57 protein-coding genes and 1 pseudogene (1 of these 58 running past the window's edge) are annotated in these 57,671 nt (G+C 44.8%); 24 read left to right on the top strand and 34 right to left on the bottom strand.

Features of this window, described 5'->3' with window-relative positions; all coding sequences use genetic code 11:
- The 8 genes from PGS25_RS12255 to PGS25_RS12220 form a co-directional block, all read left to right on the top strand.
- Nucleotides 1-1,635: the 3' portion of a CD3337/EF1877 family mobilome membrane protein gene (locus tag PGS25_RS12255; protein ID WP_270418891.1), read on the top strand. 672 nt of this gene lie to the left of the window's left edge; the window shows 1,635 of its 2,307 coding nt (coding positions 673-2,307); its start codon lies off the left edge, out of view; it ends in the stop codon at nucleotides 1,633-1,635.
- Nucleotides 1,632-2,636 carry a bifunctional lytic transglycosylase/C40 family peptidase gene (locus PGS25_RS12250; RefSeq protein WP_011861916.1) on the top strand — a complete coding sequence of 335 codons (1,005 nt, stop codon included), beginning with the start codon at nucleotides 1,632-1,634 and terminating at the stop codon, nucleotides 2,634-2,636. The genes PGS25_RS12255 and PGS25_RS12250 overlap by 4 nt, the downstream gene beginning before the upstream one ends.
- Nucleotides 2,637-2,652: 16 nt before the next feature.
- The gene (locus PGS25_RS12245; RefSeq protein ID WP_118516125.1) at nucleotides 2,653-3,561 is read left to right on the top strand and encodes a conjugal transfer protein; all 909 of its coding nucleotides are present in this window, start codon (nucleotides 2,653-2,655) and stop codon (nucleotides 3,559-3,561) included.
- A 168-nt stretch (nucleotides 3,562-3,729) separates the two neighbouring features.
- The gene (locus tag PGS25_RS12240) at nucleotides 3,730-4,395 is read left to right on the top strand and encodes a response regulator transcription factor (protein WP_044925970.1); all 666 of its coding nucleotides are present in this window, start codon (nucleotides 3,730-3,732) and stop codon (nucleotides 4,393-4,395) included.
- On the top strand, nucleotides 4,392-5,528 hold the full coding sequence (locus PGS25_RS12235) for a sensor histidine kinase (protein ID WP_270418863.1): 1,137 nt from the start codon (nucleotides 4,392-4,394) through the stop codon (nucleotides 5,526-5,528). Before PGS25_RS12240 ends, PGS25_RS12235 begins: the two co-directional genes overlap by 4 nt.
- A 113-nt stretch (nucleotides 5,529-5,641) precedes the next feature.
- Entirely contained in the window at nucleotides 5,642-7,039 is a 1,398-nt protein-coding gene (locus PGS25_RS12230; RefSeq protein ID WP_270418861.1) for an ABC transporter permease, read from the top strand.
- Between the two features lie 10 nt (nucleotides 7,040-7,049).
- The gene (locus tag PGS25_RS12225; protein ID WP_270418860.1) at nucleotides 7,050-7,691 is read left to right on the top strand and encodes an ATP-binding cassette domain-containing protein; all 642 of its coding nucleotides are present in this window, start codon (nucleotides 7,050-7,052) and stop codon (nucleotides 7,689-7,691) included.
- The gene (locus PGS25_RS12220; protein WP_005427037.1) at nucleotides 7,688-7,858 is read left to right on the top strand and encodes a hypothetical protein; all 171 of its coding nucleotides are present in this window, start codon (nucleotides 7,688-7,690) and stop codon (nucleotides 7,856-7,858) included. The genes PGS25_RS12225 and PGS25_RS12220 overlap by 4 nt, the downstream gene beginning before the upstream one ends.
- Before the next feature lie 13 nt (nucleotides 7,859-7,871).
- Here PGS25_RS12220 and PGS25_RS12215 read toward each other — a convergent pair whose 3' ends face one another.
- Nucleotides 7,872-8,225, bottom strand: coding sequence for a helix-turn-helix domain-containing protein (locus PGS25_RS12215; protein ID WP_005427039.1), 354 nt, complete (start codon nucleotides 8,223-8,225; stop codon nucleotides 7,872-7,874).
- Nucleotides 8,226-8,818: 593 nt separating this feature from the next.
- Here PGS25_RS12215 and PGS25_RS12210 point away from each other — a divergent pair.
- The 4 genes from PGS25_RS12210 (at nucleotide 8,819) to PGS25_RS12195 (ending at nucleotide 11,698) form a co-directional block, all read left to right on the top strand.
- Nucleotides 8,819-9,241, top strand: a complete 423-nt coding sequence (locus PGS25_RS12210) for an RNA polymerase sigma factor (protein ID WP_442865288.1) — start codon at nucleotides 8,819-8,821, stop codon at nucleotides 9,239-9,241.
- On the top strand, nucleotides 9,238-9,477 hold the full coding sequence (locus PGS25_RS12205; protein ID WP_270418857.1) for a helix-turn-helix domain-containing protein: 240 nt from the start codon (nucleotides 9,238-9,240) through the stop codon (nucleotides 9,475-9,477). The genes PGS25_RS12210 and PGS25_RS12205 overlap by 4 nt, the downstream gene beginning before the upstream one ends.
- Before the next feature lie 540 nt (nucleotides 9,478-10,017).
- Nucleotides 10,018-10,218 carry a helix-turn-helix domain-containing protein gene (locus PGS25_RS12200; protein ID WP_039884107.1) on the top strand — a complete coding sequence of 67 codons (201 nt, stop codon included), beginning with the start codon at nucleotides 10,018-10,020 and terminating at the stop codon, nucleotides 10,216-10,218.
- Nucleotides 10,219-10,237: 19 nt separating this feature from the next.
- The gene (locus tag PGS25_RS12195) at nucleotides 10,238-11,698 is read left to right on the top strand and encodes a site-specific integrase (protein ID WP_118516130.1); all 1,461 of its coding nucleotides are present in this window, start codon (nucleotides 10,238-10,240) and stop codon (nucleotides 11,696-11,698) included.
- A gap of 672 nt (nucleotides 11,699-12,370) precedes the next feature.
- Here PGS25_RS12195 and PGS25_RS12190 read toward each other — a convergent pair.
- From PGS25_RS12190 to PGS25_RS12160, 7 genes are all read right to left on the bottom strand, one after another.
- Nucleotides 12,371-12,676 (bottom strand): hypothetical protein, encoded by a 306-nt coding sequence (locus tag PGS25_RS12190; protein WP_002304425.1) that lies wholly within the window; start codon nucleotides 12,674-12,676, stop codon nucleotides 12,371-12,373.
- Nucleotides 12,677-12,761: 85 nt separating this feature from the next.
- Nucleotides 12,762-14,135, bottom strand: coding sequence for a site-specific integrase (locus tag PGS25_RS12185; RefSeq protein WP_002304423.1), 1,374 nt, complete (start codon nucleotides 14,133-14,135; stop codon nucleotides 12,762-12,764).
- Nucleotides 14,136-14,139: 4 nt separating this feature from the next.
- Complete coding sequence (locus PGS25_RS12180) at nucleotides 14,140-14,763, bottom strand: helix-turn-helix domain-containing protein (protein ID WP_002304420.1); 624 nt, start codon at nucleotides 14,761-14,763, stop codon at nucleotides 14,140-14,142.
- A gap of 117 nt (nucleotides 14,764-14,880) precedes the next feature.
- The gene (locus tag PGS25_RS12175; protein WP_002304418.1) at nucleotides 14,881-15,117 is read right to left on the bottom strand and encodes a helix-turn-helix domain-containing protein; all 237 of its coding nucleotides are present in this window, start codon (nucleotides 15,115-15,117) and stop codon (nucleotides 14,881-14,883) included.
- A gap of 6 nt (nucleotides 15,118-15,123) precedes the next feature.
- Nucleotides 15,124-15,528, bottom strand: coding sequence for a type II toxin-antitoxin system PemK/MazF family toxin (locus tag PGS25_RS12170; RefSeq protein WP_002304415.1), 405 nt, complete (start codon nucleotides 15,526-15,528; stop codon nucleotides 15,124-15,126).
- Between the two features lie 517 nt (nucleotides 15,529-16,045).
- On the bottom strand, nucleotides 16,046-16,351 hold the full coding sequence (locus PGS25_RS12165) for a helix-turn-helix transcriptional regulator (RefSeq protein ID WP_002304413.1): 306 nt from the start codon (nucleotides 16,349-16,351) through the stop codon (nucleotides 16,046-16,048).
- 262 nt (nucleotides 16,352-16,613) lie between these two features.
- Nucleotides 16,614-17,177 (bottom strand): hypothetical protein, encoded by a 564-nt coding sequence (locus tag PGS25_RS12160; protein WP_002304412.1) that lies wholly within the window; start codon nucleotides 17,175-17,177, stop codon nucleotides 16,614-16,616.
- 286 nt (nucleotides 17,178-17,463) lie between these two features.
- Here PGS25_RS12160 and PGS25_RS12155 point away from each other — a divergent pair, with 286 nt between their 5' ends.
- Nucleotides 17,464-17,913: a helix-turn-helix domain-containing protein gene (locus PGS25_RS12155; RefSeq protein WP_002304411.1), complete on the top strand. Its 450-nt coding sequence runs from the start codon at nucleotides 17,464-17,466 to the stop codon at nucleotides 17,911-17,913.
- Between the two features lie 51 nt (nucleotides 17,914-17,964).
- Nucleotides 17,965-18,519 (top strand): ImmA/IrrE family metallo-endopeptidase, encoded by a 555-nt coding sequence (locus PGS25_RS12150; RefSeq protein ID WP_002304410.1) that lies wholly within the window; start codon nucleotides 17,965-17,967, stop codon nucleotides 18,517-18,519.
- Between the two features lie 162 nt (nucleotides 18,520-18,681).
- Here the strand turns inward: PGS25_RS12150 and PGS25_RS12145 are convergent, their stop codons facing one another.
- Nucleotides 18,682-19,059, bottom strand: coding sequence for a helix-turn-helix domain-containing protein (locus tag PGS25_RS12145; RefSeq protein WP_002578940.1), 378 nt, complete (start codon nucleotides 19,057-19,059; stop codon nucleotides 18,682-18,684).
- 260 nt (nucleotides 19,060-19,319) lie between these two features.
- Complete coding sequence (locus PGS25_RS12140) at nucleotides 19,320-20,456, bottom strand: tyrosine-type recombinase/integrase (RefSeq protein ID WP_002304408.1); 1,137 nt, start codon at nucleotides 20,454-20,456, stop codon at nucleotides 19,320-19,322.
- A gap of 222 nt (nucleotides 20,457-20,678) precedes the next feature.
- Between PGS25_RS12140 and PGS25_RS12135 the strand changes: the two genes are divergently transcribed.
- From PGS25_RS12135 to PGS25_RS12090, 10 genes are all read left to right on the top strand, one after another.
- Complete coding sequence (locus PGS25_RS12135; protein ID WP_270418854.1) at nucleotides 20,679-21,023, top strand: helix-turn-helix domain-containing protein; 345 nt, start codon at nucleotides 20,679-20,681, stop codon at nucleotides 21,021-21,023.
- 4 nt (nucleotides 21,024-21,027) lie between these two features.
- Nucleotides 21,028-21,795: a 23S rRNA (adenine(2058)-N(6))-methyltransferase Erm(B) gene (erm(B), locus tag PGS25_RS12130; RefSeq protein ID WP_255420040.1), complete on the top strand. Its 768-nt coding sequence runs from the start codon at nucleotides 21,028-21,030 to the stop codon at nucleotides 21,793-21,795.
- A gap of 12 nt (nucleotides 21,796-21,807) precedes the next feature.
- A complete protein-coding gene (locus PGS25_RS12125) occupies nucleotides 21,808-21,993 on the top strand; it encodes an epsilon antitoxin (protein WP_002293774.1) in 186 nt (61 codons plus the stop codon).
- 1 nt (nucleotide 21,994) lies between these two features.
- Complete coding sequence (locus PGS25_RS15765; RefSeq protein ID WP_002304403.1) at nucleotides 21,995-22,156, top strand: hypothetical protein; 162 nt, start codon at nucleotides 21,995-21,997, stop codon at nucleotides 22,154-22,156.
- 47 nt (nucleotides 22,157-22,203) lie between these two features.
- Nucleotides 22,204-22,749 (top strand): AAA family ATPase, encoded by a 546-nt coding sequence (locus tag PGS25_RS12115; RefSeq protein ID WP_002304402.1) that lies wholly within the window; start codon nucleotides 22,204-22,206, stop codon nucleotides 22,747-22,749.
- 1,093 nt (nucleotides 22,750-23,842) lie between these two features.
- A complete protein-coding gene (locus tag PGS25_RS12110; RefSeq protein ID WP_002578944.1) occupies nucleotides 23,843-24,712 on the top strand; it encodes a hypothetical protein in 870 nt (289 codons plus the stop codon).
- 19 nt (nucleotides 24,713-24,731) lie between these two features.
- A complete protein-coding gene (locus PGS25_RS12105; RefSeq protein ID WP_002304399.1) occupies nucleotides 24,732-25,772 on the top strand; it encodes a hypothetical protein in 1,041 nt (346 codons plus the stop codon).
- Nucleotides 25,773-25,781: 9 nt separating this feature from the next.
- A complete protein-coding gene (locus PGS25_RS12100; RefSeq protein WP_002588965.1) occupies nucleotides 25,782-26,036 on the top strand; it encodes a hypothetical protein in 255 nt (84 codons plus the stop codon).
- A gap of 16 nt (nucleotides 26,037-26,052) precedes the next feature.
- Nucleotides 26,053-26,316: a DUF1292 domain-containing protein gene (locus PGS25_RS12095; RefSeq protein WP_002304397.1), complete on the top strand. Its 264-nt coding sequence runs from the start codon at nucleotides 26,053-26,055 to the stop codon at nucleotides 26,314-26,316.
- 49 nt (nucleotides 26,317-26,365) lie between these two features.
- A complete protein-coding gene (locus PGS25_RS12090; RefSeq protein WP_002588966.1) occupies nucleotides 26,366-27,235 on the top strand; it encodes a zinc metalloprotease HtpX in 870 nt (289 codons plus the stop codon).
- A 278-nt stretch (nucleotides 27,236-27,513) separates the two neighbouring features.
- Here PGS25_RS12090 and PGS25_RS12085 read toward each other — a convergent pair whose 3' ends face one another.
- The 24 genes and pseudogenes from PGS25_RS12085 to PGS25_RS11960 form a co-directional block, all read right to left on the bottom strand.
- Nucleotides 27,514-28,926, bottom strand: coding sequence for a relaxase/mobilization nuclease domain-containing protein (locus PGS25_RS12085; protein WP_002578945.1), 1,413 nt, complete (start codon nucleotides 28,924-28,926; stop codon nucleotides 27,514-27,516).
- Nucleotides 28,927-28,988: 62 nt separating this feature from the next.
- Nucleotides 28,989-29,273 carry a hypothetical protein gene (locus tag PGS25_RS12080; protein WP_002578946.1) on the bottom strand — a complete coding sequence of 95 codons (285 nt, stop codon included), beginning with the start codon at nucleotides 29,271-29,273 and terminating at the stop codon, nucleotides 28,989-28,991.
- Between the two features lie 116 nt (nucleotides 29,274-29,389).
- Complete coding sequence (locus PGS25_RS12075; protein WP_002578947.1) at nucleotides 29,390-29,722, bottom strand: plasmid mobilization protein; 333 nt, start codon at nucleotides 29,720-29,722, stop codon at nucleotides 29,390-29,392.
- Complete coding sequence (locus PGS25_RS12070; protein WP_002304391.1) at nucleotides 29,722-38,052, bottom strand: LPD11 domain-containing protein; 8,331 nt, start codon at nucleotides 38,050-38,052, stop codon at nucleotides 29,722-29,724. Before PGS25_RS12070 ends, PGS25_RS12075 begins: the two co-directional genes overlap by 1 nt.
- 18 nt (nucleotides 38,053-38,070) lie before the next feature.
- Nucleotides 38,071-38,274, bottom strand: a complete 204-nt coding sequence (locus PGS25_RS12055; protein WP_015564218.1) for a transposon-transfer assisting family protein — start codon at nucleotides 38,272-38,274, stop codon at nucleotides 38,071-38,073.
- Entirely contained in the window at nucleotides 38,274-38,870 is a 597-nt protein-coding gene (locus PGS25_RS12050) for a YodL domain-containing protein (protein ID WP_002304389.1), read from the bottom strand. The genes PGS25_RS12055 and PGS25_RS12050 overlap by 1 nt, the downstream gene beginning before the upstream one ends.
- A 13-nt stretch (nucleotides 38,871-38,883) precedes the next feature.
- Complete coding sequence (locus PGS25_RS12045) at nucleotides 38,884-39,729, bottom strand: LPD16 domain-containing protein (protein WP_002304387.1); 846 nt, start codon at nucleotides 39,727-39,729, stop codon at nucleotides 38,884-38,886.
- Entirely contained in the window at nucleotides 39,726-41,801 is a 2,076-nt protein-coding gene (locus PGS25_RS12040) for a DNA topoisomerase 3 (protein ID WP_002578949.1), read from the bottom strand. Before PGS25_RS12040 ends, PGS25_RS12045 begins: the two co-directional genes overlap by 4 nt.
- A 177-nt stretch (nucleotides 41,802-41,978) precedes the next feature.
- Complete coding sequence (locus PGS25_RS12035; protein WP_002304383.1) at nucleotides 41,979-43,211, bottom strand: ATP-binding protein; 1,233 nt, start codon at nucleotides 43,209-43,211, stop codon at nucleotides 41,979-41,981.
- Between the two features lie 151 nt (nucleotides 43,212-43,362).
- The gene (locus PGS25_RS12030) at nucleotides 43,363-44,046 is read right to left on the bottom strand and encodes a DUF4366 domain-containing protein (RefSeq protein ID WP_002578950.1); all 684 of its coding nucleotides are present in this window, start codon (nucleotides 44,044-44,046) and stop codon (nucleotides 43,363-43,365) included.
- Entirely contained in the window at nucleotides 44,036-44,293 is a 258-nt protein-coding gene (locus PGS25_RS12025) for a DUF4315 family protein (RefSeq protein ID WP_002304378.1), read from the bottom strand. Before PGS25_RS12025 ends, PGS25_RS12030 begins: the two co-directional genes overlap by 11 nt.
- Nucleotides 44,294-44,307: 14 nt before the next feature.
- Complete coding sequence (locus PGS25_RS12020) at nucleotides 44,308-46,044, bottom strand: C40 family peptidase (protein WP_002304377.1); 1,737 nt, start codon at nucleotides 46,042-46,044, stop codon at nucleotides 44,308-44,310.
- 3 nt (nucleotides 46,045-46,047) lie between these two features.
- Nucleotides 46,048-48,435, bottom strand: a complete 2,388-nt coding sequence (locus PGS25_RS12015) for a VirB4-like conjugal transfer ATPase, CD1110 family (protein WP_270418887.1) — start codon at nucleotides 48,433-48,435, stop codon at nucleotides 46,048-46,050.
- Nucleotides 48,395-48,829: a PrgI family protein gene (locus PGS25_RS12010; RefSeq protein ID WP_002304375.1), complete on the bottom strand. Its 435-nt coding sequence runs from the start codon at nucleotides 48,827-48,829 to the stop codon at nucleotides 48,395-48,397. The genes PGS25_RS12015 and PGS25_RS12010 overlap by 41 nt, the downstream gene beginning before the upstream one ends.
- A gap of 17 nt (nucleotides 48,830-48,846) precedes the next feature.
- Nucleotides 48,847-49,713, bottom strand: coding sequence for a VirB6/TrbL-like conjugal transfer protein, CD1112 family (locus PGS25_RS12005; RefSeq protein ID WP_002304374.1), 867 nt, complete (start codon nucleotides 49,711-49,713; stop codon nucleotides 48,847-48,849).
- A 25-nt stretch (nucleotides 49,714-49,738) separates the two neighbouring features.
- Nucleotides 49,739-49,834 (bottom strand): annotated as a pseudogene (locus PGS25_RS12000) (Maff2 family mobile element protein); the annotation flags it as partial.
- A gap of 85 nt (nucleotides 49,835-49,919) precedes the next feature.
- Nucleotides 49,920-51,545, bottom strand: a complete 1,626-nt coding sequence (locus tag PGS25_RS11995) for a recombinase family protein (protein WP_002594230.1) — start codon at nucleotides 51,543-51,545, stop codon at nucleotides 49,920-49,922.
- Between the two features lie 127 nt (nucleotides 51,546-51,672).
- Nucleotides 51,673-51,867: a transposon-encoded TnpW family protein gene (locus PGS25_RS11990; protein ID WP_002594231.1), complete on the bottom strand. Its 195-nt coding sequence runs from the start codon at nucleotides 51,865-51,867 to the stop codon at nucleotides 51,673-51,675.
- Complete coding sequence (locus PGS25_RS11985) at nucleotides 51,864-52,718, bottom strand: ATP-binding protein (protein ID WP_002594232.1); 855 nt, start codon at nucleotides 52,716-52,718, stop codon at nucleotides 51,864-51,866. Before PGS25_RS11985 ends, PGS25_RS11990 begins: the two co-directional genes overlap by 4 nt.
- Complete coding sequence (locus PGS25_RS11980) at nucleotides 52,715-53,455, bottom strand: replication initiator protein A (protein ID WP_002594233.1); 741 nt, start codon at nucleotides 53,453-53,455, stop codon at nucleotides 52,715-52,717. Before PGS25_RS11980 ends, PGS25_RS11985 begins: the two co-directional genes overlap by 4 nt.
- A 130-nt stretch (nucleotides 53,456-53,585) precedes the next feature.
- Complete coding sequence (locus PGS25_RS11975; protein ID WP_002594234.1) at nucleotides 53,586-53,972, bottom strand: cysteine-rich VLP domain-containing protein; 387 nt, start codon at nucleotides 53,970-53,972, stop codon at nucleotides 53,586-53,588.
- Complete coding sequence (locus PGS25_RS11970; RefSeq protein ID WP_002594235.1) at nucleotides 53,962-55,587, bottom strand: relaxase/mobilization nuclease domain-containing protein; 1,626 nt, start codon at nucleotides 55,585-55,587, stop codon at nucleotides 53,962-53,964. Before PGS25_RS11970 ends, PGS25_RS11975 begins: the two co-directional genes overlap by 11 nt.
- The gene (locus PGS25_RS11965) at nucleotides 55,559-55,954 is read right to left on the bottom strand and encodes a plasmid mobilization protein (protein ID WP_002594236.1); all 396 of its coding nucleotides are present in this window, start codon (nucleotides 55,952-55,954) and stop codon (nucleotides 55,559-55,561) included. Before PGS25_RS11965 ends, PGS25_RS11970 begins: the two co-directional genes overlap by 29 nt.
- 627 nt (nucleotides 55,955-56,581) lie before the next feature.
- Nucleotides 56,582-57,070: a hypothetical protein gene (locus PGS25_RS11960; RefSeq protein ID WP_002569239.1), complete on the bottom strand. Its 489-nt coding sequence runs from the start codon at nucleotides 57,068-57,070 to the stop codon at nucleotides 56,582-56,584.
- Nucleotides 57,071-57,671 lie beyond the last annotated feature (601 nt).

The following is a 57,671-nucleotide window of genomic DNA, read 5'->3' as shown; positions in this document are numbered from 1 at the left end:
AGCGTGGATTTGATACGGGACAGCCTGTTTTCCATTCAGGTCAAACAGCCGTGGCTCCTGCTGCAATACGGCAACTCGGATGTAGAAAGTATTGGGGCTGACCGTGTGGACAGCCTGCTCTCAACCAGCCCAGACGAAAACAACGGGCAGAACAGGGAAGAAATCGTGGTGGAGGAAATCGAAGACAGGGAAAACACCAACCTTACCATCACAAAGACCATCAACCGCTTGGGAACCGTCTTCTTCCTATTTATCTTCAATATCGGTATCTCCGTTTTTGTATTCCTGCTCACGGGGATAATGATTTTCTCACAGGTGCTTTTTATCATCTACGCCATGTTCCTGCCTGTGAGTTTCCTCCTTAGCATGGTTCCCTCTTTTGAAGGGATGTCAAAACGTGCCATTACAAAACTGTTCAATACCATTCTTACCAGAGCCGGAATCACCCTGATTATCACGGTAGCGTTCAGTATTTCCACCATGCTCTACAACCTGTCTGGGGAATATCCGTTCTTCCTGACGGCGTTCTTGCAGATAGTGACCTTTGCCGGAATTTATTTCAAGCTGGGGGATTTGATGGGGATGTTCTCCTTACAGAGTGGGGATTCCCAAAGCATGGGGAGCCGTATCATGCGAAGACCCCGTATGCTCATGCACGCCCATATGCACCGTTTACAGCATAAGTTAGGACGTTCTGTGGCGGCTCTTGGGGCTGGAACGGCTGCATACCACGCAGGGAAACAGGCTGGCTCAGACCAGAGAACTGTTTCCCACTCCGGCTCTTCCAAACGGACACAGGCAGACCACAGCAGACCAGACGGACAGGCAGCACCGGAAAAGGAATCCGCATGGAAACGGGCTGGCTCTGCGGTAGGTGCGGCGGTAGATACCAAAGATAAGATAGCCGATACTGCCGGACAGCTTCGGGAGCAGGCAAAGGATTTGCCTGTCAATGCAAAGTACGCCCTTTACCACGGGAAAACACAGGTATCAGAGGGTGTAAGGGATTTTACTTCCAGCATAACCCAGACCCGAACTGCCAGAGCGGAACAGCGGAACGCACAGGCAGAAAGCCGCAGACAGACCATTGCAGAACGCAGGGCGGAACTGGAACAGGCAAAACAACCGCAAAAGACAGCTTCCGAAGCACCCAAAGGGACTGCTCCTGTCCATGAACGCCCTGTTACTGCAAAGCAGCCAGAAGATTTCCGAAATCGTGCAGATACCGCTCATACAGAAAAACCAGCCATGCAGCCAGCTTCCCCATCCATCAGGGAACGGGGACAAATTTCTTATGGGGGAACTGTGGCAGAACGGGCTTCGGTTCCGATGGTAAAAACGGCTTCCATCCACCATGAACAGACACCACCTATAAGGACAGAACGCCAGATAGTCCCATCTACTTCCCTATCCCATCCAGATGAAAGACAAAAGGCGGCTCCAACCACCACACCTGCTGCTCCCCGTCCGACAAGACCTGTCCAGAACGATACGGTTCCTGTGATACCGGAAAGAAAACGGGCTGCCCCTGTGGTAAAAGAATCTAACTTTACCATCCGGCGTACCACCGCCAGAAAGGAGTGGACAAAAACGGTAACAGCGTCTGCCAAACAGAAGAAAGGGGAGAAACCATGAAGTTAAGACACCTTTTCTTTGCCTGTTCCGGCGTGTTCGTGATGATGTTCTCCTTGCTCCTTTTGGTGGTGATTGTCTTCTCGGATGAGGAAGACGGAGGAAGCGGCGGAAACCTTATCTATGGGGGCGTGAGCGTATCACAGGAAGTCCTCGCCCATAAGCCTATGCTGGAAAAGTATGCAAGGGAATATGGCATAGAGGAATACTTAAATGTGCTGCTCGCCATCATTCAGGTGGAATCCGGCGGCACACTGGAAGACGTTATGCAGTCCTCGGAATCTTTGGGGCTTCCCCCGAACTCCCTTAGTACAGAGGAATCCATCAAACAGGGCTGCAAGTATTTCTCGGAACTGCTCGCAGCGGCAGAAACAAAGGGATGTGACTTAAACAGTGTGATTCAATCCTACAACTACGGCGGCGGTTTCCTAGACTATGTGGCAGGACACGGGAAAAAATACACCTTTGAACTGGCAGAGAGCTTCGCAAGGGACAAATCCGGCGGAAAGAAAGTCACCTACACCAACCCTGTTGCCGTAGAGAAAAACGGCGGCTGGCGGTATTCCTATGGAAATATGTTCTATGTCCTCTTGGTATCGCAATACCTGACCGTGGCACAGTTTGATGATGAAACGGTACAGGCTATCATGGAGGAAGCCTTAAAGTATGAGGGCTGGACGTATGTGTATGGGGGCGATTCCCCCTCCACTTCCTTTGACTGTTCGGGACTGGTGCAGTGGTGCTATGGCAAGGCAGGAATCGCTCTGCCACGGACAGCACAGGAACAGTACAATGTGACGCAGCACATCCCCCTGTCCGAAGCAAAAGCAGGGGATTTAGTCTTTTTCCACTCCACCTACAACGCCGGAACCTACATCACCCATGTGGGGCTGTATGTGGGAAATAACCGGATGTACCATGCCGGAAATCCCATTGGTTACGCAGACCTGACAGGCTCCTACTGGCAACAGCACCTTGCCGGAGCCGGACGAATCAAACAATAAGAAAGGATGAACCGATATGATTCAGATTAGAAAAGAGGATAACCAGAAAAAGCAGAAAGAAAAGAAACTGAAAGTCTACAAAGTCAATACCCATAAAAAAACCGTGATTGCCCTGTGGGTGCTGCTGGCAGTGAGCTTCCTGTTTGCCGTCTATAAGAATTTCACGGCAATAGACATTCATACTGTCCATGAAACCAAAGTAATTGAGGAAACCATCCTCGACACCCACAAGATAGAGAATTTTGTGGAGAATTTCGCAGAAGTCTACTATTCATGGGAACAGTCTGCCGCTTCCATTGATAACCGGACAAATGCTTTAAAAGGGTATCTCACCGGAGAGCTGCAAGCCCTGAATGTAGATACTGTCCGAAAGGACATCCCCGTATCGTCTGCCCTGACCGATTTTCAGATATGGGAAATCACAGAAGAAAAGGAACAGCATTATCAAGTGACCTACACGGTGGAACAGCGTATCACAGAGGGGGAATCCAGTAAAACCATCCGTTCCGCCTATCAGGTAACGGTCTATGTGGACGGCTTTGGAAACCTGACGATTATCCAGAACCCAACCATCACCAGCGTTGCCGTAAAATCCGGTTACACCCCAAAAGCGGTACAAAGTGACGGCACGGTGGATTCCATCACCACGGAGGAAATCAACGAATTTCTCACTACCTTTTTCAAGCTGTACCCTACGGCAACCGCAAAGGAGCTGACCTATTATGTGAATGAGGGCGTGCTGAAACCTGTGGGAAAAGAGTATATTTTCTCAGAACTGGTGAATCCAGTCTACAATCGAAGCGGAAATCAGGTGACAGCTTCCCTTGCAGTGAAATATCTGGATAACCAGACCATGACAACTCAGGTATCACAGTTTGACCTTGTGCTGGAAAAGAACGGGGAAAACTGGAAGATTGTGAAATGATTATATATTCCAATAGTAAACAGATGACTTTTTATCATCTGTTTACTATTGGATGTGAGATAAATTCTTGTTTTAATTCCTAAATCTTTCTATAATAAAATTAAATTATCAATCTAATTTCATATTCTTTTCATATAAATGCTGTACAGTAAAAATGGAGGTGAATATATGGCTAAAATATTGATTGTCGAAGATGATAAAAGAACAAATATGGCTATTTGTGAATATTTAAAACCAACCGGACATAACATTGTTTCTGCTTATGATGGTGAGGAAGCATTGCAATTATTTCATAGTACAACAATAGATTTAATTGTTTTAGATATTATGCTTCCACGATTAACCGGAATTGCTGTTTTACATGAAATAAGAAAAAGCAGTCTTATACCTGTACTTATGCTCACAGCGATTGAGGATGAATATACGCAATCACAAAGTTTTGATGAATTAGCAGATGATTATGTAACAAAACCTTTTTCTATGGTATTGCTTGGAAAAAGAATCACCGCTCTTTTACGCCGCTGTGGACAAATGCAGTCTATAGACACTATTACTTTCGGGGATGTTACTGTCAATTTTTCTGGATATACAGCCCATGATAAAAATGGAAGAATTGACATTACTCCAAAAGAAATAGAATTATTAAAACTTCTTATAGAACACAAAGGACTGGTTTTGACCCGTTCACAAATTCTTGACGAACTATGGGGATATGATTACCCTATTATCGACCGGACAATAGACACTTATATTAAAAATTTGAGAAAAAAATTACGTCTTAATTGTATTGTAACAGTAAAAGGAATCGGCTATAAGTATGAGGTGGTGGAATGAAACGATTAAAAATATTGCCTAAAATTTTTTTATATACATTCAGCATTATGGTATTTATTATAATTGCAGCTCATCTGATTTTATATTTACTTGCCCCACGAATTGCTATAGATTACACTCCATCAGTAATATCAAATCAAAGTGAATATGTATTAGATGGCAGTATCGACCCTTTGCAGTTTGTATCACAGGCAATTTGGCAGGCGTTACCATTTTCTGTTTTTTGTTGTATTATTCTTTGTGCAATATGTTCCTATTTTTTTTCAAAAAGTATTACAACACCAATTCGGAAAATTTCAAGTGTGACAAAACAAATGTCTAAAATGGATAAATCTGCTGTTTGTATAGTATCTTCTCAAGATGAAGTGAGAGAATTGGCTGATAATATCAATCAATTATATTATCGTCTATTTACAACTATTAAAAATCTTGAAGCAGAAAAGGAAAAGGTTAAAGAAAGTGAACAGGCAAAAATTGATTTTTTAAGAGCAGCGTCACATGAATTAAAAACCCCAGTAACCGCTTTAAATGCAACCTTGGAAAACATGATTTTAGGAGTGGGAAGTTATTGTGATTATTCCACATATCTTCCTGAATGTAAGGATATAGTAGAACAGCTTGCAACCATGATTCATGAAATTTTAGAAACTTCCAAAATAAATATGGAAACTACTCAGGAAGATTCTACGAAATGTAATTTATCAGACTTAATTTTGAATGTATGTGAACCATATAAACTGATTGCTGCGACTCATGGTATCAATTTAAAGTTAGATATTCCTCAAGAATACAGGATAATGATTCCACAAAAGCAATTTAGTCGGGCATTTTCTAATATTATTGCAAATGCTGTCACCTATACTCCAAATGAGGGGGGTGTTTTTGTCTGTTTAAAAGAACATACTTTAACGGTAGAAAATGAATGTATTCCGATTGATAAACAACAATTAGCACATATATTTGAACCATTTTACCGTCCTGATTTTTCTCGCAATAGTGATAGCGGTGGAAATGGATTAGGACTTTACATTGTCTCAACTATTTTTTCATCACTTCATATTTCATATGAATTTTTACCAACAGAATCACAAAAAGGGATGTGTTTCTCTATCCTCCTGCCAAAAGCTCTCTAATTTCAGAGGGCTTTTTTTCGCCCTAAATTCTATATTCATTTCATATGCATTCCATATTGAACATTTATGATATTCCTGTATTCAAAATAAAAAATCAGGAGGTATAAAAAATCATGAACTTTATGAAGAGAGCATTTCTATATGTTTCACGCAAAAGAGGAAAGAGTATTTTGCTTTTTTTCATCCTTTTAATTCTGTCAACTTTTGTTCTAACGGGACTAAGTATTGGAAGTGCGTCAAAACAAGCTCAAAAAAATTTAAGACAAAATATCGGCGGTTCTTTCAATATTGATGTCAATTATTCAGATTCAAATCCATATTATCACGAAGAAGAAAGTGAGAATGAAGATGGGTCTTCCGACCTTTTAATGTACTCGACTGAACAGGTGACATCAAAAATGGTAGAAAACATTCGGAATATTTCCGGTGTTAAATTCTGTGATGCAACAACGGAAAGTCTGATAAATTTTGATAAACTTTTACCATTTGCCGGAACTGTTCCATTAGATGAAAGTCTTTCTCATTGTGTAAAAAGCATTGGTGTATGGCGTTCAGAAGAACAAAATTTCTTTACTTCTGGAAAAATCCAACTAATAGAAGGCAGGCATATTTTAGACAATGACATACACAAAGTTATTCTGTGTAAAGACTTAGCAGAAAAAAACAACTTAAATTTAGGTGATTCCTTAATTGTAACAAATGAGAACGGAAAGCAGCTATCTTTTGAAATTATTGGATTGTTTCATGCACAAAAACTTGAAAAAGTTGGAGAATCAATCCCAACATATGATAAGATACAAAACTTAATTTTTACAGATATAGAATCTATTGTCGAACTTGAAAATAGTGTTGCAGTGCAAGGGTTTGATACAGTAAAAGTTACCGTAAATGACCCTAAAGATATTGAAAAAATTATAGAGCAAGTAAAACATTTCCCTGATTATGAAGAAAATGTTTATAACATTTATGCTAATGATGAGGTTTACAAAAACACAGCAATTTCTTTAGAGAATTTAGATAAGTTAGTTATCGGCTTATTACTTGTAATCATTATCGCAAGCGTTATTGTTCTTTCACTTATTCTCACACTTTGGGGAAAAGAGAGAATACATGAAACAGGCGTTTTGCTCTCCATTGGAATAAAAAAATCCAGCATATTAGGACAATACCTTATTGAAGTTTTAATGATAGCAATTTTAGCTTTTACCTTATCTTTTGTTACAAGCAATATGATTTCTGGAAATATCGCAAATACCCTTTTGCAACAAAATACAAAAAATGAAAAACAGCAGCTTTCAACACAAGAAGACCATACAGAAATGAAAAGTCTGGATTTTAGCGTTTCAGAAGATTCAGAATCCGCTACTCCTGATATTAAGTTAGAAATTACTTTGCCCGATATATTGCAATTATACACAATCGGTTTTTCTATCATTTTTATTTCAGTAACTATATCTTCGATTAGTGTTATGCTTTTAAAACCACGGGAAATTTTAGCCCGTATGAGTTAAGGAGGAACAAATGTCAATTTTTAAGTGTAATCATGTATCATACTCTTATGATAAAAATACAAACGTGCTGAAAAATATTACCTTTTCATTTGAACTAGGAAAAGTATATGCGATTTTAGGTTCATCTGGTTCCGGAAAAACAACATTACTTTCACTACTAGGGGGACTTGATATACCAACTACCGGAACTATTTTATACGAAAATGAAGATATTAAAAAAATAGGATTGGAATCTCATAGACAAAATCATGTTTCTCTTATATTTCAAAATTATAATTTGATTGATTATATGACGCCGATTGAAAATGCAACTTTGGCAACAAAGAAAGATGTTGATGTGGTTTCTCTTTTAAAACGTCTGGGACTTTCTGATAAAGAACTAAAACGAACAATTTTAAAATTGTCTGGTGGGCAACAACAACGTGTAGCAATCGCACGTTCCTTAGCTACCGATGTCCCTATTATACTGGCAGATGAGCCTACAGGAAATCTTGATGAAATAACTGCCGCTGAAATCACACAAATATTACAGGAAACTGCCCACAAATTGAATAAATGTGTCATTATTGTTACTCATTCTAAAGATGTTGCTCAAAAAGCTGATGCTGTGTTAGAACTCAAACAAGGAATATTAAGGCAGGTGAAAAAATGAAAAAATTGATTATACTAATAATTTGTTTATTACTTTCTACTTTTGTGTTTAGTGGATGTGTAAACAGAACAGAAGAAAGTGAATCTGAAAAAGTTTCTTACGATTACGAAATTTCGGGGCAGGAGGATATGTCAAATATAGAAATTGTGCCAGAAAATGAAAAGTAAGCCAACGGAAGAATTATTCTTCCATTCGCTTATATTTCATAATACCATCCGCAACGCTTTCCATGATAACAAGGTCTGCGTCTGTAAAATTGTCAATTTTGCTTTCAAGCTGTCTTCGTCTGCTGCTTTTTACCAGACTATCAGAGGATAAAAAGAACTCATCCACTGATACATTCAGCAGAGATACAAGGTCGTAAAGCACCTGTAAACTTGGGTGCTGCCCTTTATTCTCAATATTGGTTAAATAGCGTGGGTCAATTTCAATCATTGCTCCCACCTGTTCACGGGTCAATCCCTGTTTTTTACGGGCTTCTTTTATGGCAAGCCCAAACGCCCTGAAATCATATTTATCTTCTTTTTTACGCATAATACACCACCTCTATACATTTTACTGTTCCTGTTATAATAGTGACAGGTATAGAAAAACGTATTATACAGTTGTACAGTTCCTATTATGCGTACCAAAGATAAAACTATGCTGCTGAAACGGAAATAAAAAAAACCGTTATTTGGCAGCATACTTTCCCTGCGTCAAAAATTACATCATCATTTCCAGACGACGGTTTAACAAAAGCCGCCGTCTTTTTTGCCTGAAATGCAGATGATTTTTAAAGTCCACTACTTGATACAGAAAGCGGCTTACAGGAGGAAGCCGCTATGCAAAATATTTTCTTAAATATATCTACATTCGGTAAGCCGTTAAAAAAAGCCATCCGCCTACACTAGAAAAGTCTGACCCTCAATGTGGTTTTTCAGAATACATAGAAAGAACTATCGAAGCACACAAGCAGAAATATCGTCTGTTTGCGTGCTTTTTTAGTTGGAAGAAAAAGTTTTTAAATTTTTCTTCTCAAAACGCAACTGCACCCCCTGTCCTGTCGGGACTAAGAGCGAAAAGGGGGAAAGAAGCAGAAATTCCTATCAACTCGCTCCCTTTCAAGGCTGGAAAGGGGGTGAGTAATGATGAAGCCATCTGAATTTCAGACAACCATAGAGAACCAGTTTGATTATATCTGTAAAGTCGCTATGGAGGATGAACGCAAAGATTATCTTAAAGCGTTGTCCAGACAGTGTAAACGGGAAACCCTGTTCTGTGATATGGACGATTACACCGTCAACTTGTTTTCTTCCGAAGACACCTATCCATCCCACTTCCATACTTTTGAAATGGATGGATTTACTGTCCGTATTGAAAACAGCCTGTTAGCAGAAGCGTTGGAAAATCTGGACGGAAAGAAACGCGATGTTATCTTGAAATATTATTTCCTCGGATTTGACGATACAGAAATTTCAAAAATTCTGGAAGTCAACCGTTCTACCATCCAGAGAAGAAGACACGCCGGACTGGAATTTATCAAAAAATTTATGGAGGAAGAAGCATGACAGCAAAGCACCCTATGATTCCGTTTCCTGTGATTGTAAGGGCTGCGGATGGTGACATTGAAGCAGTCAACCAGATTGTACGCCATTACAGCGGTTTTATTGCCAGCCGTTCCATACGTCCCATGAAAGATGAATATGGCAATACCCACATGGTTGTAGATGAAACCCTACGCCGCCGGATGGAAACACGTCTGATTGCAAAGATTTTATCTTTTGAAATCAAGGAACCCAACTAGAAATAACGCTCTCCTGTGGAAGCATGGACAAGCTCATGCTTCCCAGACAGAGCTTGTCAGTCTATTAAAGTGCATTATCACCAGTGCATTTTAACAGGCTGACAAAGCCGGATTGTTCCTTGAAAAAGAAAGCGTCTAATCAACGCAGCATAAAGCAGCCGAATACGTTTCGATAGAAAGAGAGCCGTTGGGCTGGCACGCCGTGACCCACCAAAGGAGGGATGAAACCGGATAGCGATTCCTGCCAGCGTTCCATAAGCAGCTTACCGCAAAAGCTGCCGCCATGACCTTTCTATTGTGATAATGATACTTCCGTACAGCCTTAGTCCGTGTGATGATGTAGCACCGCTGGCAAAGGGTACGGCTGGATGAGAACCATGCAGGGGTGAGATTCCCATGAGCTTTAGCGAAAGCTGTTCGGCTGACTTGCTCACAGTAAAATGCACTGAACCTCTACAAAACTTTAATTTCCTGTGTTATACTCAAAGTGTTAGAGAGGTGTATTTTACTGTTACCATCATAGAAAGGAGCCTTAATCTTATGTTAGATGGTAAAGAGAATACACACGGTATTACAACGTCTGAAAAAAAGACATATACGGTAGATGAAATAGCAGCTCTTTTAAACATCAGTATGAAGTCGGCATATGCTTTAGTCAAAAGCGGTCAATTTCACTATATCAGAGCTGGCAGGATGATTAGAGTATCTAAAATATCTTTCGATAAATGGTTACACGAATAATCATTTAAGGAGAGATAATATGGCTTCAATCAAACAAAGAAAATCAAAATTTTCAGTTATTTACTGGTATATGGATGATACAGGCGAAAGAAAGCAGAAATGGGACACCCTAGAAACAAAAAAAGAAGCAAAGGCACGAAAAGCGTTTATTGAATTTTATCAACAAACCTATGGATATGTTCTCGTCCCTTTAGAAGAACAATTCGCCCATCAGCGTGAGGAAGCAGAACAAGCAATAGATACCCCAGATGATGAAATCACTTTAAAGGAATTTCTTGTTACTTTTGTCAATCTATATGGCGTATCGAAGTGGTCTGCCAACACTTACAGCAGTAAATTGAGTTCAATTAACAACTATATCAACCCTATTATTGGAGATTGGAAGTTAAATGAAATCACCACGAAAAAACTTTCTCAATATTACAATGACCTGTTAAGTGTTCCAGAAGTTCCTCGTGCTAACCGCAAAGCGACTGGTCGCTGTGTGCAGCCTGCCAACATTAAGAAAATCCATGATATTATCCGCTGTGCCTTAAATCAGGCTATCCGTTGGGAATATCTGGACAGCAAAATGCGGAATCCGGCTTCCTTAGCCACCTTACCCAAAGTACCAAAGGTAAAACGTAAGGTCTGGAATGTACAGACATTTAAGGAAGCAATCAAACTTGTGGATGATGATTTACTCCTGCTTTGTATGCACTTGGCGTTTGCCTGCTCATTAAGAGTAGGTGAAATTACAGGACTTACTTGGGATGATGTGATTGTTGATGAAGAAGCTATTGCAAATAATAATGCAAGAGTTATCGTCAATAAGGAGTTGGCAAGAATTTCTCAATCAGCTATGCAAAAGCTGAAAGAAAAAGATATTATTAAAATTTTCCCAACCCAGAAGCCCCACTGTACTACAAGGCTGGTGTTAAAAACACCCAAAACAGAAACAAGTAATCGTACCGTATGGCTGCCGACAACGCTTGCTCAATTACTGGTTCAATACAAAAAAGACCAGCAGGAATTGAAAGAGTTTTTAGGAAGTGCCTATAACGATTATAACCTTGTTATTGCTCTTGAAAATGGGAATCCCGTAGAAAGCCGCATTGTTCGGGACAGATTCACAACGCTGTGTGAGGAACACAATTTTGAAGTTGTTGTTTTTCACAGCTTACGCCATTTAAGCACAAAATATAAACTCAAAATGACACATGGCGATATTAAGTCTGTTCAGGGAGATACAGGTCACGCCGAAGCAGAAATGGTAACAGATGTTTACTCTGAAATCGTGGATGAAGACAGACGGCTTAATGCAAAAAAGCTGGATGAAGAATTTTATGACACCCTTGATACAGAGGAACCTGAACACAATCTCCATTCAGAAGCACAGGAGCCTATCAGTGACAATGACAAACTTCTGCTTGAATTGCTAAAATCCATGACACCGGAAATGAAAGAAAAGCTCTTAAAAGAAACCCTTTCTAACTGTTAGCAAAGGGCTTTGTTCCAAACAGAAAAAACCTGCTAACCAAAAAGTGTTAGCAAATATCGTAAAAATCCATGAAATCATCATCTACCTTAAATGAGTGTTAGCAAGCTATCTTGCAAAATAAATGGCTTTTAGAAATTCTCACGGACATAAGCCGCTATACATTGCTTCCCTGTCCGTGATAACAAAAAAAGCTGTAAACCCTTGAAAACAAAGGCTTACAGCGTTGTTTACTGGCGTCCATGACAGGAATCGAACCTGCGGCGTTTCGCTTAGGAGTAGACCCGATACGACATCGGGAAGTGGCATCTAATGCTTAAAAATGCTTGGAAATACAAGGTTTTTCAGCATTTCAAATCCCATCTGATACTACGCTGTGATAGCTAATTCAGAGGGATTTTACACCGTCCGATTGGCTCGAAATTAGCAAGTCTTTCGATTTTTGGTGGACGTTGCAAGTGCAAGTAAATGTCACTATGTAACTTCTCGTGATGCGAAATGATAGGAAATCCTATTCATTCTCGTGTGAGGGTGCGGGTGTCCTTAGACACAGATTTCAGTCTGTTTTATATATCATTTCAAAATGAATTTTTCAACCAGAATTATTAAGAATTTCAAAGGTTTTTCAGACTCAATGATTCTATGTAATTTAGACCCGCCGAAGCAGGTCTTTTTTTATTTCAGCATAATCTCTCTATCCTCAGCGCCGAGCATATAAGCACCCTTGGCAAAAGCATCCCTTGCAAGAAGCTCTGCTACATCAACCCTATCGAACAGCATCCATATTTCTTTCTCTTTCGGAGTCAGTTCATGGCTATGGTCAAACAAATGCTCAAGTCCCAATCCTTCAAGCAATGCCGACTTTGCTGCTTTGTATTCCTCAGCTCTGCCAACATATTCGTCGTTCCTTTCCTTGGAAAATGCCTCGATATTGTCAGCTCTCAGATGCTCGTAATACTCGTCCATAAAGATTCTATCCATACTCGTTGACCTCCATAACAAAAAAATAAGGGCAGACCCTTTTACAGCTATTGTAGCTATGTAAAAGGATCTGCCCTTGCAGTTACTATAATGTTTTTGCCAGCGACTTCAGGAGTGCTGCCATTTCCGGATTTTGCAGAAGCTTCAGAAGAAGTTCTTTATCATCAGCGGAGCTTTCCGTTGCGGCTGGTTGAACCGGCTCAGGCGTTGCCTGTCTGCCTGAGTAGAACGCAGCTTCCATTCTTTCAGCGTTCAGTCTGCGGTCATCGTCGATGATATGGGAGTAAACATCCGCTACCATCTTGACCTGTGCATGACCGGAATCGCCTTGAACGGATTTCATATCGCCGCCGTTCAGCTTCAGCTTGTAAGTGATACTGGAATGTCGGAGACTATGGAAAACCACTTTCGGCAGTCCCTTCTCCTCAATCAGCTTATTGAAAGCACGGTTGATAACCTGCCCCTCAATCGGCTTGCCATTGGAAGAACAGAAAACCAGATTGAAGTCTACGAACTCGTCACCGAAAAGGTCTTTCAGTTCTTCGATGTCAGCCTTTCGCTGTACCAACATTTCCGCTACGGTTTTCGGTAAGAACACCTTGCGGACACTTGTTTTGGTCTTAGGAGTTTTGAGAACCAATGCGGTATGCGTACTGGCGAAGGTCGGTGGGAACTTGAACATGATGTCCTTACCGTCCAGATCTGCCATCGCTTCACGATTTACTCTCTGCAACTCCTTTTCAACGAAGATGCTTGCCTGACCAAGTTCAATACTGGTGGGGGAAATGTCAATACAGTCCCAGGTAAGCCCCAGAAGCTCGCCCATTCGCAGGGAACAGGAGAAGGCAAGGTTAATAGCCAGACGAAGAATATCATCGTCACAGGCTTCCAGAGCCTTCTGGAGCACTTCTGCTGTCCAGATATCCCTGGTCTTGTGTTCTTCTTTCGGCAGCGTAGCGTGCTCCACAGGGTTTCTGGTCATCAATTCCCACTTGACCGCTTGATTGAAAGCATTTCGCAATGTCTTGTGAACCTCTCGGACAGTATGCGGAGTCAGATATTCTGTACGGGCTTTTACATACTTAGAAGAAACCGCTTTGACAGAAAGCAAATCTCGGTAATACTTGTCCATGATTCTCGGCGTGACATCCTCCAGCTTCATATCACCGATGAGGGGACGAATATAGTTTGCAATCAGGCTCTTTCTGCTTTCATAGGTAGACATCGCCCAGGTGTTCACACCATAGATTGACATATACTCATCCAAAAGATCATTGACGGTTTTAGCAGAAGGGGGAATAAAGGTTCCGGACTCCTGCTCATATTCAACCTGCAACTTCCTTTTCTTTGCTTCGGCATTCGTTTCAAAGGTTTCCCACTTCTGACGCTTGTTGCCGTTCTCATCGGTGTATGTATAAACCACAGAATACTTCTTTTTTCTCTTAACGATAGATGCCATGTAATCAGCTCCTTTCCTGTCTATCTTCCGCTAACTGGTAGCGGGTCTGATTGTGATACCATTTTTCAAAGCTCTCTTTGGTAGCTCGCTTATACCTGCCAACCTTGATAAGCTCAAAATCTTCATTGGCAACGATATAGTAAATGGTCTGACGATGTACCCCAAGCATTCTTGCCATTTCCGGCAGACCGTAGGTGGATGCCATAATATCTGCATCCAGTTCCTGATCCTCTACCGTGCGGTAATCGGTTTGAGAAGCATACCATCTTTCAAAGCTCTCCTTTGTCACTCTGCGCTTGCCCAGGACATCGACCACATCAAAATGCCCTTTGGCAACCAGTTCGTAAGCAGTCGCTTCTTTCAGCCCAAGGCGCTGTCCAAGCTCCTCCATTGAATATGTAGTTTTCTTCAATTCCTCGCCGGGAGGGGTTCCATCGACCTTCTGGTATTTGAACTGATTGGCATACCATTCTTCAAAGCTGTCGATCATCACCCTCATGGTGTTGCCGACAAGAATGGTTTTGAAGTAATTCTTCTTAATGAGCCAGTATGACTCCGTTTTACCAAGACCGAGCATCCTGCCCATTTCCAGAACAGACATACTCGTGCGTTTTCTCATTTCCGCCATCGTACAACCTCCTATGTAAAAAATGTAGCCATGTGTTTCTTGTCATGGCTACATTTTATCGAACTCTCAATATGTTTTGAAGTTTGTCGCCGGGTTGTACGACGCCCTTGACAAATCTTACATTTGATGATCCAACCACTCATCAAAACTCTTTTTGGAGATTCTGATACTGCCACCGATGCGGACGCTATGGAAAACTTTCTTTTTCACAAGGTTGTATGCGCTGGTTCTGCTGATGCCCAGAATATCCTGAATCTCATCAACCGTATAGGTTCTCTTATCAAACTGAACTGCGTTAGCAGCCATCGCTTCTTCGGTGCGCTGATTCATGGCAGCGATTCTTTCTTCAAACATTTATGTTCACTCCTTCGCTCTCTTTGCTTTATGTTTTGGGGAACGCTTTTTCAGCTGTTCCATTGCCAGGCTGACAGATAAGGCTTTCTCAATCGCTACCATTTCACGGGGCGTTACCTTACCTAAGTAATTATCAATCCTGCTTTTATCAATGGTACGAATCTGTTCCAGCTGAACAACGGACGCTTCTTTGAATGCAGGATTGTCGTAAATAACAAAGTGCGTCGGCATATTCGCTTTCTTATGGATTCTGGTGGTGACCGTTGCCACAATCAATGTGGGAGCGTGTTTATTACCGGTATCGTTCTGAATGACGATAACCGGACGGATGCCGCCTTGTTCCGACCCAACTACCGGGTCCAGCTTGGCGCAATAAATATCACCACGGCAATATACCCAATTTTCTTTCATCATGTGCCATGACCTCCTTTCGTTGGCTATGTAATAACTGACTGCCAGAAAGGAATCAGGCAGTCAGTCCAAAAGTCTATGTGTCCCATATTTGCCACGCACCCCTGGGAAAGAGGGCTTACGCCCTCAGGGAATCACCGAACGACTGATTGCGAATCAGTTCCATAGGAATCTAACCTCTGCCGGGTTCTCCGCCAGCTCCGTAGAGAAGTATCTTTAATCCTGTTGCTTTCATGGCCGTATTGGGAGCAACCCAATATTTACAAGCCAGTATTGATCGCTGGCATCGGGAGAGAGACAAGCGCTTAATTTATAGAAGAAAGTCGTTCTGTTTCTCTATCCGATACGTCTCGGCGTACCGCTGATGTGGCTGATGCTCTCGCACCGGCAACAGGAACGTATTTGATGACTGTGTATTCAGTTTTCAAGGATCAAGCAGCCGATTTTCTTTGGCTGTATCTAAATTGTACCTGTTCCTCATGCAAGTTTTTATTGCCTCGTAGGTATAGTTTTGAGGTTATTCACGACCTAAAAATATGTAATCAAGGGTTGTCTCAAAGCGCACAACCAGTTCGATTGCCAAATCAATAGAGATACCTCTGTTGCCGGTTTCAATTCGTGCAATGGTGTTTGCGGCAACACCTAACTGCTCCGCAAGCTGTTCCTGTGTAAGCCCATGTTCCTTTCTCAAGGCTTTAATTCTTTTTCCGCTTTCAACCAAGTCGTAATACATTTTCGTTCCTCCGTGTTTTTGAATTTGTGAAGTTGCAAAATCAAAAACAGCGGGAGGAGATCGTGCCCGATTCTCAATACCCTTTGCCATCTGCCTGTCCTCCTTGCAGGCATAAAAAAAGAGCCGGAGTAAATTACTCCAAGCTCTCGTTCATGCCTTTGTGTTAATTATGGGGGAAAATAGGCAGGTATAAAAAAAGCCCCGTACCCATTACAGGCACGAGGCGTAACTCTCTCTATTCAATTTTATGCCGCTATCTCCCAGCATAGCCATTTTAACACTGGACAAGTCGGACTTTCAGTAGGGGAACCGTCGTATTTTCATCGGATTTTAGTCGGACTAAAATCCTGTCTTAGCATTCACAATAACACAATGCTTCTTCCTCCCGGGCACTTTCCAGGAAATCTTTCAATTTAGGAATGGCTGTTCCCCAAAGTGACAGACCAAATAACAGTATCGCTTCTTTCTTTCGGTCATAGTAGGTGCTGCGTTCCATATTCAAAACCTCCAGCATTTCTGATTCCCTGTACTTGAAGCGGTTGAGATATGCCTTTGAGATAATCTCACAGTACAGAGCGCCTTTATCTGGATATTCTCTGATTTTCAACATAGCCATATCTACCAGTTCAATGATCCACTTTGTCTCAAATAAGCTGCGAATGCGTTCTTCAAATCGTTCTCTCGCTTCATCCGGAGCAAAGTTCTCCAGATAAATCAATGCACCATCTAAGCTGTCACCGTAAGTACAAATAAGGGTATCACATACATCATTCGCACGATCAATGGTAGACCAGCACACCTCTCGATATATGGATAAAATCAGCTTTGCTCTTTCATACAGAACCTTCTCGTCAATGTTCTGCATCCGGCAAAGCATTCGAATACTGCTTAATACCTGTGTATTATATCTGCTCATTCAGAATCTCCTTTCAGCCTAATCCATAAAATAAGAATTCCTTTCTAACTCCTGTCACTTGGCTAAAGGGAAACAAATACCATGGGACAAGAATGACTATAACTTCCGATATTTGATTAAAATAACAGAAGTGAAATCGGAAGTTCTTGACTTTATAAAAGTTCCGATATATAATTAAGTGGAATTAAAACTTCTGTTATGATTCTTATTATAGCATTTTCCAGAAGTTTGTCAACAAATAATCGGAAGTTACGAATAAATATTTTTTGAAAGGAAGGATACTACCATGACATTTGGAGAAAAAATTAAAGAAGCTCGTTTGGCTATGAACCTATCTCAAACGGAGCTTGCCCAGATGACCGGCATTTCCGAAAGATCCCTTTACACCTATGAGCAGCTCGGAACACTCCCCAGAAAAAGCAACATCAGAAAACTTGCTGAAGCACTGCATATCTCTGTGTCCTATCTTTTGGACGAATCTGAAACGGATAGCCAGAGCCATATAGATCAGGATATGTTTATTTTAGAGGCAAAGGAAAACTTCGGTTCAAAAGGAGCAAAAGAAGCTCAGGAAGTGTTGGGTCGTGTAAATTCTCTGTTTGCCGGTGGAGAATTGGACGAGGACGCAAAAGATGTATTCTTCCAGGCGATTATGTCAGTTTATATGGACTCTAAGAAAACAGCACGGGAAAAGTACACTCCGAAGAAATACAGAAAGCATAAAGATAAAGAGTAAAATCCTCAAGCACAGAATATGTTTTCTGTGTGCGATTCGGAGGTGAAGCAAATGAAAACGGCAGAGCATATCATTGAAACTGTCGATAAGCTTGTGCGAAAATATCACACCAGAGACCCTTACGAGCTATGTCAGCTGTTAGGTATCAAAATCCACTATTACGATTTACAGAAGAAATTGAAGGGCTTCTTCTATTACCAGTCCAGACAAAAGAATATCGTGATAGATCACAATGTGAACGGTATCCTGGAGCGTATATTAGTCGCACATGAATTAGGACACGCTGTCCTGCATACAAAAATCGCTATGATGCACGGCTTTCAAGAAATGGAAGTTTTTGATGATAGATCAATCGAAGAAAATGAAGCAAACTTCTTTGCGGCGGAGCTTCTGTTAGAAGATGGGAAAGTCCTGGAATGCCTTTCGGAACACACATTTTTTGAAACGGCTAAAATGCTCTATGTACCGGCAGCATTATTAGACTACAAATTCAGCCTGCTCCACGAAAAAGGAGAGCTGGTAAATTCGATGTATATTCGTAAAGCAGATTTCCTGAAAGAAGATCTTCATGCCTACGATAACGACATTGGTTATGGCGATATATGAATATCTATTTTTATATCTTTACAGAAAAAGTCCACCAGTACGATGCGTAGTGCATCATGACTGGTGGACTTTTTGCTTCTTAAAGAATCAGTATATTGTGCTGCAAAAAAGAACCCCATAGCAGTTCACTCTGTACCGTCAATGGGCTTCTTTTTCATTATATCAATCAAGCTCCGCTTTTTTTATCATCTCTTGCTGGTCAATCAAGACATCAATCAACTTTCCTACGGTTATCAATGTTGTTACATTACACTTTTTCAGTTTTGCAGCAATCTCATTATCAATGATGCTGTCGCATTTTGCATATGGGGTATCCAGTAAAAAATAGTCAAAGTTCTTTTCCAAGACGAATGCCAGTTTTAGAAGCATTGCCAAAGAAACTTTCGTCTGTCCAACTTCAACATGGCTCATATGATTGTTCGAGCAACCAACCAACGCACCCAAATCAGCCTGACTATAACCCTTTTCCAGTCGGGCAGCTCTAATGCGCTGACCAATCTTAACGTAATCAATTTCCGGTTGCGTTTCAATCACCTCCATGCTGTGTATGATTCTGCTATACATTATAAAATGTACCAAAAATCTCAACAACCAACATCGGGTGCAAGTTGCATTTATAAATGCAATATGATAAAATTTTATAGGCAGATTGCATTAAATGATAGAATGAAAAGAACCCCAAGACGACAATATGAGCTATCTTGAGGTTCTTTAAAATAAAAAATTCGTAGAGTACATTACTCCACGAAAAAACACCGCCAAACACTGAAAACTCAGCATTATTTGACGGTGTTGACAATTTATTTGACGGCTAATAAATCAGAAAGCCGTTGCATATTTTCTCTTTTTAAATCCATGGATGGGTGTACATAGCGATTCATTGTAATATTCACGCTGGCATGACCCAATATTTCGCTGAGACTTTTTACATCGAATCCAAGCTCTATGCACCTTGTAGCAAATGTATGACGTAACGAGTGATAATTTGCGGAGGTGATTCCGCTGTTTTTCAATACCTTCTTAAAATGATTTTGCATGGTTCTTGGTTCTAATGGATTCTGATCGCTATTGGTTAGGATGTAGCCAGTAGAAGAAGCTTTGTGTGCTGTAAGAATAGTCATTAAGCCATGGGGTACTGGAATAGTACGGATGGAGCAAGCACTTTTTGGTGTGGTAACAACAATCCTTGTCTTGTATTCACTGTTGGTTCTATCTTGGATTCTCTGGAGCGTTTGATGCACGTGGATTGTGTAATCTGAGAATGAAACATCTTCCCATCGTAACGCACAAATTTCACCTACTCTGAGACCAGTGAATAAACATACTAATATACCAATATTGCAGGAATCAAGATTAGAATACAAGTATTGGCATAATTTTTCCTGTTCAGCACGACTCAAAACTCTCATTTCCTTCGTTTGACGTTTTATCTGTATAGATCGTGCGTCACAAGAAATGGCTTTCCCGTTTCGGGTGGCAAATTGTAAGACATTTCGAATTAGAGATAAAATATCTGAAACAGTTTTAGAGGAAAGTCCATTCTCCTTTAATCCACCAGAAACAAGGAAAAAATTACACTGCGTTTCAATAAACTCGTGTGTTATATCACGCAATTGTTTGCTTCCGAACACAGGAAGTATATACGAGCTGAGAAGATTCCTATATTTGTTGCTTGTAGATTCCTTCACTTTAGGACATATAGCTTGAAACCATTCCATAGCAACCTGTTCAAATTGATCTGAGCTAATTTCTGGATCGACAGTGACAGAATTACTCGTGCACGAACTTTGACTGATAAGTTTTGCCTTGACTTCTCGATATGACTTTGCATAAACATAACCGTAATTGGCTTTGCCTGTAGAAGATCGGGACTTAATGTATCTTCCTTCCCATCTGCCGTCTTTCCTTTTGTAAATATTTTCTCCTTTTCGTGCCATAAGGTACACCTCCTTCAATATGACTATAATTCTGACGGCAAATTGTGACTTTGGAACTTTCTAAGATGGATTTTTGTGCAAAACCTCGTGTTTTATGTCCCTAACATATTGACAAACAGTGCGACAATTTGTAAAATAAAGATATAAACTAAAAAAAACAGAGAAGAATGCAATTCGTGGAGTAATGTACTCTACGAAAGAGTATACCCAGGAGGAGATTTATTGATTCAATTTGTAGGGCGAGATGCTTATAAGCAGTTTTGGAATTTTAGTAAAGATGAGAAAGAGAACTTGGCCACTCAATTGGCGATTGAGTTACCCGCACTCAGAGGAAAAGTTGGTGCATCACAAGAAGAAATTGCTTCGGCTGTTGGTATTTCACGACAAACTTATAGTGCCTACGAAAATCGGACACGCCCAATTCCATGGAGTTTATATCTAGCACTATTGTTTTTTTTTGATTACATTCCAAGTACACATTATATGATTCGCCAGCTTGAATTATTCCCAAATGAATTAGACGAATGTTGGTTAGCTGGTAGAGTTTTTATTGAGGAAGAAAAATGAGCGAATATTCACAGCAAATAAAAAGGGATATTACATGAACAAAAATATAAAATATTCTCAAAACTTTTTAACGAGTGAAAAAGTACTCAACCAAATAATAAAACAATTGAATTTAAAAGAAACCGATACCGTTTACGAAATTGGAACAGGTAAAGGGCATTTAACGACGAAACTGGCTAAAATAAGTAAACAGGTAACGTCTATTGAATTAGACAGTCATCTATTCAACTTATCGTCAGAAAAATTAAAACTGAATACTCGTGTCACTTTAATTCACCAAGATATTCTACAGTTTCAATTCCCTAACAAACAGAGGTATAAAATTGTTGGGAGTATTCCTTACCATTTAAGCACACAAATTATTAAAAAAGTGGTTTTTGAAAGCCATGCGTCTGACATCTATCTGATTGTTGAAGAAGGATTCTACAAGCGTACCTTGGATATTCACCGAACACTAGGGTTGCTCTTGCACACTCAAGTCTCGATTCAGCAATTGCTTAAGCTGCCAGCGGAATGCTTTCATCCTAAACCAAAAGTAAACAGTGTCTTAATAAAACTTACCCGCCATACCACAGATGTTCCAGATAAATATTGGAAGCTATATACGTACTTTGTTTCAAAATGGGTCAATCGAGAATATCGTCAACTGTTTACTAAAAATCAGTTTCATCAAGCAATGAAACACGCCAAAGTAAACAATTTAAGTACCGTTACTTATGAGCAAGTATTGTCTATTTTTAATAGTTATCTATTATTTAACGGGAGGAAATAATTAAACTATGTTTTGAACCATGAATTAAATAAAAATGACTCTCAATTATTGGAAGTCAATTTATTAAACCAATTAAAGCTTGCAAAACGTGTAAATCTTTTTGATTATTCTTTAGAAGAATTACAAGCCGTTCATGAGTATTGGCGGTCAATGAATCGTTACTCAAAACAAGTTTTGAATAAAGAGAAAGTGGCTTAATATGGCAAATATAGTCAATTTTACTGACAAACAGTTTGAGAATCGCTTAAATGATAATTTAGAAGAATTGGTTCAAGTAAAAAAGCGGTTGAATCGCCAACCGCTTTTTTACTTGGTGGGCAATCAGGGTCAGGGAAAACCAGTTTGCGAAGAAGATGATTGAGCAGGCAGGAACAAAGTGATAAATTCAAATTGTGAGGGAAAATACAGATGAATCAAGGAAGAATTATTGTGATTACAGGCTCACCGGGGACAGGAAAAACAACAACTGCGTCAATTGTCGCAAAGGAATCAGATATGGATAAATCAGTGCATATGCACACCGATGACTTTTTTCATTACTTAAGCAAAGGCGCAATACCACCACATTTGCCAGAATCCAACAAGCAAAATCTGGTTGTCATTGAAGCCTTTTTAGAAGCTGCAAAGCGATATGCTCGTGGCGGATATGATGTAATTGTAGATGGGATTGTCGGGCCATGGTTTTTGGAGCCATGGAAAGCTCTTGCCCAAGAAGATTACGAGGTACACTATATTGTATTAAGAGCGAGTAAAAAAGAAACTATGAAGCGAGCTGTGGAACGCTCAAAATTAGATAGAAAAACAAATATTGAATTAGTGGAAACAATGTGGGAGCAATTTTCCGGTTTGGGGATATATGAATCAAATGTCATAGACACAACTACATTCACAATTAAAGATACGGTTTCCGCAATAAAAGAAAGAGTTGCATGTGGGACGTCTTTACTATCTTAGACATTCCCATTTGTCAGGAAGATAGCAAAGCCAGCCGAGCCAGTCAACGGTCAAGATGAACGGCGCATTTCATGCGCCGCCGTTGACAGTCACGCCCGTCTTTGCTAAAAAGTAATCAAGGCGGGAAAGCCCTAAAATGGCTTCCCGCCCATTTCAATTTTTAGAAAAGAAACGCTCCAAAATCAGAAAGAGAGCGTCCAAGCACTTTGAGGGATTGGCCGCCTTGTCCACCCATTCAGCGGGACAGCGGGCGGAGGTCAAGGCCGGGTGTAAACCCGTTCATTTCAGCTTAGAAACCCTTCATAAAACGGGCTTATTTAGCGATATAAGGCTTTATAATAGAGAAGGAGTGAAACTTCTATTCAAGTTTAGAAACGCCTTCCATTAGTCCGAAAGAGACCTTAGAAAGAGAATTAAATCGTAAAGTATCAGGGAAAGAAATTCAACCGACTTTGGAGAGAATAGAGCAAAAAATGGTTCAAAATCAACACCAAGAAACCCCTGAATTTAAAGCAATTCAACAAAAATTGGAAAGCTTGCAGCTACCTACACCACCAATACCCAAAACACCTAAACTTCCAGGACTTTAAACCTTAAAAAAGGAAAAGAGTAGTTACCAAAAAACGGTAACTACTCTTTTTTTATAAAAACCTTTCCTCATGTTTGAAAAGCTGATCGAGAAATAAAGCACACAACGGTATTCTTTCTTTTTTCAGTTGGTACATTTTGCAGTCTGTAACGTGTCATTTACTGTTTGTTACCTTAACATATCCAGTCGAAAACACAAGGGTATATAAACGAGCAAGCTCGCCCTTGTGTTTTCTTTGTGTCTATGTTGCGTTCTCGTCACAGCAAACGACACGAACACACTGGCGAAAATGAACCAACAAAACGAAAAAAGAAAGGAGCGTATACTTCACAGACGGTGTTAAGGATACTTACCAGATGAAACCGTACATTGCACCGACCGCTGCTGAGTTGGAACAATTTCTTTCCTCTCTAAATTAAATCTTGCCGAAGCAGTGATGTGTCAGACTTTCCTGACACATCGCCGCTTTGCACTTCACAAAATCCGCTGCCAGGAGGTGATGAAATGAGTATGGTAAATGCTGACTCCGTTCAGCTATTCGCAATGCTGAAAAAAATGCAGGATTCCATTTCCTCCATCGAAACTACCAAAAAATCTGTAAAGATGAAATATGAACAGTTAGGTGCTGGATGGCAAGATAAAAAATACAACGAGTTGGGCGTGGTTGTAAGAGACTGCAACAAGGCTCTCAATGACATATTGGTAATTATGCTTCAAGCAGAAAAATATGTGGCTTTACTCGCCAAGAGCCTTAGTGAATACGAAAGTGTTCAACTAGGATCTACAAATGGAATATCTGCAAGCACACCTCAGACCAGTAGTTTTGCTGTTACACCATCAAGTGCAGATACAACCACCTTTGAGTCAAATACCTTTGGTTCTAATCTTGCATTTGTTCAAGACAGACTATCAGCTGAACGATATTTTTCCCGTGGAAATCACTATGAAGAATATCGAGATTATTGGGAGAACGGGAACTATACCTTTTCTCGAAATGAAAATCCAGAACTCGTATACGTTAGAGCAAGGGATATTGAAGGAGTTTATCTCAGTGACCGAGAACTTGGGAACCCGGAAGGATTTTGGACACGGAATGGTCGAGAGGGATGGTCGAGAGAAAACATTCTAAGGCGAGCTTCGCACATCCAAGATGTTCGTCAAAATACTGAGTCAGGAATGTCTTTGGATGAGCTTTCACAAAACCCAGTGTTAGATGATACCATTCGTAGCTATTACAATAATCCTGTCCAGGTTGCGCAGGTAGGTTCTTATTATGTATTTCAGAGTGATGGGCGACATCGAACACTTGCAGCTCAATCGCTTGATACATATATCCCGGTTTTAGTAACAGGTAGCTACACTCGAAATGATTAACAAATGAGGAGGTGAGTGTTTGAGCAACGTAAATGCTGATGCAACTCAATTACTGACAATACTGAAAAATATGCGGACCTCCATTTCTTCTATCGAAACTACAAGAAGTTCTGTGAAGATGAAATATCAGCAATTGGGAATTGGATGGAATGACAAGAAGTACGATGAGCTGGGAACTATCGTAAAAGATTGCAACAAAGCCCTGAATGATATTTTACAGATTATGCTTCAGGCCGAAAAATACGTTGCTTCACTTGCCAAAAGTGTACAAGAATATGATAATGTTAATTTGGACACTCCTTCTGCACGAAATTCTTTCCTCCAGGGTCTGCAAACACCTAATGTTGGTAATTCGTCTTATCAGTATTGCCTTGGCGTGCTAACCCAAGGTAGCACACCAGACGGATATATCGCTGTTATATCACAACGCCATGAAAATGCAGAGCAGAATGTCAGAGAAGTGTTTGACCATTTCGCTGGTAAACTGATGATACAAGATTCTGAATATCCACCGGATCAGACAGCACATTACTCACCGGGAAATTATATAGGGCATTCACGAGGAGTCTACTACAATGCAGCTTCTGATATGACAAATCCAAGAGGTGCAGGAACAACTTATTTCCACGAGCTTGCTCACATGATCGACCATGCTTCGTGCAACTATCGGAGCAATCTATCCAATACTCCAGAATTTGCTGAGGCACTGGTTGAGGACGGACAAAGAATCCTGAGCTTATATAACAATCTTCCAGTGGAAAAGCAAACTGCTTTTCTGACCCGTATTAGGCAGGATTCAGCTCACTCCTTCTCGGACTTAATTGATGCGACAACAAATGGTCAATTGCACGGAAATTATGGTCACTCAAGGAACTATTGGACGAGACCGGGCAATCTACAAGCAGAAGCCTTTGCCCACTTTTTTGAAGCGTCTATGGGAGACCAAGGCAAATTAGAGCTATTAGCAAATTTCTTTCCTACAGCGTTTGGTATTTTTTCTTCAATGATTGATTCTATTAGACCAGATAATCATGTTAGGGTCTTGAGCAGAGAAAGGTAGGTGCATACAATGGACAAAAACAAGAGCGTTGCAGATTTTATGAATAGCTTCCTTAATACACCTGAACCGAAAATTGATAATGAGTATTATGAAATCGAAGAACAGTATTTTCGGCAATTCGGTCATGGTGTCCCAAGGGAAATGTTGCCTGATAGCATTTCAACGGAACAAATTAAACAAGCCATGAAAAAATGCATTCTTTCCAAAAAGGATAATCTCTTTGAACTATTAGGCATCATTATCAACGATAATTATTTATATTAAGAAAAGGAACGACGACATGGATGAAGACAACATTATAACTTTGAATGATGAGAATGGGAACGAAGTTGAATTTGAATTTCTTGACTTAATACCGTATCGCCAGAACGAATATGTTGTCCTGCTTCCTATTGGAGATTCGGATGGGCAAGTTGTTATTTTGCAGCTGAAAGAAATTGACGATGAAACAGAAGAATATGTTGGTGTTGAAAACGAATTTGTGTTAGAGACTGTCTTTGCTCTGTTCAAAGAGCGAAACAAAGATTTCTTTACATTTGAGTAATTAAACAATGCAAGCTCAAACCAACAACACGATAAAAGGGGGGTGCATTATGGATATTTGGCATCGTGTAGGCAGAATTGTTCGCTTCTCAAACTTAGGAACTCTTCTGTTCTTTACTCTTAATATTCTGCTGATTGTTGCTGTGTTCGGTTCGTCAGGAAGCATTGTTGAACTGATTTGTATTTACTTTTTCACAGTAGCTATCAGCTTATCCCCATTAGGCGAAATGTGCCTGGCTGCCTTCGCAGGAGCAAGCGATATAAAAAGAGTAGATATAAAACTTCGAGTTGTCCCGCTGGTTCAATATGTTTTAGATAAAGCAAAAGAGAACACATCATACTGTCCTAAAAAAGTGAAAGTGAAGATTATCCATGATCCTGCTCCAAATGCATTTGCTCTAGGTAGGCAAACACTATGCATAACTGACGGATTGCTTTTACTCTCCGATGATATGATACTTGGAATTCTCGCCCATGAGATCGGACATCTCTCATACGGACATACTGTTATCCAATTATTGATTGGCGGGGGCAATATATTTATATCCGGGTGCCTCCTGTTAATCAAAATATCCTACTGGATTTTTTCTGCAATCATGGGGCTGTTCGCAATATGCTCTCGTAGTGGTGTAATGGGTATAATTACCGCAGTTTTCGCAGGAATATCAACAGCACTTTCTTGGTTATGGGTAAAGTTCTGTATGCTTTTTCTGATGTGGTCTATGAGACAAAATGAGTATCTGGCTGATGAATTTGCTTATAAAATTGGTTTTGGTCTTGAATTAGCGACGGTATTAGACCAACATATCTCAGATGTTCCGCATGATGGTTTTCTCAGTGCAATATACTCAACTCATCCATGCAACGATGATAGGGTTGCAGCATTGCAAAATTTAGGTGTACCCTATTCTCGATACTAAATTCATAATCTCACAAATTGGCAAGCAGTGTAAACCTGTACAGGTTCACTCATTTTCTCGATTTTCCCTTCGGTGCAATCTTCGCAAATTTGCTTGTTGGGGAAGCATCCCCAATCCCCTTTGAACATCATCTGCCGATGATGGCTACACGATTTTCAATCGTTTCTCAAAGAACAGTAGAATAAAAATTTGCCCATGGTTGAAAGCACCGAAATCGAAAAGCAAAAAAGCAGCCACGATCCGCACCCTTTGGGGAGTGCAGACCGTGGCTTTTTGCTTTAACGGAAGTTCTTCTTTTCCTCTTTCTCTTTCTCTTTTTCCTGCTCTTTCTGCCTGTCGATATTCAAAATCGTTTCAACCGTCCGTTTGGCAATCAGCAGTTCTTCTTTCTCTTTTCTGATCTGACGGTACTCAGCGTAGTCCTGCTTTTTCTGGACTGCCAGCTGATGAAACTCCTCATACAATGATTGCATGGACGGGAGCTTTGTAATCTGCAATTCATCAAAGGCTTGCTTCGCCGCTTTATGAATTGTGATTTCCTGACGGTGTTCTTCAAAGAATTTTTTGCTATATCCAGACTTGCGGTACTCGATATAAATTTGCCTTGTGTTGCGATAATTTTTGATGTGCTGCTGCAACGCCTGAACCTCAACCATACGTTTCTCTGCGACCTTGATAGAATCAGAAAGCGCATCGAACCGGGCAGACAGATTTTCAATATGAGCAGTCAGATCGTCGTAGTTGCCCAAGCCTTTTTCTTTCAGTAGGATTACCGTTCGGGCAGCTTCTTTTCGGTTGAACTTCTTCGCCCACTTTTCATAACCGACCGTCTTGCCCTCGGCCATCTTTGCCTGAATATCAATCAGCATCTGGAACTGCTTCGGGGCAGGAGCCTTGGCAGAGCCGCCTTTTGATTTGTGCAGGTTCTTGCCGGAGATAACCGCTTGAATTTCCTCTTTGCTATATCCTTCGCCCAGGGAACGCAGCCGAATGAAACGCTTCTGATTCTCGCCCTTGAACGCAGGCTGCTTTCCATCCTTGAACTCAAATCCCATGTCAGCCAGAGCCTGAACAAAGCCATCAAAGCTCTTTGGTTTCTGCTTCAGCACCGCATCAATCGCATCACATAATTCGTCACGCTGGGTACGCTTCTTGGGATAAACAGTTCTTTTCTGGCGCTCCCGATACGGCTTCGGTGTAATAATGGACAGCCCGTGTTCCAGGCAAACCATATCACTGAGTCTTTGCACCGCCAGACCGGAAAGAAAGAAGTTTTTGAATTTCCGTGTGGCATCCAGCGAGGTCGAATTATAAATGATATGATTGTGAATGTGGGATTTGTCGATGTGGGTCGCAACGATGAAAGCGTGTTTTCCCTTTGTCCATCGCATCGCTGTTTCATAGCCGACTTGGTTCGCTTCTTCCGGGGTGATTTCTCCCGGCTTAAAGGACTGGCGTATCTGGTATGCGATGATATTGTTCTTCTGCTGTCTGCCGGTAATATGCTGATACTGCCGTTTGGAAAGCAGAAATTCCTCATCTGCTGTCTTTGGATCACACTCATAGGAACTGATAAATTCGCCATCATTGGTTTTTGCGGCATTTTGTGAGTAGTCGGTTCTGTCTGCCAAACATTGAGCGACCGTCTTTCCCTTATTCACATGGAGTGCAATCAATCTTGTCGCTGCCATTCCCATCACTTCCTTCCCAAAAAGAAAAAGCCACCGGTCGGTGACTTTTCTCTGATATTATCTTATGACCTGATAAATGCTCCCAGACTTTCTCCAATATTCTCGACTTTCATAACAGCCCAGACGAGCAAGAACACCGCTGCTATTGTCGCAATTCCAAGAACCACAAGAATAAGCAGGGACTGCCACAAAGCCTTTACAATGCAGTAAATCGCAGATCCGCCAATGACCAAGAGCAATAAACCAATTACATAGGACACAACATTTGTAAGCAGATTTCCAAGAATGCAAATCACTTTTACAACGAACAGCACCGGCAGTGCCAATATCTTCAATACCAGCTTCATAGGCTCAACCCCTTTCTTTTAATTATATTGTACAAGGGTATCTGCCATAACGCAATGATGTCAACCCTTATGTAAAAGCCGCAGCCGAAACTGCGACTTCCCAACAAGTTGTCGGATTACTGGATTGAGGACAGGCGAACAAGAACTTCTCTCATGTCCGTCCAGATCTCCTCCAGCCGTTTTTGCAAATCCTCAATGTCAGCACGATAGATGCTGCCTGTTTCGTTCGCTCGCTTTGCGTACTGGTTCAGGTTGTTGGAGCAGATTCGCAGGAGCGAAACCAGGGCTTTCACATCCTGCAAATCCAGTCTGATACAGTAACCATCCAGAGCCATTTTCCGCAGATAGGCTCCCATGCTGCGGATGCCAAGCTCGTCCATCTTCTCATGGATTCGCTCGACCTCCTCCTTGGATGCAAGGAAATGAACATCCTGATCTCGCTTTGCCATTACAACACCTCCTCACGGGTTTCAGAGTATTTTGCAGGCGGGATATGCTCCGCTTTGGATTTCAGATCAGCCAACACAGAAGGACGCTCTGACTCGCTTCTTTCGTCACGATTTTCCACAGAGTCCTCCATATTCAGGGCTGCATCCAGTTCTGCCAGTCGCTGACTTTTGGCTGTCAGCTCTGCTTCCTGCGGGAACGGTTTTCCAACCTCCGCCTTGGCTGCTTCCTGCTGATTGTAGAGATTATTCAACTGCTCATTGGCTCGTTCTAAGCGCTCAAGGATGCCTGCAAGGGCATTGTCCAGTCGGGTGATATTTCCTCGTGCGTCCGTTCCAAGGGCTACTCTGTGGCTCACAGCGCCCTTCAGGGTCACATCGAACTCGTTCCGGAAACTGTCAAACGAAAGCTCCATCTGAAAGCCACGGTAACTGCCAAGAGGAACCGGATCGGCACTTTTCGTGTCCTTACAAGCCGCAAGGAGGATTTCACCGGCATCTGCCTTTTCGGTGTAGGCTTTGCCCATGATTTCCATGCCGCAAAAGCCATCGGCAATCTGCGGGTGTGCTTCCACGGTTTTAATATCAGCTTCAAAGCCATGAATATAGCCTGTCTGCTTTTCAATCTCAGCCGGGAAGTATTTCAGAAGCTTATCTTCCATACGGTACTGCTGGCTCTGGTGGTCAGCTTTCAGCACCTTCAGCCTTGCCACATCAATGTCCAAGTCCATCTTTTCCTTGATAAGCGGATTGCCGGCACACAGCGCCTTGATCTCCGCATAGGACAGCGCCTGCTCATCCACATCGTCACAGGAGCGAACCGGTGATTTGGAGGTCATAATCTGAGAAATAAACTTCTGCTTGTTTTCCAAGGTCTGATACAGGTAGGCATCGAAGGTTCCCTCGGTCACATACTGATACACCTGAACCTCTTTGTTCCGGTTGCCCTGACGGATGATACGACCGTTTCTCTGGGTCATATCAGACGGACGCCAACCCACATCCAAGTGGTGAACTGCCACCAATTTGTCCTGGACGTTGGTTCCTGCACCCATCTTTTGCGTACTGCCAAGAAGCACTCGCACCTGCCCGGTACGAACCTTGGCAAAGAGGTCTTTTTTCTTTGCCTCGGTATCTGCATCATGGATAAAGGCAACTTCTTCCGCAGGCACACCGTTTGCAATCAGCTTGGTTTTGACATCATCATAGACATTGAAGGTTCCATCATTTTTCGGTGTGCTAAGGTCGCAGAACACCAACTGGGTCAATTTGTCAGCCTGACCGTCCTGCCAGATACGCAGGATATTTCCCACGCAGGCATTGAGCTTGCTGTCAGGGTCATCGGGTAACAGGGTGTTCATTAGCCGCTGATCCAGTCCCAATTTTCGTCCGTCGCTGGTAATCTTGAGCATATTATCGACGGACGGGTCTACAATACCGGCATGAACATCTGCTGCTCTCTCTGAAAGGGAAGCCACCATATCCTTCTGGTACTCAGAGGGCTGAACCACAACCGTTTCAAACTTTGCTTCGGGAACAGGGAGATGCAACTGGTCAGAGGTCTTGATGTCGGCAACCTCCTTGAACATATTCATCAGTTCAGGCAGGTTGAAGAACTTCGCAAATCGGGTTCTGGCACGATAGCCGGTTCCCTCCGGTGCAAGCTCAATCGCAGTTGTTGTTTCTCCGAAGGTCGATGCCCAGGAATCAAAATGGGTCAGGTTCTTTTGCTGGAGCGTACTGTACTGGAGATAGCGCATGACCGTATAAAGCTCGGTCATCGAGTTACTTACTGGAGTACCGGTTGCAAAGATCACACCACGCCCGCCGGTCAGCTCATCCATATAGCGGCACTTCATAAACATATCCGAAGATTTCTGGGCTTCGGAGGTGGACAGACCTGCCACATTTCGCATTTTTGTGTAGAGGAACAAATTCTTGAACGCATGGCTTTCGTCCACAAACAGCCGGTCTACACCCAACTGCTCAAAGGTAATGACATCATCTTTCTTGTCAGCGGCAAGGAGCTTGTCCAGTCTGGCTTCCAATGATTTTCGTGTTTTCTCCATCTGCTTGATCGTGAAGTTTTCGCCACGCTGCCATTTCAGCTCCGCAATCGCACCCTCGATCTCATCAATCTGCTCCCGCAGCTGCCGTTCCTGTCGTTCGGCAGAAAGCGGGATTTTTTCAAACTGGCTGTGACCGATGATGACTGCATCATAGTCACCCGTTGCGATACGAGCGCAGAACTTCTTACGGTTTGCTGTTTCAAAATCCTTCTTGGTGGCAACAAGGAGCTTGGCACTCGGATAGAGGTGCAGGAACTCGTTTGCCCACTGTAAGGTCAAGTGATTCGGCACAACGAACAGGGATTTCTGGCTCAATCCAAGCCGTTTACTCTCCATAGCCGATGCAGCCATCTCGAAGGTCTTGCCCGCACCAACTTCGTGTGCAAGCAGCGTATTTCCACCATATAGCACATGAGCGATAGCATTTCTCTGGTGTTCACGGAGGGTAATATCCGGGTTCATGCCGCCGAAACGGATATGAGAGCCATCATACTCACGAGGTCTGGTGGAGTTAAAAAGTTCGTTGTACTTGGTGGAAAGGGTTTCTCGTCTGTGCGGATCTCTCCAAATCCAATCTCGGAACGCATCCTTGATTGCCTGCTGTTTCTGCTGTGCCAGGGTAGTTTCTTTTTTATTGAGGACACGCTTCTGCTTACCATCTGCATCTTCAATCGTATCATAGATACGAATATCCTTCAGATTCAGCGTTTCCTCCAGAATCCGATATGCGTTGGCTCGCTCTGTACCGTAGGTGACATACGCCGCCACATCGTTGTAGTTGGGAGAACTCTTACCGTTGATGCGCCACTCTGCGGTCAGCTCGGAGAACTTGACCTCAATGGAACGGCGCAAGTAATACGGCGTTTCAAAGGTTTCCTCCATGAACTGCTGAATATAATCGGCATCAATCCATGTTGCACCCAAACGCACATCAATCTCGGACGCATCCAAGTCCTTCGGCTGTGCTTTCTGCAAGGCTTCCACATTGATGTGGAAGGAAGAATCCCTGTCTGCCGCCATCTGTGCGACACGCAGCTTGCTTCTTACATCACCGGAAAGGTAATCATCGGCAGTCTGCCATCCAACTTCCACAGCATCGGGAGCCATCGGGTCTTTGAAGATCACCCCTCGAAGCTCTGCCTGAATCGCATCGTATTCTCCAGGTGTTCCAAGCAGCTGTGCCATAAACGGCAAATCCACCTTGCCACGCTCACCGATAGAGATTGCCAGAGCTTCGGACGGCGTATCCACGCTCGTCACTCTGCGTTCCGGCTTGATGGTTCGCTTGGTGAACATATCCGCCTTGCTTTTCAGATTGCCGTCCTCATCCACATTTTCCAGAGAACACAGGAGATAGTAGGAGGAATCGTCAGCAAATGCCTGACCATTGGCTCGATTATTGATAAGCCCGTTCTTTGCGGCAAACGCATCGTAGGCATCATTCAGTTCTGCCTGTTTCTGAGTAATCATTTCATCCGGGTAATCCTCAAGCTGATATTCGATCAGCTCGTTGACGATACCACGAAGTTCCACCATGCCCATCACACGGTCTTTTGCTTTCTCATTCAGGTCTACACGGCGCATCAGGGAGTTTTCACGGAAGTACACATTGCCATCCACCACGGTATAAGAGAAATTCTTTACATCCGGGGTTGCAGGAATGGTTTCGATTTCCTTACCCTTGTCAGCTTCGGGAAGCTCCACAGCCTGATAGGTTCCTTGGATGTGGGAAACTGCTTCTTTCAGAAGTTCGGACAGTTCCATGCCCTCAATGGGACGCACTGTAATGTCCATGCCGTAGGCGGTACTTTCTTCCACCGTATCGCCCAGAACCATTTCAGGATGAGCGACAAAGTAGCTGTTCATGGTGTGTCCTTCTTCGGTGCGGTCAAGGTTTACCCATTCCGGTACAATGTCAATCGGATGGTCACGCTTTTGCAGGAACAGGATGTCGGACACGACTTCCGTGCCTGCGTTTTTCTTAAAGGCATCGTTTGGCAGACGGATTGCACCAAGCAGTTCCGCCCTCTGCGCCATATATCGCCTTGCGTCAGAGTTCTTGGAATCCATGGTGTAACGGCTTGTCACAAAAGCGACCACACCACCGGGACGAACCTGATCCAAAGCCTTGGCAAAGAAATAGTTGTGAATGGAGAATCCCAGCTTGTCATACGGCTTGTCGGACACTTTGTAGTTGCCGAAAGGGACATTACCCACAGCCAGATCGTAAAAGTCTCGGCGGTCTGTCGTTTCAAAACCGGCTACTTTGATTTCTGCGTTGGGATAGAGCTTCTGAGCAATTCTGCCGGTGATGGAATCCAGTTCCACACCATACAAACGGCTGCTCTGCATTTCAGGAGGGAGCATACCAAAGAAGTTGCCGATACCCATAGCAGGCTCCAGAATATTTCCTGTTTCAAAGCCCATCTGTCCGACCGCATCGTAGATGGAGCGAATGACCGTAGGGCTGGTGTAATGTGCGTTCAGGGTGGAAGCTCTTGCCGCAGCATATTCATCTTCGGAAAGCAGGTTTTTCAGTGTCTGATACTCCTTCGCCCAATTTCCCTTGTCCGGGTCAAAGGCATCTGCCAGACCGCCCCAACCGACATAATTCGACAAAATCTCCTGTTCTTCGGTAGTGGCGTTCCTGTTCTCGCTTTCCAGTTTGAACAGAGTTTCAATGGCTGCGATGTTTCTTGCGAATTTCTGCTTCGGTCCACCTTCACCGATGTTGTCATCCGTGATGTGGAAGTTCACCGCAGGAACAGGTGGGATTTCTCTGGTGGTGATGGACTGCTCAAGCTGAGCGATAATGTCCATGACTTCGGCATTCTGCCATCCGTCCACCTGGGCATAATCCTGAATGATGGTGTCCTTTCCATCTACGCACTGTACGAAGTCCAGACTACCCGGCAGATCTCTGGTATTCATTGCACCCAGGGCTTTTCTCTGCGTGTCAGGAAGTGCATAGTAGGCTCGCAGGGCATCATCAAAGGAACTGTATTCCTTGATGTCCAGCGCACCCCGCTTCTGAATGTCCTCGGCAACATAAAAATGATCGATGAAGTGTTCCGGTTCCTGCTGTTCGGGTTCCGCACTGGCTCTGACCTGTGCGTGTGCCTTTTCGTCAGGGTAGTCCCCATAGATACGGATGCACTTATGCTCCTGCTGATCGTAAACGGCAGCACCATCGTACTTGAATCCGTCATCCTCCATGGTTCCGTCCACATAGCCCTGGGCAGCTTTTTCCGCTTCTTCCAGAGTGTAGTAGTCCAGTTTATCATCGAAGCCGTTTTCAAAGTGATGGTAGGCGGCAACCAGATAGCGGGGAGCCATGCGCTCCTCGTAGCTGTTAATCATCTCAGGTGTCAGCCATTCTGGTTTGTCGGGAATCATTTCATACAGCTCACGCATCTTGGCAATCTGTGCATGGCGGTTGCCTGCCCACAGATGCTTTTCGCTGTGCTGTCCTGCACCAAGGAAGTATTCGCAGTCCATACGCAGACGGTCTAACAGCTGATACTCAGGGGTGTAGTCCCTCGGTTCGGTTTTGCCCAGAAAATCCTCTGTAACGGGCTTTTCTTCGGTTTGGGCATCAACCCTTACCGCATGGTTTCTTTCGTCCTGAGAGAGCATACGCTCGAAATTCTCACGATTCTCGGCACGGAAGATGGGATAAGCAAGCGTAGGGTCACGCAGCTGAACTTCTCTGTCCGTGATCTGCTCCACACGGAAAGCTGTATCGTCCAGATATACCGTGTCACCGACCTGATAATTCCATTTCGGTTCCTCGGAAGCAGATGCTTCCACAACTTCGGCAGGCTCTGCCACAGGCGCTTCTGGCTGAACCGACTCCATCGCAGCTACGGACTGACGAACTTCCTCCAAATAGTCATTGGCAAGCCATTCGTCCGTGAAGTATTCCGTAACGCCTTCCGGGTCTACATAGTAGTCATCGGTCTGATTATCCCAGATCGCATACTCGCCATCCTCGGTATCAATCACTGCGAAACGGTCATAAACATCTTCCAACGGATCAGTTTTAGCTTCTTCGATAGCCTGTCGTTCCGCTTCTTCCTCCGGGCTGAGGTAGCGTCCCTTTCGTATCAGACCGTCGATTCTCTGCACCACCTGCGCCCAGGACATCTGCAATTTATCGCAACCGCTCTTGGTGTAAGCAACACCCTTGGCATCGTGATCCTGACCGCTGTGCGTTGCACCAGAGCAGGCATGGGAATGACCACCGGTTCCGTATTCATGCTTCAGGAAGTCCATCTTTTCCTTGGCAGAATGATTCTCCTGCCAGTAGTTATAAATACGGGCTTTACCACCGGAAAAGCCGCTTCCACGGGTCAAGTCTGCATTGACTTCATCATCCGTAATGAACTGGCGGACAAGGGGCATCTGCATCATATCGGTCTGATACTCACGCAAAGGCATATTCAACTCATACAGCTGTTTCTGAATGAGATTCAGCTTGTGATAGTGAAAACGAAGCAGATCGGGATTTTCCGCAAGGGTTTTTCTAAATTCCGAATACTGCTGTACCAAGGTTGCGTGGAAACGAGGGTCATCCAACTTTTCAGCCAAGTCTGCGGTTTCGTCAGGGAAACCACGAAACGGTTCCTGATGAAGAATTGCCAGATAGTTGCTGGAACGGGCTTCTTCACTCAAATCGTGATAAAGATGCCACAGGGATTCTGCCAACTTCTGACGCTCATATCCGGATGCTTCTACCAGTTCCACATTAGTTGCGAACCGACCATTTTCAAGCAGTTCTCCAATGCGCTCGGCAACCGTTTCCCAAGAAACGATCTGCGCTCTGGGGCTGTCAATGGCAGAGGAACCTTTGGCAAGGTGGATACCGTCCTCGGCATACCACGCACAGATATTCCCGCTATCTTCTTTCAGACCATAGCCGCCGTGATAGACCTGCTTTAAGGTCTGAACGATTTCTTCCAACGGCTTCTGCTTCATATATTCCAGCGCTACGACTTTTCGGGCTTCATCGGTATTGCTACCAAGCAGAAGGAAGTGGTCGATTTCTTCCTGGGCAAAAGAAAAAGCAGAGGGCGTAAAGCTCTCTGCTCGGTCGATAAAACTGATTTGTTCATTTTCGGAGAGGAAAAGGTTCAGACTCAGCTGTTGATAAGCTCCGTCATCACGACTTCCTCCGCCTGTGCTTTCAGGCTGTTCATGTGCTGCACCCACGCCATCTGCTGCGTTTCCTTGTCCGGTGCGGGGCTGTCCTTCAGGTACTGCTCCATCAGAAACTCCACTCTGGCTTTCGCTGTTTCCTCGATCTCCCACAGGTGCGGGAACAGGCTCTCCGTCAGAATCATGTCGTTCAGGAGCATCGGATTGTTCTGTTCCAAAAATGCTCGACGCATCCTGCCGTACTTGCCCAGAGGTTTCTCTCCCTCGTTCTCCAACTGAAGGTTCGGAATCTGATAATCTCCGGCCTGTCTGTAAGTCATCTCGCTCATAATCTGTACTCCTTTCGGTAGCTTTAATCTGCTCATGTTCTCCAATCGCTTTTTCGATTTCCTGAAACATCCTTGTGCTGATGGCATTCACCGCAGTACCAAGGGCATTTACCGTCTGTCTGGTGTTAAAATCAAACACCTTCTGGAAATCCTCATGCTCGAAGTAGTTGTCGGGACTTTCCACGAACCGGCAATACATCGTATAGGATACGCTGTTTGCCACCGCATTTTTGAAAGCTACTTCGATGTTGAGTTCATCATACTCCTCAAGGAAGCTGTTGGCAACGATGTCGAGGAACTGCTTTTTGTAATCGTCCCAATACTCAGCCGCCAGTGCGGATGCAATATCTTCAAGCTGTGCTTCCAGTACCCCGTCAGCGGCAACACCGAAGGTACGCTCCATCGCTTCCATGACATAGGAGCGGTTTTCAGGCGTCACCTCCCACGGTTTCAGTTCCGGGGAAGAACGGCGAACGCCGGTATCCGCCACATCAAACACATAGCGCAGATACGGTTTATCCCTGTTCATCACAAACAGAGCAATGCCGGTAGAGCCACGCTTTACATATCTGCGGTAATTTTCAGCGTTCCAGTCCTCATAGGGCTTGCAAAAGGTCGCATTGGGGCGCTGAGCATAAATCATCACCTGTTCCGGATAGGTGAACTCATAGTTGCGGGACATCGTTCTCAAAAACGAAGTCCAGTTATCTGTGTTCGAGGTGATTTTCCCAATCGTTTCTTTTGCTAATCCGGAATAAAATCGCTCTTTTGCGTTCATTGTATCCCTCCAATCCTATCAATCCGGATAAAGGTTCAGCTTCTCAAAGGCGGCATCGTCCATGGCTGAAACTTTACGGAGAACCGAGTCTGCCAAAGCAAAAAGCTCTGACTCGTCCTCCGAAAGCTGTTCCTTCATCAGTGTCAGTGCTTCACACAGCCCTGACCTTGTGCCAGGGCTGTAAAGCATCATCATGTTCCGCTCATCCTGTGTGAAATCCATCATTCAATCTCCCTTTCCGGGTGGCTCTTGGGCGGCTTATGGGAAACATCCGGCACGGGCTTTTCCTTTAACTGCTCCAACACCGAAGGACGTTCCTCTAATCCGGACGCTTTTCCGTTATTGATGATACCGTCAATCATCCCATAATCATCTTCCATTGCCATCTCTGCGTTTTTCAGGTAGTTTTCGGACTTCATAAAGTTTTCCAGCTTCTGAAACCCAACAGAATCTACATAGTGAAAGGATACCTCACCGACTACCTTTAAGGCTACGATGTCGCTGACCGACATACTGTGACCACGGAAATCATCCGGGTGGTCAATATTGAACTTTACATACAAATCTTCCAGCTGCCGATTCACATCCTCGGACATAGAAATGGAGCCATGATAGACCACCTCGTAACGGTCAATCTCAGGCTCCATTTCTTTCTTCTGAAGGTAGCTGTAATTTGCAAACATGAGCGGGATATTATCGTCTACATCTTCCCGCAGCTGAAGAATCGCATAGGAATCCGTGGGGCTTTCCAGAAAAGCAACCATTCTGTCATCCGGGGTGGTATTTCCGTGAACATCATCCCATTTTTCGTTTTTCATATCCGTGTCCTCCTTATCGTTCAGGCTCTTTGCGTTTGGGAGAGGGACTGGCAGGCGCAGCTTTTTCTGCGGCCTGTGCCAGTTTTTCCATGACCGACTCACGCTTCGGAGAGTCGAGCTTATCCAGCTGACTTTTCAGCACTTTGGCAACCTCAACCGCAGTTTCCTCACGGGCTTCTTCAATGGCTGTATTCAGGAACTCACGATACGGAGCCGTATTACCAGCGGCAAGATCTGCCTTGATTTCTTGGATATGCGCCTGCACATCATCGACCTGATCCATATATTCATAGGGGTCGAAGTTCTCTGCAAAACGGTCGAGCTTAAAAGCAAGCTCAGCGATAGGGTCATTGACCACCACCGCCTGTCTGCCGACTTCAAAAGCCTGCTCCATGACATCCTCATAGAACATTGCCCGCAGTTCCCGGCGCTCCAGCCCGAAGGATTCCAGAATATCCCGGCGGACTTCGAGCATGGACAGTTCAGGGTTATCAACCTGACCGCCATCAATCTCGTTGTAGTTTTCATCCAACAGGGTGTAGTCGTAACCATCTTCGCAGGTCTGCACCGCAAGGATTCTATCCTTTCCGACCTTCCATGCGGCTTCATCGCCCATAATCTCAGGCTCCGGCATATAGCTTGCGCCGTTGCGCTCCATAATTTCTGCAAACTGGCAGATATGAAACACATTGTATCCGATCTGCGTATGATACTCGTCAATGAAGGTGCAGGGCTTCACAACCATTTCATCCGGGTAGTGAATCTGCACACAGCTGCCATCGGGGATATGAAACAAATCCTTATAATGGCTGTCGATAAATCGGATTTCCTTACCATCCGGGTTGTACTCATTTGTCATTTGCGCTTTCCTCCATTTTCAAATTCCATACTGAACTTCGTTTTGCCATCATCTGATACCTCCATAAAGACGGTGGCATCAAAGGTGTTGCCCGTTCTTTCGGACTTGCAATTCTTGAGCTTTACCTTGCCGGAACCAAGCAATTTCTGCGCCGTGGCAGAAGTCATGCTCTTGCCGATGCTCGCAAAGTAGCGATTGTTTTTCCAGAGGGCAAATTTGCAAGCTCTGTTGGAACAGAAAAATGCCTTGGCTTTGTCCTCTACAGCACTGCCGCAGAGCGGGCATTTGCCGATAGAATTGGCTTCTTTCGACATCATAACCTCGGAATCACGGATTACTTCATAGTTCTGAATCAGACCGGCAATCACATCTTTGATCTCGTCCATAAAGTCCTCGCTGGCATATTCGCCTTTCTCAATGAGCAACAATTTTTCTTCCCAATCCGCCGTCATGGATGGGGACTGAATCTGTTCCGGCATGACTGTTACCAGAGCCGTACCCTTGTGGGTCGGAATCAGGTGTTTGGTTTTCTTATCACCCTTACGCTCCAGAAAACCGATGCGAACCAGCTTCTCAATGATACCGGCACGGGTCGCAGGCGTTCCCAAACCTTTGCGCTCCACCTCATCAGGCATTTCGTCCGCACCGGCAGTTTCCATAGCAGAAAGCAGAGTATCCTCGGTAAAGTGTTTAGGGGGAGATGTTTTCCCTTCCTTGATTTCCGTGCCGCTGACGGTCATTTCGTCACCAACGGAAACAGAAGGGAGTGTCTGCACGTTTTCGTCGGATTTTGTCGAATCATTTTTCTGAACCAGAGCTTTCCATCCATCCTGCACAACAGTTTTGCCTTTGGTGGAAAACACGGTACCGCCACAGTCCAGCTCAATAACTGTCTCTGCGTATCGGTGCGGATCGCCAACAGCTACGCACAACCGATTCGAGATCAGTTGCAAAATTGCAAGTTCACCCTTGGGAAGTTCGCTCAGATTGCATTTCTGCAATTCTCTGGTCGGAATGATGGCATGGTGATCTGTGACCTTTTTGTTATTCACAACCTGCTCTGCATGAACTGGTATGTTATCCACATCCTCCACGGGGAATGTGTGGAAAGCCAGCTTTACGAGGTCGGTCAGGCTATGTGCCATATCTTCCGTCAGAAACCTGCTGTCGGTACGGGGATAAGTGACCAGTTTCTTTTCATAGAGGTTCTGCGTGTAGTCCAAGGTCTGCTGTGCCGTGTAGCCAAGCACACGGTTGGCTTCTCTCTGTAAACTGGTCAGGTCATAGAGCGCAGGCGGCTTTTCTGTTTTCTCCTTACATTCAGCTTTCTGAACGATTGCCACCGAACAGCTTTGTTTGACAGCTTCGGCTGCTGCCTTGGTTTTGAAGCGTTCGCTTGCAGCCGTAAAACCATCCAATCCAATCTGAACTGTGTAGAACAGTTCAGGCTTGAATGCGGAAATGGCAGCTTCTCGCATAACAGCCATAGCAAGGGTAGGGGTCATAACACGACCAACATTCAGGGTCTGCCCGTAAAGGGTCGAAAAAAGTCGAGTAGCGTTAATACCAACAATCCAGTCGGCTCGTTCTCGACACAGTGCTGCTTCATACAAAGCATCATATTCCGTTCCAGACCTGAGATTTTCAAAGCCCTCCTTGATTGCTACATCTTCCATCGAGGAAATCCAAAGCCGCTCAAACGGCTTTCTGCACCCGGCTTTGTGGTACACCAACCGAAAGATCAGCTCGCCCTCACGACCGGCATCTGTTGCACACACAAGACTCGCAACATCTTCTCTGGCCATGAGCTTTTTCAGAATCCCAAACTGTTTTTTCGTACCGGCAGAAACCTCATACTGCCAGTCCATCGGGAAGATAGGAAGGTCTGCATAAGCCCATTTGCTGTACTTCGCATCATAGACTTCCGGCTGTGCCAGCTCCACCAAATGCCCTACACACCAGCTGACCACATATCCGTTTCCCTCTAAGTAGCCATCCTCACGCTTGGCAGCACCTAACACTTTGGCAATACTCTGTGCAACCGAAGGCTTTTCAGCCAAAACTAATTTCATTTGCATCTGCTCCTTTCACAAAAAAATAAGCAGCCACACACCGTAGTGCATGACTGCTATGTAAAAAGTTCGGAAAGGATTTTTGCAACCTGATACAATTTTCTGTTCTACAATCTCCGTCATAATAAAAATATCTCCATCATTTCAAAAGAGAATGACGGAGATATTTCACCTTGCTTATTCTTGTAGCAACCAATCGGCTATATCGTGAATTTCGATTCCTTCATAGCTATATTGGGGATGTTTGGTTCTGGCAATAATCATTTTCGGATAAGCGTCTCGAATCTGAAGCAGAGGAGAGCATTCTCTCTCAAATGTTTCCTGCCCGGAAATGTTGTCGCTGACCTGAATATAAATCTTTTCGCTACCTCTCTGAGCAACAAAGTCGATTTCCTTTTGATAGAGCTTGCCGACATAGACATCATATCCACGGCGAAGAAGCTCGATACAAACAACGTTTTCATATACTCTGCCATAGTCTATATTTCTGCTTCCCAGTATTGCATATCGAATACCGCTGTCACACAAATAGAACTTTTCAGAGCTTTCAAGGTATTTCTTACCTCGGATGTCATATCTCTTAATATCATAAAATACAAAAGCATTGCACAAATACTTAATGTACTTGCCGACGGTTACATGATTGGTTGGAGTCTCATTTGCTGTCAGTAGCTGACTGACCTTATTCGGAGAAGTCAGGTTGCTGATATTATCCATAAGGAACTCGCTCAGACGTTGTAAAACCAAAGTGTCCGGGAGAGTATATTTCTGTACCAAATCCCTTGTAACAATCGTTTCGTAGACCTCTTTGATATAGTTTGTTCTGTCTTTTTCGGTTCTATAAGCATAGGAACCTGCTAAACCGCCCTTGATAGCGTACTCATCAAAGAGCTTATCTTTGTCACTAATATCATCATAATACTGGCAATATTCCTGGAAGCTGAAAGGAAACACATGAATTTCAATATAGCGTCCGGTAAACAGAGTTGCCAGATCTGCACTCAACAGGAAAGCATTAGAGCCTGTTACATAGATGTCGTATTTTCCCTTAGAGTACAGGCTATTGATTGCCAACTCAAACTTGGGACACATCTGAACCTCGTCTACAAACAGGTAGTTCGTTTTTCCTTCCTGATAATGTTCTTCCACATAGGCGTGTAAGGCATGGTATTCCTTGATTTCTTCATACGCCAAATCCATGAAGTCGATGAAGATAATATTGATGTTTTCAAAATTGCTTTTCAGATACGCAATATACGCCTGCATCAATTTGGACTTACCAGATCGACGAATGCCCGTGATGATCTTGATGTCAGGAGTACCATTCAGTTCAATGATTCTATCGAGATATTTTGCTCTCGTGATTGTTTTCATATAGTCACCCGCTTTCAAAAATTGAAGTTTTTTCATTTCTCGAAACCGCTTCGCTGTACTTATTATACTGTCTGCTAATAGTATATGCAAGATGTCACTTTCAAAAACGCAAATTTTTTTATTTTTTGAAAGCGGAAACTATGTAAAGGCAACCCGAAGGCTGCCCCAGGCATCAAGCCTATCCTGTTTACACAGGTTCATTATCATCTTCATCGACGGAGCTATCTTCATCGTCGTCCTCAAACTCCGGATCGTACCCATAGTCCTCGTCATCGTCCACATAATCAGCATCTGGGTCAGGCTTTGCCGCTTCCTGTGCCTTCTTCTTTTCCTGGACTTTCTTAAATACGAAGAATCCACCACCACAGGCAAGCACAATCAGAGTAAGAATCGCCGGGAGCATATTTGTGGATTTCGGCTTTTCCTCCGGTGTCGGTTCTGTAATTTCAGGAACTGTTTCAACTACTTCCGGCTTTGTTTCCTCAACCGGCTTGGTGAACTCTGCAACTTCTTCCTCGTCCATCAGCTTGAGCAGGTCGGCTTCATCCACCTGATTCAGAAAATGCACGGTTTCCTCGCCCTTATCATCACGGTCAATGATGATATAGAAGTAGTTTCCGTTTTTGGTTACAGCGGTAATGAACTGCTTTCCGCTTTTCGTAGGCGAGCCAGCGTCATCAACCAAAGTCAGATTGCCGTCGGGAGTAAGCGGTAGCATCGGCTCCTCCGGCTCTGTTTCGGGAACTTTTTCTTCGACCGCAGGTTCTTCAGTCGCTACGCTTTCATCTACATAGGCAAATGCCGTTGTAGAAAACACGCCAAAACACATTGCACACGCCAGCAATGCGGCTCCAATTTTCTTAAATCTCATTCTGCGTTTCCTCCTCATTCATAGTATTGATCGTATCAGGCTTCGGAGCCATATCCGCAGCAAACATACGGAGCAGCTCGGAAAGCTGTTCGGGATTCAGGTTCGCAGCATGAACCATCTCATGGATTTCGGAATTTTCCTCCTCACGGTATCTGCGTTCCAGGTCTTTCACCTTAGCATCCCATTCTGCCCGTTTCTTACGGGCTTTTTCAAGGTCTGCACCTATTCTGTCTAACTTGGCACTCAATCGCCATCCCTCCTTTAGTTTCTGATTCTGCCGAAGCAGTAAAAATGCTGTTGCCAGTAATTCGATTCGATAGAAGCGTAGGAAATGGGGTTTCCGCAGTGGATCATCATACCATTGCCAACATAGATACCAACGTGTGATGCACCGGAGGTATCATAAGTGCCTTGGAAGAAAATCAAATCTCCCGGTTTGGCAGAGCTTTTCGGGATAATGTCGCATACGCCCATCAAACCGTTTGCGGTCAAACGACCAACACTCCAACCGTTTCCGCAGTGATTGATTACATAGGAAACAAATCCGGAGCAGTCAAAGGAGGTAGACGGGCTGCTGCCGCCCCACACATACGGGTATCCCAGATATTTTTCAGCTTCCCGAATCATATTGGCAAATCTTGTGTCTGTCAGCGCTTCGCCCGGAATATCATAATCGGTGTACTCGCCGCCAGGGGTAGCGTAAATGTCATTTCCGAAAATATCCGGTCTGTTGCCCCTTGTCTGAAGCAAAATTCTATATCGCTCCATATCATCTTCCGACAAGCCGGAATTTGAAATCACACTGTTCAAGCCCTTATTTCTGAGCTTCACATTCAGAATATAATATTCGTAATCTTCTTCCTCTGTTGTTGTCTCTCCCGTTTCGGGATCAGTAGAAGATGTTGTTCGTGTACGAATCTCTACTACTTCCGTCAGGGTCAGCTCATATTGTTGCTCAAATAGCCATTGCAGGGTAGCCTGCACCTCATCTCTGGTGTAATCCTCAAACTTCACCGTCAAATACGCCGCCAGCTCATAAGGATTGTGGTTGATTTCATCAAGGTCATACCGGTACTCGTCATATCCGCTATGAGTACGCTCGATATTATTGATTTTATTGCGGAGCGCAGCTTCCAAAGCCTTGTAATCATTGTCCGCACCAATAATATCTTCCTCTTTTGCAGTAAAAGAAGTTCCCAGAATGATCTGTGTGCCGCCTTGGAACATAGCCGAACAAGACGAGAACATCCCTGAGAGTATCATAAAAAGCAGTCCGGCAATCAAAACAAACAGAATCGTTTTAGAGTGTGTGGTGCAGAACTCCGTTACTCTTTCTGTGATGTTCTTGGCTCCCTGAGCTGCTTTGCCCGTTGCCTTGCCTGCACCCTTAGATGCAGAAGCCGTTGTCGAAGCGGTATTCTTACCGGCTTTGGCGGCAGCATATTCTTTCTTGATTGCCCTTTTCTGTTGCCAACGGGAAAAGGGATTGGAACCGGCATCGGGGTTGTCCTTTTTGAACTTCTCATACAGGGCATTTACATTTGCTTTATCTGACTTCTCAACCAGCTTTTCCGCCTTGTCGTAGGCTTTCAGCTTGTGACTGTAAACGGCATGATCGACGGTATAGACAGTGGATTCAACAGCCTTGGTCGTTTCCTGCACAGCCTGAACGCCGATATTATCATCCTCATATTCTGACACCGCCCGATGTGCTTTGGATGTGAGCGTGACTGCGGCACCACGGCTTGCCATGTGCTTTGCCACAGATGGGCGCTCGATTTCCGTAAACTCCGCTTTTTCAAAACGGAGCTTTGCTTTACGGGAACCGGCTGCATCTGTTTCCAGCTTTAGCTTCGGCTTTGCCTTTTTAGAAGCCAATTTGTCTGCCGCTTTTTCAGCCCTATCAACCGCCTTATCTGCACGGTCGGCAGCTTTCTTCACATGAGAATCTGCAAGGTCATCTTCGGTAAAACGGAGTCGTGTAGGTCTTTTCGCCATACATTACGCCTCCTTTTCCTGTGCCACCTCGTTTAACTTCGTGGTCATAATGCGATACAGTTCCAGATCTGTCGGGAATCGGTCAATGAACGGCAGAATCACATTGCCATAGAACAGAAGTCCTTCGCCCTCACCGGAGTTGGTTACATAGGACAGCTGATGCGGCGAAATGTTCAACCGCTGTGCCAGAATACTTCGGTCATCGCTTGCCTGATTCAGCATATAGATGAAATCAGAGTTTTCGAGGATGTTGGCAATCTCCGGGGAACGAAGCAGGTCTTTGACATTCTGAGTAATACCGGTCGGCAAGCCGCCCCATTTACGGAATCGCTTCCAGATTTCTACGGAATAGGTTGCCGTCTGTTCTTCCTTCAGAAGCAGATGGAACTCGTCAATATAATATCTGGTCGATTTACCGGCAGAACGGTTGGCAGTTACACGCCCCCAGACCTGATCCTGAACGATCAGCATACCGATTTTTTTCAGCTGATTGCCCAGCTCCTTAATGTCGAAGCACACCAGACGATTCTGAATATCCACATTGGTTCTGTTGTTAAACAGTTTCAGAGAACCCTTAACATAGATTTCCAAGGCGGTCGCTACATGGTGGGCTTCCTTTTCGTCCTGTTTCAGAAGGGCATCATACAAATCCTCAAGGATCGGCATATTCTCAGGGGCAGGATTGTCGAAATATCTCTGGTAAATCTGATGCACACAACGGTCGATAACCGTCTTTTCGATAGGCTGCAAGCCATCCTTACTGCCCATAATCAACTCACAGAGGGACAGGATAAAATCAGCTTTCAGTGCTACCGGGTTGTCATCCTCAGAGTAGTTCAGGTTGATGTCCATAGGGTTGATATAGTTGGTACTGGAGGAGCTGATTTTTACCACCTGACCATTGAACTTGTGAACCAGAGCCGCATATTCCGCTTCGGGGTCGCAGATGATAATATCGTCATCCGTAACCAGGAACGCATTGGTGATTTCACGCTTTGCGGAAAAGGATTTACCGGAACCGGGAGTACCCAGAATCAGTCCGTTGGGGTTCTTGAGCTTCTTTCTGTCCACCATGATAAGGTTGTTCGACAGAGCATTCAGCCCGTAATAGAGCGTTTCTCCACCATTCTGGAACAGCTCCTGCGTGGTGAAAGGCACAAAAATAGCCGTGGAACTGGTAGTCAGGCCACGACGAATCTCAATCAGGTTTTGTGCCAAAGGCAGGCTGCTCATCAGTCCGGATTCCTGCTGAAAATCCAAACGACGCAGATTGCAGTTATGCTTCTGGGCGATGCTCTGTGCCTGGAACACATTGTTCTCCAGTTCCTGCTCGGTGCGCCCGGTGTTCAGCACCAGAAATGTCACCATGAACATTCGCTCATTCTGGCTCTGCAATTCTTTCAGAAGTGACTTCGCATCTTTACCATAGGTAACAAGGTCAGATGGGATAATGTCCATGTCATAGCCAGAACGCACAGCCTTTTTCTGTTCCTCGATTTTGGAACGGTCAAGCTCGGTGATGATTCTCTTGATGGTCTTAATCGCCGCAGTCTGGTCAACCGACTGGATGTGCATGGTCACGATCTGCGTGGATTCCATATCCAGAAAATCCGCCAGCATACGATCAGACAGGTCTGATGCCGTAATTGCCAGATAAGACATCGAACCGAAGATACTGCCCATCTGGAAGGTGCGGTTGGTCTTAAAGGCAAACGCCGTCGGAGCAATGAAGTCCTTTACGGACAGCCCGGATTCCACAAGATACTTCCAATCGAAGAAGAACTTATCATTATCACCCATGTGGAACATAGAGTGCATCAGATGCAGCCGCTCTTTGCCGTTCATGGTAGTGGCAATGACACCCAAACGCCGAAAGTTATTGAGCAGATCGTTTTCGATATGGTTGAGTCTCGGCTTTGCCTGCCGCATGGATTCGGCTTCAATGCCGAATGTCAGGTACTTGGTTTTGGTCAAGCCGTTGTTGCCCTGCGCCAACTGCTTTTTCAGCATCTGGCTATACTCGGCACGGACGGGATTGAAGCTGTCCTTCTTGAACGGGATACGGATACTCTTTTCAAAGCTTTCAGCATCGGTACTCAGGTTCATAAAGGAAAGCTCAAAGTGAATGGAGCTGTCAAAGAAATTCAGGAAACTGCACCACTCATCGAAGATGGCAGTCTTATCTTCCTGCTGTGCCAGCTGATAGTTGATGTCCTGAAACTGAATGGTCTTGGTGTAATAACTGTCAGTGACACGGCAGATGCCATCCGGGAACATTCTCTGAAAGGGAATGGACTGCTGTGCAGTCTGCGGAATACCGTTGTCCTTCTTTGCCCGTTCCACAACAGCTTTAATTTCTCGCTGCTGCTTCCGATTCAGATTTGCAGGCATTTTGATGTTTCTTGCCTGTGGCTTCTTTTTGAAAAACAATTCGTTCAACCTCCTTTTCCAGTTTGTACTGACGCATCAAAGCGTCATAATAGTTGTCCGTCTGATAAGGGCGAACCTTGGGACGAACGAATTTGGTCTGAATGAAGTGTTCTACAACCACTTCCAACGGCTGACTATCCTTTTCATACATTGCCAGAAAGAACAACGGTAACATGACGATCATCATGGACAGTGCTGCAAGGCTCACATTTCCGGTTGCTTTGACCAGAAAGAAAATCGGCACTCCGATGAGCGCCGCCGCACCAAAGCAAAGTAACTGCCGTTTCGTCAGATTGAAGAACACTTTTGTTTTTACCCTCGTCAGGTCACGAGGTACGGGAATATACGCTGCCAAACAATTTCCTCCTTCCCTTAGTGAGCGCTGAATACACCCTTCGCAAGCGAACCAGTCTTAAACAGGGTGAAGCACAAAAGGACGGTGTAGCCCATAACACCCCAGATAGAACCGATGATGTCATCACTGAATGCGATAGACTGAATCAGCACCGCATAAATGCCCACGCAGATCATAATCAGGAATCCCTGGAATCCGATTGCAAACAGCGAACGCAGATAATTCTGTCCGATATTGCTCTGTTCTCTGTTTCCAAAAGTGGAAAGCGGAATCGGGGCAAGGCTGACCATCAGATAAATTTCAATCATTCGACCGTAGACGATCACAAAGATGATGATTGCCAAAGCGGACATCGTGACCTGCACGATAAAGGATTGCAGGAACAAGCCGAGCAAAGGACCCAAATCCATTGCCATCAGCGTTTCTTCCATTGTTTCCAATGCCGAAGCATCTATGGCAGTATTTCCGGATATGATACCGGCGCTTGCGTTTATAACGTGCTGTGTCACATCAAACACAGCCATCGTGATATTGAATGTGTTTGTGATTAACATGACCGCAACAAAAGTCTTGAACACCCATTTGAAGAAGATCCAGGTTTCAAAATTTGCCAGATTGTTGTGGTCAATAATCATCTGAATTAGCTCATAACAGGCAATGAAGGTCAGAATCAAGCCTGCGATTGGGATAATCACTGACTCGGAGATGTTTCGTACCATGGCAAAGACACCCGGCGAAAAATTCGCCGGGGTCATGCCAACGGAGGTTGCTATCTCGCCAACCTGGTTGTTGACGGACTCAAACATCCCCGACAGATTTCCCATAATAGCTGAAACGAGCATTTCTTTCAGCCAGTCTGTGATCTGTTGGAGTATGCTGTCCAAAGGCGATTACCTCCTTGTTTTGTGATTAACCGAACAGTCCGGAGAGCAGAGGTACAAGGGTGGTGCCGATGAGGGCAACACCGCCGCCAGCCATGAGCTGCTTCATGCCCTGGGACTTTGCTTATGTGTGATAAAGAAGTAATAGAAGTGTAAAAAATTTTGCCGTTCCTATCCGGCACATGAGGTATGTCGGATAGGTCGGGCGGTTAGGTGTCGGGCAGTTCTACCTTGCCGACAAAAGAATAATAGATTTCGATTTCCTGTCTGCGTAACTTGCCCCGGCGTTTCCCGTCAAGGGCAACGCTTTCATGGACAACGATTTTCTCCACAAACTCCCGCAGCAGAGTAGGGGTAAGTTCTTCAATGGTAGTGTGCCTGCGTACCACATTCATAAACTTTTCAGCGTTTGCGGTGGCTTCCTGCGCTTTGGAAAGTTCTTCCCGCAGTCTGGCGGCACGTTCTTTCAGTTCTTTCTGCTCGGCTTCATAGTCTGCCGACAGCTCTGTGAAACGCTCGTCCGATATGCGCCCGGTTACGCTGTCCTCATACAGCCGCTTGAAGATAGCAGATAACTCGGCTATGCGTTTCTCGGCGGCTTCCAGCTCCTTTTTCTTGGCGGCGTTCCTGCGTCTGTCCCCGTCCTCATTCTGCTCGATTAAAAGCTTCATAAACCGGGCTTCATGCTTTGCCGCATAGCTGGTAACTTTCCGCAGATTGGAGAGTACGCCAGCGGTCAAGAGGTCAGTGCGGATAAAGTGCGCTGTGCAGTCGGCGGTGCGTTTCTTGTAGCTTCCGCAGATATAACAGTCCTGCTTGCGCTTGTCCGTCTGGTATCGCTGCTGGTACATGACGCTGCCGCAGTCGGCACAAAAGAGTATGCCGGAGAACAAGCCCACTTCGTCATAACGGTTGGGGCGTTTGCGCTGCTTGCGTAACTCCTGCACCCGTTCCCACGTTTCCCGGTCAATGATAGGCTCATGGTGGTTCTCAAAAACCGCCTGCTTTTCCGGGGGATTTTCTATGCTGTGTTTCAGCTTGTAGGACGGCTTCTCGGTCTTAAAGTTTACCAGACAGCCCGTATATTCCCGGTTTTCCAGCAGATGAACCACGGTATTGGTCGCCCACTTGCACTCATAGCCGGGGTGGTAGCGGCGGGTGCTGCCCGTCCTGCGGTATTCCAGCGTCCCCGGCGTGGGGATTTGCTGCTCGGTCAGCATACGGGCTATCTTGGTCGGACCGTTCCCGGCAAGGCAAAGGCTGTAAATCTGCCGTACCACCGGGGCGGCTTCCTCGTCAATGATAAAGTTTTCGTCCTCGTCCATGAGGTAGCCATAGACGGGCTTGCTTGTGATGGGCTTTCCGCTCATGCCCTTAGAGCGTTTTACTGCCTTGATTTTCTTGCTCGTATCTCTCACCAGCCATTCGTTAAAAATGTTCCGCAGCGGGGCAAAATCATTTTCCCCCTGTGCGCTGTCCACTCCGTCATTGATAGCGATGAAGCGGACACCTTTCTGTGGGAAAATCATTTCTGTGTACATTCCCACCTGTAAGTAGTTTCGCCCTAACCTCGACATATCCTTGACGATAACTGTCCCGACTTTCCCTGCTTCAATGTCTGCAAGCATGGCTTGAAATCCGGGTCTTTGAAAGTTCGCACCGGAATAACCGTCGTCGGTGTACCAGCGCAGATTAGAAAATCCATTCTGTTTGGCATAGGTTTCCAAAATCCTCTTTTGGTTGGAAATGGAATTGCTCTCGCCTTGCAGCTCGTCCTCATGGGACAGTCTTGGGTAAAGGGCGGTAATGAGTTGCTGGGTGGTCTGTCTTAACATAAATTCCTCCGTTTCCGACAGCCAGCCCCACTATTCCGTACCTTGATTGTACCACATGGGGCGGCTGTCTGTATAGCGGCAAAAGCGTCAAATCTGCTTCTTTACGGTCGGTAAAAATGACGGTTTTTCAATCAGGCTTATCACAGGTCAAATATCCGGCGGCGGCTTCTGCTTCCAGCACTTTCATCATCTTGTCAGCGGCGGTGTCGGTCGCCCCCTCCTTGAAAAAGCCAGACACCACAAGGATTGTGTTGCCTATCCTCGTTTCGGTCACGCAGTCCGGGCGGCGGGCAGGGCGTTTGTTTCTCTGGGTGTCGGTCATAGGCAAATCTCCTTTCCGGCAAGCAGCCGTTTCAGCTGTTCCATTTTTCCCTGTGCGGCGGCTTTCCTCAAATTCTCCCCGGTAAAGCAGAGAGGGGAACACATTTCAAGCAGGCGGTCATAAATCCGGGCGTGGGCGGTGTCCTCCGGGTGCTGCAATTCCTCCAGCGTGAGGTTGGTCGTCACAATCAGCGGCTTCCTGCTCCGGTAGCGGCTGTCAATCACATTGTAGACCTGTTCCAGACCGTATTCTGTGCCACGCTCCATTCCAAAATCGTCAATGATGAGCAGGGGGAAGCTGCAAAGGCGGGAAATATATTCGTTCCTGCCCGCAAAGCTGGCGGCAAGGTCGTTTAATATTGCTGCAAAGTTTGTCATGCACACCGGGACTTCCTGCTCCATGAGGGCGTTTGCAATACACCCGGCAAAATAGCTTTTCCCAGTGCCTACCCTGCCCCACAAGAGCAGCCCGTAGTTCCCGTCCTTTATCTGTTCCCAGCGTGCCACATATCCGGCGGCGTTCTTCATCTGCGGGCAGCTGCCGTTATCGTTGGCAAATGTCCAGTCCTGCATGGTCTTGTCTGTAAAGCCCTGCCGTTTCAGCCGTTCCACCGTTTCAAGGTGGCTGCGCCGCTTCTCGGCGGCTTCCCGTTCCTTACGGGCTGCCCGCTGGCAGTCGCACTCTGACGGGTGGCGGTCACGCCCGAAAAAGGTCTTGCCCTCCGGGAAATAGGCTTCTTTGGGTTTCCGGCATTTGCCGCAGTATAAAAGCCCGTCCTCCCCGGTGTAATCCTCCGGCTCGGCTGTGGTGTCGGTCATAGGCAGTATGGTGTTGTGGATTGTATCGGTCATAGGCTTTCTCCCTCCTTGAATGAATAGTCCGGTATGCCTTTCTTTGGCTTCTCTTTGGCAGCGTCCTCCTGCGCCCACTTGTAAATGGTGGCTGCATGGCTCTGGTACTGCTTCCCGGTGGAAGCGATGTGGCAGGAAAGGCGGTCAAGGTAATACTCCCACTTGCCGGGGAAGTCCTGTTCCAGCTCCAAAAGTTCTGTGTCAGAAAGAAATACATTTTTATATCTGCCATAAGCGGCGGGGGGCTGCCCCTCACTCGCTCCTTTTGTTTGGCTCTCTATTAGGTTGTTTATATTAGTTTGGTTAGGGGACGGTTTTCCGACCGTCATAAGGTCAGTTTTCCGGCTGTCAGTTGGTCGGTTTCCCGCCCTTATGAGGGGCGGTTTTCCGTCCGTCAGTTGGTCGGAAAACTGTACCACTGGGATAGGCGGCACTTTCACATACAGACGGTTGGCGGCAGAAAAGCCCGTCCGTCTGCGTTCCAGCAGCCCGGCAGCGTCCAGTTCGTTCAGTGCGCCCTTTATGGTGGTGCAGCCTTTATCCAGCATTTCCGCTATCTCTGCTATGGGGTAGACAATGTATGTCCGTCCCTCGCTGTCCTGCCAGCCGTTCTTCTGCGAAAGGGTGGAACGGTCTAACAGCAGCGCATATAACTCTCTTGCGGTGTGGGATAGGTCTGTTTCCAGCAGGAAACGGGGGTAAGGCAGGTAAGCGGGCAGCTCCGTTCCTGCGGTCATATAATCAGCGATAGGGTTCACCTCCTTGTGGTGTCTGTCTGTGGGTTCTGTTACGCTTTTAGGGGGCGTTTTTAAGGGAAAAGGATAAATGTATCACGCACCCTTTGACACCCTCCAAAAAAGCCTTGATTTATGCGGGTTTGAAATGCCCTAAAGCGTGACATTTCTCCCTTTGTTTCCGCTTCCGTTTGGCGGCGTTTATCCGCTTCATGCGTCCGGCGCAGTCCGGGCAGTATTTCCCCCGGTTGGATTTTGGGAAGAAGAACGCCCCGCAGACAGCGCAGCGTTTCCGGCTTCCCCGGCGCAAGAGGGCGGCTTCCAGTGCTTCATCAAGGGGCAGGACAGCGGCGGTAAACCAGCGGCAGAGCAGCGAATAGCTGATACTCTGTACACACACGCAAGGCTCGCCGTCCTCCAACAGCAGGCAGTTCCCGCTGTCATAGTTGCAGCACTCATGCACAAGGCGGCGGGCTGCCCGGTACTGGCGGTAGTCCATGCGGGGGATATTACCGTTCATGGCTCTGCTCCTTTCTGCGCTGCGGCTCGCTCCGGCGTAAAATCTGGTCGATATTGCCCTTGACAGTCTGCAAGCGGCGGTACTCCTCCCGTTTTGCCCGGTAATCGTTGTAGCCGCTGTTTTTCTCTTTGATAAGGCTTTCAATCTCTGCTTGCAGGGATTTATAGCTCGGCAGCTTGGAAATGCCGTTCTCCCTGAAATAGCGGGCGGCTGCGTCTGCTATGATAAAGTCACTTTCATGCTTCTGACGGTAGGCTGCTTTTGCTTTGGCGTTTTTCTGCTGTTTCAGCCCGTCCCGGACAGGGCGGGTCTTGGAATAGGCAAGCACCTGCCGTTGCAGCTCCTTTTTCCCGTTCAGCGTCTTTTCCACCTGCTTCAACCACGCAAGGCTTTCCTGCATGGCGGCATAGGCGGCAGAACAGGCTTCGTCCAGTTCCTCCGGGGAGGAAAAGCCGTACTGCTGATAGGCGGTAACGGTAGCTGCCATTTGCTTTAGGTTGTGCTTTGCCGCCCAGCGGTCATAGCCCACGCCCTTGCCCTCGGCTCGCTTGGCTTCCCGGTCAACCATGCGCTGCAAGGTGTTGTCTGCCGGGGTGGTTTTTGCAGCTTTTTCCCCTTGTAACGGCTTTTTAACTGCGGCAGGGTATTCGGGTATGGCTTTGGTCTGTTCGGCAGCTCTGTGGGCGTTCTGCGTGAGCAGGGCAAGGACAGCAGCCTTGTCAAAATCGTCCCCCAGCTTTCGGGCTGTGATAGGCTTTGTCCTGTCCGGCGTGAGGTAGGAAAGCCGCCCCCGGCTCTCCTTGACGGTCACACCCTCCCGCAGCAAAAGGGAAGAAAACTCGTCAAAGCTGCCAGCTTGGGAAAGTGCCTGCCGTATCGTCCGGCGCAGCTTCGCCTTGTCCGTTTCAAACTTGGTGGGCTTGGTCGGCTGTCCGGCGGCTTCTCTGGCGGCGTTCTCTTTGTCAAGGGCAAGCTGCCCTTTCTTTGCCGCCCAGTATTCCCGTTCGGTTATCCGTTCCTTGCTGCCGTTCAAGAGGTCGATTTGGTAAAGCCCCTCCCGGTGGCACATTTCCATGACTTCGCTCTTGAAATATTCCATAGCGGCGTTGGTGCAGCGGTGCTTGCAGCCCTCCAGCGTGTCGGCTGGTCTGTCCATGTAGGGCAGAAGCGGGACTTCGTAAATCCGCAGGGAGTTGATGACGATATGCACATGGATATTCCCGCTGTGGTTATGCCCGTCCGGGTGGGTGCAGATTAGGGCTTGGTGTCCGGGGAAATGCTCCTTGCAGAACTGCTCGCCCAGCTCCTGCGCCCGGTCTACGGTCAAGCCGTTGTCTGTCCCGTCCCGTGGGTCAAAGCTGATGATATAGTGGTGGCTTTTCACATCTTCCCGTTTTTGGTTTTTCTCATAGCGGAGATTGGCTCGCATACAGGCAACAGCGAAATCCTCGCCCCCGCAGTTGAGGGAAGAAATGCGGTAATCCTCCCTCGGTATCAGCCGCCCGTTTTCATCAAGGGTGGCTTTCATGGTAAACTCGTCATGCTCAAATGTGAGATAGGCTTCCGCTGCGCCATAGTCGGCGTTTTTAGAGCTGATATGTTTGAATGTTGCCAACAGCGTCACCCACTTTCTGCAAGACTTCAAACTTTAGGGCAGCAAGGTCGGAAACCGCCGCCCGTACCTCCCCGGCAAGCTGCGGATAGGGACTGTGCCACTCGTTCAGCGTCCGGGCTATCTGGTTTAAGTTGCCGCCGATCCTCCCGTATTCGGCGGTCAGCTTCCCGACAGCGGCAAGCAGCTCGTCATTGATGGGGGAAACGGTTATGATGGGGCGTATGGCTGCCCCGGTTATGGCTTGCCGGATAAACTCGGCTTGGCTCATGTGGTAAGCAGAAAGCCGCTGGGCAAACTCGGCGTATTCTTCCTCGGTCATGCGTGTTTTGACTACCCGGCTGCGGTGCGGCGTGTTGTATCGTTTCATAGGTGGTTGACCTCCTTTCTGTGCGTGGTGTCCTCTCACTAATAGGAGAAAAACAGGGTGTGAAGCGGAACTGTTTTTGAAAAATCCGAAAAATATTTTGAGGGGTTTTTCAGCGGCGCAAGCCGCATAAGCAGGGTTTGGGGAAGGCACTCCCCAACAAGATTCCCGCAGGGGCAAAATGAGCGATAAGCGAATTTTGGCACCTCGGTAGAATCTTGCTCTAAGAAACTGCCGGCCTGCCGTTCACTTGCTACTGCCACTTTTTCAGAAAATCTATAACCAGCTTTTTTTATAAAAGGCTGCGGGCTGGCGTTTTTCCCTTACTCCCTACAAACCACAAAAGAGCAGAATGGACGGACTTTCCGGCAAGAACTTTTCCGGCGGCTCGGTCTTTCCCGACAATAAGGCGTTTCGGAAGCTGCGTTTTGCCCGCTGTCTGAAAAAAATGGCAGCCTTTTTTGGTTTCACTGTCTAATACGGAACTTTTGGAAATTTGCCAAAAATGGACGCAAAAAAAGCAGCAAATCTTTTTCGGATTTACTGCTTCATGTGCCGCTGCGGTGCGGCGGGATGGATATTCAGTTGAAATAAAAGAGGATGGTGGTACTTTAGTCTATCGACTCTTTACTAACTATTAGGTAATCTTGAAAGATTTTCCTTGAATTTATCTAAAGAATGTTCATTGTTTCCCGCAAAAATAAGTGGAATTGTATATTCATATGATATGCCATTTTCATAGTCCGATAATTGTATTTTTATAGTATCATCCCTCTCATCTTTAGGTGCTATATATATGAATGAATTTTTATTTATATCAGATATTTTCCCTTTTTCAGAAGAAACAGTATAACCCCAGTCTGTTAAATTTGTCTTTATTGTAACTTCTGTTTCTGTTTCTTTTCTAGTCTGCAATGCTGTTTTATCGATTTGGATATCAAAAGGAGTCGAACCTAACAATTCACTGTTTATATTTACAAGTTCTTCTCCATTTGTTTTAGAAATATTAGATTCATCTTCATAATTTTGTTGAGATTCATCTTTTGGTGTTTCTCTGTTACATCCTAATAAAAAGCATAAAATAATTAGTACTAATACAGAAAGTTGTTTTTTTTGCATTTATTTCTCCTTTCATATTATCAAAGAAAGCACTGAGAGTACTTTCAAGAAATTATGAAATATTCTCAATGCTTTCTATTTTTTGATTATAAACTTGCCGGTAATGATACTATGTTAATTTATCTCTTTCGCGTAACCTTTGTTGCAATATACACATGCACCATTCACCCATTTGTGAGACATTTCAATCGTCTCAACTTCATAAATGCTTACTTCTCCACAAATTAAACATTGTTTGTAATTATATACATGACGTGTCGCACATTTATCCCAGTCATCATATATACCAGGCATTTCATCTTCATATCCATAGTACTGGGGAGAACCTCAACTATGAGTATGAGCGGCAAATACAGTCATTGGAGCAGCTACAATTCCAGCTACTACTGAAAGTGCTAAAATAGATTTTCTTAAATTCATAAGTTCCTCCCTTTCCTTAAAAATACATAGCTCTTTGTTACATTGTCATTTTAACATAATAATTGGTAAAATGCAATAATTTATTTTCTATTTACGAGAAAATACTGTGCATATTATCTTATTTAGGAATAGTTAAGGCGGCTACCTAAATCTTTTTATTACTTTACCGCACATGAGCATT

The organism is Butyricicoccus sp. AM78-15b2TA (genome assembly GCF_027665985.1).
GTDB classification, from domain to species: domain Bacteria; phylum Bacillota; class Clostridia; order Oscillospirales; family Butyricicoccaceae; genus Agathobaculum; species Agathobaculum butyriciproducens.
The sequence above is the reverse complement of the archived record's forward strand: the minus strand, read 5'-3'. Positions and strand labels throughout refer to the sequence as shown.

Coding starts and splice junctions, on each gene's coding strand:
- PGS25_RS11995 (WP_002594230.1), bottom strand. CDS start 51,545: ATGTTAAGACAGACCACCCAGCAACTCATTACCGCCCTTTACCCAAGA.
- PGS25_RS12140 (WP_002304408.1), bottom strand. CDS start 20,456: ATGGCACGAAAAGGAGAAAATATTTACAAAAGGAAAGACGGCAGATGG.
- PGS25_RS12245 (WP_118516125.1), top strand. CDS start 2,653: ATGATTCAGATTAGAAAAGAGGATAACCAGAAAAAGCAGAAAGAAAAG.
- PGS25_RS12085 (WP_002578945.1), bottom strand. CDS start 28,926: ATGGCAGCGACAAGATTGATTGCACTCCATGTGAATAAGGGAAAGACG.
- PGS25_RS11965 (WP_002594236.1), bottom strand. CDS start 55,954: ATGAAACGATACAACACGCCGCACCGCAGCCGGGTAGTCAAAACACGC.
- PGS25_RS11975 (WP_002594234.1), bottom strand. CDS start 53,972: ATGAACGGTAATATCCCCCGCATGGACTACCGCCAGTACCGGGCAGCC.
- PGS25_RS12080 (WP_002578946.1), bottom strand. CDS start 29,273: ATGAAGCTGGTATTGAAGATATTGGCACTGCCGGTGCTGTTCGTTGTA.
- PGS25_RS12185 (WP_002304423.1), bottom strand. CDS start 14,135: ATGGCATCTATCGTTAAGAGAAAAAAGAAGTATTCTGTGGTTTATACA.
- PGS25_RS15765 (WP_002304403.1), top strand. CDS start 21,995: ATGGCAAATATAGTCAATTTTACTGACAAACAGTTTGAGAATCGCTTA.
- PGS25_RS12100 (WP_002588965.1), top strand. CDS start 25,782: ATGGACAAAAACAAGAGCGTTGCAGATTTTATGAATAGCTTCCTTAAT.
- PGS25_RS12215 (WP_005427039.1), bottom strand. CDS start 8,225: ATGCGTAAAAAAGAAGATAAATATGATTTCAGGGCGTTTGGGCTTGCC.
- PGS25_RS12040 (WP_002578949.1), bottom strand. CDS start 41,801: ATGAAATTAGTTTTGGCTGAAAAGCCTTCGGTTGCACAGAGTATTGCC.
- PGS25_RS12115 (WP_002304402.1), top strand. CDS start 22,204: ATGAATCAAGGAAGAATTATTGTGATTACAGGCTCACCGGGGACAGGA.
- PGS25_RS11990 (WP_002594231.1), bottom strand. CDS start 51,867: ATGACCGACACCCAGAGAAACAAACGCCCTGCCCGCCGCCCGGACTGC.
- PGS25_RS12095 (WP_002304397.1), top strand. CDS start 26,053: ATGGATGAAGACAACATTATAACTTTGAATGATGAGAATGGGAACGAA.
- PGS25_RS12225 (WP_270418860.1), top strand. CDS start 7,050: ATGTCAATTTTTAAGTGTAATCATGTATCATACTCTTATGATAAAAAT.
- PGS25_RS12190 (WP_002304425.1), bottom strand. CDS start 12,676: ATGGATAGAATCTTTATGGACGAGTATTACGAGCATCTGAGAGCTGAC.
- PGS25_RS12155 (WP_002304411.1), top strand. CDS start 17,464: ATGACATTTGGAGAAAAAATTAAAGAAGCTCGTTTGGCTATGAACCTA.
- PGS25_RS12195 (WP_118516130.1), top strand. CDS start 10,238: ATGGCTTCAATCAAACAAAGAAAATCAAAATTTTCAGTTATTTACTGG.
- PGS25_RS12150 (WP_002304410.1), top strand. CDS start 17,965: ATGAAAACGGCAGAGCATATCATTGAAACTGTCGATAAGCTTGTGCGA.
- PGS25_RS12235 (WP_270418863.1), top strand. CDS start 4,392: ATGAAACGATTAAAAATATTGCCTAAAATTTTTTTATATACATTCAGC.
- PGS25_RS12205 (WP_270418857.1), top strand. CDS start 9,238: ATGACAGCAAAGCACCCTATGATTCCGTTTCCTGTGATTGTAAGGGCT.
- PGS25_RS12180 (WP_002304420.1), bottom strand. CDS start 14,763: ATGGCGGAAATGAGAAAACGCACGAGTATGTCTGTTCTGGAAATGGGC.
- PGS25_RS12090 (WP_002588966.1), top strand. CDS start 26,366: ATGGATATTTGGCATCGTGTAGGCAGAATTGTTCGCTTCTCAAACTTA.
- PGS25_RS12230 (WP_270418861.1), top strand. CDS start 5,642: ATGAACTTTATGAAGAGAGCATTTCTATATGTTTCACGCAAAAGAGGA.
- PGS25_RS12035 (WP_002304383.1), bottom strand. CDS start 43,211: ATGAAAAAACTTCAATTTTTGAAAGCGGGTGACTATATGAAAACAATC.
- PGS25_RS12200 (WP_039884107.1), top strand. CDS start 10,018: ATGTTAGATGGTAAAGAGAATACACACGGTATTACAACGTCTGAAAAA.
- PGS25_RS12075 (WP_002578947.1), bottom strand. CDS start 29,722: ATGGCAAAGCGAGATCAGGATGTTCATTTCCTTGCATCCAAGGAGGAG.
- PGS25_RS12250 (WP_011861916.1), top strand. CDS start 1,632: ATGAAGTTAAGACACCTTTTCTTTGCCTGTTCCGGCGTGTTCGTGATG.
- PGS25_RS12160 (WP_002304412.1), bottom strand. CDS start 17,177: ATGAGCAGATATAATACACAGGTATTAAGCAGTATTCGAATGCTTTGC.
- PGS25_RS12170 (WP_002304415.1), bottom strand. CDS start 15,528: ATGAAAGAAAATTGGGTATATTGCCGTGGTGATATTTATTGCGCCAAG.
- PGS25_RS12220 (WP_005427037.1), top strand. CDS start 7,688: ATGAAAAAATTGATTATACTAATAATTTGTTTATTACTTTCTACTTTT.
- PGS25_RS12110 (WP_002578944.1), top strand. CDS start 23,843: ATGAGTATGGTAAATGCTGACTCCGTTCAGCTATTCGCAATGCTGAAA.
- PGS25_RS12030 (WP_002578950.1), bottom strand. CDS start 44,046: ATGAGATTTAAGAAAATTGGAGCCGCATTGCTGGCGTGTGCAATGTGT.
- PGS25_RS12045 (WP_002304387.1), bottom strand. CDS start 39,729: ATGACAAATGAGTACAACCCGGATGGTAAGGAAATCCGATTTATCGAC.
- PGS25_RS12055 (WP_015564218.1), bottom strand. CDS start 38,274: ATGGATTTCACACAGGATGAGCGGAACATGATGATGCTTTACAGCCCT.
- PGS25_RS12165 (WP_002304413.1), bottom strand. CDS start 16,351: ATGGCAAAGGGTATTGAGAATCGGGCACGATCTCCTCCCGCTGTTTTT.
- PGS25_RS12070 (WP_002304391.1), bottom strand. CDS start 38,052: ATGAACGCAAAAGAGCGATTTTATTCCGGATTAGCAAAAGAAACGATT.
- PGS25_RS12145 (WP_002578940.1), bottom strand. CDS start 19,059: ATGGAGGTGATTGAAACGCAACCGGAAATTGATTACGTTAAGATTGGT.
- PGS25_RS12015 (WP_270418887.1), bottom strand. CDS start 48,435: ATGCCTGCAAATCTGAATCGGAAGCAGCAGCGAGAAATTAAAGCTGTT.
- PGS25_RS11960 (WP_002569239.1), bottom strand. CDS start 57,070: ATGCAAAAAAAACAACTTTCTGTATTAGTACTAATTATTTTATGCTTT.
- PGS25_RS12050 (WP_002304389.1), bottom strand. CDS start 38,870: ATGAAAAACGAAAAATGGGATGATGTTCACGGAAATACCACCCCGGAT.
- PGS25_RS12240 (WP_044925970.1), top strand. CDS start 3,730: ATGGCTAAAATATTGATTGTCGAAGATGATAAAAGAACAAATATGGCT.
- PGS25_RS12020 (WP_002304377.1), bottom strand. CDS start 46,044: ATGGCGAAAAGACCTACACGACTCCGTTTTACCGAAGATGACCTTGCA.
- PGS25_RS11985 (WP_002594232.1), bottom strand. CDS start 52,718: ATGACCGATACAATCCACAACACCATACTGCCTATGACCGACACCACA.
- PGS25_RS12175 (WP_002304418.1), bottom strand. CDS start 15,117: ATGTTTGAAGAAAGAATCGCTGCCATGAATCAGCGCACCGAAGAAGCG.
- PGS25_RS12210 (WP_442865288.1), top strand. CDS start 8,819: ATGATGAAGCCATCTGAATTTCAGACAACCATAGAGAACCAGTTTGAT.
- PGS25_RS11980 (WP_002594233.1), bottom strand. CDS start 53,455: ATGACCGCAGGAACGGAGCTGCCCGCTTACCTGCCTTACCCCCGTTTC.